This is a genomic window from Alteromonas sp. ABD4_190, assembly GCF_056160105.1.
Genome location: NZ_JBSWWN010000001.1, coordinates 1268775 through 1326445, shown reverse-complemented (window position 1 = coordinate 1326445; position 57671 = coordinate 1268775). Strand labels below are relative to the sequence as shown.

Genomic DNA, 57671 nt, shown 5'->3' with positions numbered 1-57671 from the left:
ATGAACTTCATACACACTCTTTTATTATTGGTTAATTGCAATTAAGCGCCGATAAGCGCTCAACTGCGGGTTAATTTAAACTATAAGGCTGACGATAGCCAAACATACCGTCTCGAAGCATGCTTCTTTGGGTTCCCGACGAACCAATGCCTTTGAAAATAAATTGAAGCGACACACCAGAGTCAAAATCGTCCGTTGTCTGGACGCCACTGTCGTTGTAGCGGTTGTTCAGACTGCGCTGGGCGACAAGTCTAACTGCCCAGCAGCAAGACTCATATTGAATACCTGCGTAGGTTTCCACACTTCGATGGCGCTCTAAATCACGGTAAGTACGGCCAACCCATTGCCAATTCTCAGAAATTGGCCAGCTTGCTGAAATACCAATTTGATTAATGGTTTCACCACTCAGATCGCGAACGTAGCGATGACTTAATTGAATAAAGCGCGCGTCATCTTTACGGTATTCAATGCCCACGCTGCTCAGGTCAACTTTGTCTGTGTCAGTGGTAACCTGCACATCAGAATGGAAAAACCAATTTTGGTTAAAGCGCCAATCTACCTCTGCGGCAAGGGCTGAACGATCTTGATTTTTAGTTGCCGCAACCACTTTGTTATCTTCAAGGTAGAATATCTGACCCACACTAAGAACGAATTGTTCCCGATTGTTTTTATCTAACATGCGAGTGGTAGCACCAAGTGTAATCTGGTTGTTGTCGCTAATTCTATCAAGACCTGTGAACTCTTGACCTCGGAACAAGCCTTCTACATCGGTTAACAGCGGTGTTGAGTCATAAAAGCCAATGGCAGTTTGATCTTCATAAGACGTGTAAAGATACTGAATTTTGGGTTCAAGAGTCATCGACATATCGTCACTAAACCAAGATGTATCCCTTTCAAAGTACAGCGCACCGTAAAGGCGAGCCTGACCAAGGGTACGCTCTACGTCTTCTTCTAAATCAGTCCCTTCCACATTGTCTTGCTGATATACGGTTTGAAAAACCGTGGTTTCAGCAACAACTTCACCCCACGCCGCGCGAAGCGGTACAGAAAGCGTTGGCGCAATGTGGAATCGCGTTGCGGTGGGGGCAGTATCTAACGTGTTGTCGAAGTGGGCAACCTCAGAGTCAAGGTTGAACTCGAAATATTCGCCAAACGCTTTGTTGTAGTTAACTTTAATCTCTGGAACCGCGCGATAACTGTCTGCCGTGTCACCTAGCACTTCAAAATCTTTTATTTGCATATTGACCGAGAGATTTGGTGAGTAATAGCTCAATCCAATGTTTCGATACAAATGTGTATCTGCACGGCTGTAGTAATCTGAGCCCAGATCTACCAAATAGTTGTCATCACTAAGGCCATTAAAATCGATATTAAGTAGCCAGTTATCAGCAATTAACCCTTGATGCTCAAGGCGATAAAAATATCGGTCTGGATTACCCGAAATATCCGAGTCGCTTGGCAAATACTCAACGTAAGCTTTTCCCTGACTACGCTCTGTTAGATAACGAAATTCTGTATTTAACTGAAGACCGCGCAGCGTCATCAAGCGTGGGGATATGGTCATGTCGTAGTTAGGTGCAATATTCCAGTAAAAAGGCTGAGTGTAGTCTACGCCAGTTCGACTAGAGCTTGTCAGCTCGGGAAATAATAAGCCGGTTTGTCTCTCATTACTTACTGGAAACGCAAAATAAGGCAGATAAAATACAGGAACATCGGCAATATAGAAGCGGGTGTGTTTTGCTTGCCCCCATACTGTTCCTTTTTCTAAGCTGATTTCGCTGGCGCGAATCATCCAGTCTTCATCACCTTCTGGGCAAGTTGTGAAACTGACGTCTTTGAGTACTATGCCGGTTTCGGTATCTAGCACGATGTCTTTAGCGGCACCTTGTCCAACAAAACCCGTTAGTTTGTAGTGGGTATTTTGCATCTCTAAACGTTCTTCTTCAGAACGTAGCGTTACTGCATCACTTTCCACTTTGAGTTGTGCGTCTTGGTAAGTCACGTCACCCTTGGCAATCAGGTCCCGTCCACTAGTTGTTTCATTGACTTGCGCTTGAGAGGCGCTAATTACCGCGGTATCTGACGTTATGTCTACATTGCCAGAAAACAGCGCCACGGCATCTTGAATAATTTCCGTTCGATTAGCTTCAACCTTCACATGGCCTTTAGGCATCAATGCTTGGCTGCTAAAAGTAACAGGTTCGACCGAGCAGAATGCAAGAGGAGTTGCATCTGAGACTGATTGAGAATTTGAAGCTGTCGTTTCCTGTGCAAACGCGACAGTAGGCAAAAGAGTCGCGGAAACAAGCATGGCGCAGGTGTTTTTCATGCGTAAATGGGTGGCCTGTTTTGTTGTATGTTGCTTTTAAACCCACGTAAGACGACTTGCGTCTCGGTTAGTTCGACATAGCGATTAAAAAAACCAGTGATCGCGCCCTTTATTTCTTTCACTGTAATAAAGCGTCGAGCTCACTTGCTATAACTATTTTATTCAAGCGCTCAATTCTAAGCGCTTCTGTCGCAATTACCAACCATTCAGATAAAAAAATGCACTTTTATATGGGCAACACATCAAAGACAGCGGCAGTAAGCTTGATTTCGTTTTGCTTAAGCCCTAGTTAATTAACTTATGTATTTGATATGATGATGTACTTAACGCGCAGTGCACGGCGTGAACTAACGACAGTAACATCAACTTTCTAAACAGTGCACCAACGGAGAATGACGCGATGTCAATTTGGGGAAAAATCCTCGGCGCCTTGTTCGGCTTTATGTTTTTAAAAATACCAGGAGCGATCCTAGGGCTGGTAGTCGGACACTTTTTTGATAAAGCCTATCGCCAGGACTTTAATCAACTAGGTGGCTTTGGGCGCTTTTTTACTGATCAGGACAATTTAAAGCAGCAAGCCATTTTCTTCCATAGCTTGTTTAGTGCATTAGGTCATCTTGCTAAATCTGACGGTAAAGTGACTGATAGAGAAATTCAAATTGCTACGGCGTTAATGGACGAAATGCGCCTGACAGGCGATGCCCGCCGCGAAGCGCAAGATGCATTCAGAGAGGGCAAAGCACGAGACTTCCCTTTAGTTGATACGTTAAAAGGCTTCTATGATGCCAGCCACGGTCGTCGGGATATTCTGCAAGTGTTCTTGGAAATTCTTATTCAAGCCGCGTTTGCCGACGGTCAGCTTTCTCAAGAAGAATACAATGTACTGGAAAAAGTGGCGAAACCATTGGGTTTCAGGCGTCGTGATTTAGATTATCTTATTTCAATGTATGAAGCTGAAATTCGATTCAGGCAACGGGCACACTCAGGTGCAGGGCAACGTGCTCACTCGGGGTCAGGACAGCGGCACCGTGGACAGCAATCGGCCTACTCAGAACAGCAAAGCTTAGATGATGCCTATCGCATTCTAGGCGTAGCTGCATCTGACGATGAGAAAGTAATAAAGCGTGCTTATAGAAAGCGCATGGCTGAACATCATCCAGACAAGCTTGTATCTAAAGGCTTGCCGGAACAGGCGATGGAGATTGCCAAAAAGAAGGCGCAAGATATTCAGTCAGCTTACGAGTTGATTAAGCAAAAGCGTGGCTTCTAAATGGCAAAAATTGAACGTGAGTTAACCTACGTGCCTGCGGCAAGTCAGGCACATATTGATGGTTTTATTGAAATGTTGTGGCTCGAAAAAGGGCTGTCAGAACATACTCAGCAAAGCTATCGCACCGACCTCACTAAGCTTGCCATTTACAGCAACAATCAAGGTGTTAAGGATATTGCTGTGCTGACTACTGAACAGCTCCAAGATTACCTCGCCTATCGCCATGATAAAGGCCTGTCTACTCGCAGTACGCAACGCGCGCTTAGCGCCATTCGCGCCTTTTTTGTGTTTCTTATAAGTAAACAAATTCGCGTAGATAGTCCTGTTTCTGCGTTGTCCAACCCCAAAACACCAAAGGCCTTACCTTCTTCTTTAAGCGAGCAGCAGGTTGAAGATTTACTTAATGCCCCTTTAACTGACGACCCAATTGAATGCCGAGACAAAAGTATGCTTGAAGTCCTCTATGCTACGGGCCTGCGTGTGAGTGAGTTAATAGGGTTAACGATGGACCAAGTTAGCCTTCAACAAGGTGTGGTAAGAGTGGTAGGTAAAGGAAACAAAGAGCGTTTAGTCCCTCTGGGGGAAGATGCAATTGAATGGTTATTAACCTATATAAAAACTGCGCGGCCTATTCTTGCCACAAAGACTTCTGACGTCGTTTTTCTAAGCAAGCGCGGACAAAAAATGACGCGCCAAACATTTTGGCATCGCATTAAATACTATGCAGTGAAAGCAGGTATTGAACAGCATCTATCCCCCCACACACTACGCCATGCATTTGCTACGCATCTGTTAAACCACGGAGCAGATTTACGTGTAGTGCAAATGTTGTTAGGTCATAGCGATTTATCGACAACCCAAATTTATACCCATGTAGCGACAGAGCGACTGCAGACGCTTATTCATAGTCATCACCCCCGAGGCTAAAGAGTCAAAAAACACATTGAGTGAGAATGCTACAAACTGAGCCTTGTGTACGACGAGCCTCTGCTTATACATATATCAAATGAAAAGGGGTGTGATAGGATATAGCCGAAGAATTACTTTAGATTAAGCGTAGTAGGCTAATACTGAGGTGTGTAGTTTATTAATCTCAAGGTTACCTCGATGGCATTCTGTTACAGCGTAAATGCACAGATAAACAAAAAATTAGCGTGAAAAGTGCAATTTTTTGTTAAGTTCATCGGTCTGAAAGTAATAAGTATGAAAATGTTTAGTGGTTGCCGAAAAATACATGTTTAGGCAGCTACAATCTAAGCCAAGTGAGTACAAACAAGCTCAAATGGCAGTATGGAGAGTATTTAGTGAAAGCAGTAAAGAAGATTTTGTTAGCCAGCGTTGTAGCGGCAGGTTCTCTATTAGGGTTAAGCGCGCAAGCTGCTGACGAAGCCGCTATCCGCGATAAATTAACGTCAATGCTTGGGCTAGATGTAGAAACCATTGCCGATTCTCCTGTATCTGGCTTAGTTCAAGTATCTACAAACCGCGGCTTGTTTTATATAAGTGAAAATGGACAATATTTGCTACAGGCTCGCGTTTTTAACATTGATGAAGAAATGCGCAACGAAACAGAGCTGGCCCTTTCAGGCCTGCGTAAAGAGGGCGTTGCATCAATGGAATCGTCGTCTATTACGTTCAAAGCGGAAAACGAAAAGCACGAAATAAGCGTGTTCACAGACATCACCTGCGGCTATTGCCGTAAATTTCATAACGAAATTGACGAACTTAACGATGCCGGTATTACGGTTCATTACCTAGCGTTTCCACGTTCAGGGCTAAATAGCCAGAACTATGAAGATATGGTGTCAGTATGGTGCGCTGAAAACCCGCAAAGCGCATTAACAAAAGCTAAAGCAGGCAACGATGTGGCAAGCGCTAGCTGCAAAAACAAAGTGGCAGAACAATATATGCTAGGCCAAAAACTAGGGGTGAACGGCACACCTAATATCGTGTTGCCTGATGGTTCATTGATTCCTGGTTACCAGCCAGCCGCATTGCTGGCAAAAGCGTTAGAAGGCGAAGAGTAGTCATTTAAACTTCCTAGTTTCTGACATGAAAAAACGCACGCACTGTGCGTTTTTTTGTTTTCTGCGGTATGATTCATCGCGTTATTTTCTTACGTTCTTTCGTATGGTTTCACTTTGCAGTTAGCGCAGAACTTCTATTTGAAAATTTTTATTCTTTAACGAATATGTTCAATTTGAATTTGCCTAAACTTGATTTGTATCAACTGTTTAAGACAACTGCAATCACAGTATTGGTTTAGTGGTATTTCATGATTTTGCCTATTGTTCGCCGTGAGGTCTCCGGCCCCTCGTTAAGTTCCGACTTACACCCTGTTATCGACAGAATTTATCGCGGTCGTAATATTGCGAATATGGATGACTTGGAGAATGGCCTTAAAGGGCTTACGCACTTCAACGTATTAAAAGGGATGCCTCAAGCCGCGCAAATCCTTGCCAATGCCGTTGTGCAAAATAAGCGCGTTATCATAGTGGGCGATTTTGATGCCGATGGCGCTACCAGTACATCGGTATGTATACTGGCGCTTCGAGCCATGGGCTATCACAACGTTGATTTCTTGGTACCTAACCGCTTTGATTTTGGCTATGGGCTTAGCGTGCCTATTGTCGATGAGGCAGCCAAACTAGGTGCCGAGGTTATTGTAACCGTGGATAACGGCATATCTTGTATTGACGGTGTAACCCACGCAAAATCCTTAGGTATGCAGGTTGTAGTGACCGACCACCACTTGCCAGGTGATACATTACCGCCAGCTGATGCGATAGTGAACCCTAACCAACCTGGCTGTGAATTTCCTTCTAAGAATTTGGCTGGGGTAGGTGTTGCCTTTTATATCATGCTTGCACTTAAAGCCGAGCTACAGCAGCAAGGGCATTTTGAGAAAGTAGGTATTGCACCACCTAACTTAGCGTCGCTACTTGATATTGTTGCGGTTGGCACCGTGGCCGACGTGGTGGTTTTAGATAAAAATAACCGAATTTTAGTTCATCAAGGCCTTCAGCGTATTCGAGCTGGTAAGTGTCGACCTGGCATCAAAGCATTGATCGAAGTAGCCAATCGCGAGTGCGCGCACCTAACCTCCACCGATTTGGGCTTTGTAGTAGGCCCACGACTTAATGCCGCCGGTCGTTTAGACGATATGTCGCAAGGCATTGCTTGCTTATTAGAAGATGAAACCATTCAAGCGCGTATGATAGCGGCAGAACTCGACGCCCTCAACAAGGAACGCCGTGAAATTGAAACCGGCATGAAAGCGCAAGCCGAGACTGTATTAGAGCAGATGGCGCTGGATGAAGGCGATATGCCGAGCGCACTGGTGGTTTATCGCGAAGACTTTCACCAAGGCGTGATCGGTATTGTGGCAGGGCGTTTAAAAGAGAAATATCTCAAACCTGTTATCGCTTTCGCTCATCAAGACGATATTGTGATTAAAGGCTCAGCGCGCTCAATTCCTGGCGTGCACATTCGCGATGTACTTGATGAAGTAAACACACGCTTCCCTGGCGTTATCGAGAAATTTGGTGGGCACGCCATGGCCGCAGGATTGAGCTTGCCTGTCTCAAAGCTTCCAGATTTTGAACGGGCTTTTGTTGATGTTGCTCGTACCCATATGGAAAAGCTTGATGGCAATCATGCATTGCTCTCTGATGGTGATTTATCTTCAGAAGAATTGTGTTTGCCTTTTGCGCATTTATTGCGCCAGGCAGGTCCGTTTGGGCAGGGCTTTGAATCACCGTTATTTGATGGAGAATTTACGCTTCTCGATCAGCGCCTAGTGGGACAAAAGCACCTTAAGATGGTGTTGAAAAGTGACGGCGCCAATGAAGTAGACGCTATTGCGTTTAACATTGATTTGAAAGCATGGCCCAATGCCATGGTAAAACGTGTACATATTGCTTACCGCCTGGATATCAATGTTTTCAGAGGGCAAGAAACTGTTCAGCTTATAATTGAGCAAATAGAAGCGGTTTAAGCGAAGTTGATTTAGGTACAACATTGAGTCTTAGAAAACCTAGCTAGTTAAAAAGCGATACATGCTAAAGAACTAAAAAATAAGAAAAAAGAGGCAAGGGTGAAAAGCGAACGACAGAAGCTGGTGGAAAAGCATAGTCAGCTTAATCAAACCGATAACGTTAAAGTAATTTCTCACGTTCAGCGTGAAGAAAAAGACAGCGATTGGATACGCCATACCATTATGCTTGAAGGCATTGATGTCCCTTTTATTTACCGGCGAAAGCAGCAATATCAAAGCTTAAAAGGGGCAAGAGTAAACGTAACCTATTATCGCCATGTAGAAGAGGTGGCCGGCATTGAATTTGAAACCATGAAAGTGGTAAGAATTAAACGCAGCTAAATTGTTAACTAGCCCTTGCCGCTAATATAAACCTTTTTTGACTTACACCTTTTAACTTGCACCTAAATAGCTACCGATTCGGTACTAAACCATAGTGAACAACAATGAATAATGAATGGTTAAATGCCTATGTACTGCATAGACGCCCTTACAGGGAGACCAGCTATATTGTTGACTTTTTCACCCTGGAAGAGGGGCGTGTTAGTGCGGTAGCTAAAGGCGTGAAAAACAGTAAGTCAGATAAAAAGAGCCTGCTTCAACCTTTCCAGCATCTTCGCCTACAGCTAAGTGGAAAGTCAGAGTTAAAAAACCTACGTCACGTTGAAAGCGTCGCCCCGTCCATCAATCTTGTAGGCACAGCGCTATTTTGCGCCATGTATGTAAACGAGCTAACAAACCGCGTTATGCCGACCGGCCTCGCCAGCGACGGCGTACACAACGCTTATGAAAATGCATTACTGTCCCTTCGTGATAATAGCGACATAGAAGTGACCTTGCGACAGTTCGAATTTGCACTACTTGATGAAATGGGGTTACTGCCCGACTTCACTACTGACGTAGAATACGAAATGCCAATAGAAGAAACAGGTAGCTATAACTTTCAAATAGATGCGGGCTTTGTGCCTATTCCCGAAGATATGGCTGGTGCAAGGGGCATGCGTGGCTTCCCCGGGCAAGCGTTGCTCAGTTTGTCTCAGGGGGAGTTTACCCCGCTAAGCAAAAAGGTCGCTAAAGTGCTTTGTCGCGACTTGCTTAAACCACTCATCGGCGATAAGCCACTTAAAAGCCGCGAATTATTTATGCCGAAACATCGCTAGTGCGTTGATGTGTTCAGCCACTAATGAGGTGCAGCGCCTTTTGTTATAGTGCTCATATTCACGCTTCTTGCTTTCGACAAGAGCTGCTATCAACGCTAATAGCTTTAGATTATTTTCTCTTAACTCAAATGGTTAAACAGCACCTTCTATAAAAAAGTTTGCTACAATCACCACTTTCTAAATAAGGGTGTTGGCGCCCTTTAAATAATGTATTAAACATTAAGAGCGGGCATCTTCTTTCGCTCTTACAGGTTAGGTGGTGAAATGAGCACGATTCTATTAGGCGTTAACATCGACCATATCGCAACGCTTCGCAATGCGCGCGGTACACATTACCCAGACCCAGTGCACGCTGCTGACATTGCTGAGCGTGCAGGTGCAGACGGCATTACCGTTCACTTACGTGAAGATCGCCGTCATATCAAAGACCGCGACGTACGTATTTTAGCGCAAACCATTAACACCAGACTTAATCTGGAAATGGCAGTAACCGATGAAATGCTGGCTATTGCAGAAGAAGTAAAACCTGTTTTTTGCTGCCTAGTACCAGAAAAACGTGAAGAGTTGACCACTGAAGGTGGCCTCGATGTAGCGGGAAATTTCGAGAATATTAAAGCAGCGTGCGAGCGACTTGCTAATGCCAATATCTTAGTGTCTTTATTTATCGACGCAGATAAAGCACAGATCGATGCAGCGGCAGCATGTAACGCGCCTTATATTGAAATTCACACGGGCCAATACGCAGAAGCTACCAGTGAAGATGAGCAGCACAAAGAGCTGACTCGCTTAGTTGAAGGCATTGAGTATGCTGACAGTTTAGGGCTTAAGGTGAATGCGGGACATGGTCTGCACTACCACAATGTTAAGCCAATTGCCGCTATTCCTCAGCTGATAGAACTTAACATTGGTCACGCCATCATTGCTCGCGCTGCGTTTGACGGGCTTCACACAGCAGTGGCTGATATGCGTAAGCTAATGCTTGAAGCTCGCGCCGGCATTTAATTTAGAAGGGCAAATACAGCGTGGCGATTGCAGGGCTAGGTACTGACATTGTAGAAATTGCTCGCCTTGGTAAAGGCGAGAGCGCTAACGAACGTTTGGCAAAGCGTGTACTTACGCCTACCGAGTGGCAGACGTTTAGCGAGCACGCTACGCCCGTACGCTTTTTAGCAAAACGTTTTGCCGCTAAAGAAGCCGCGGTGAAAGCCCTTGGGACCGGTATTGGAAATGGGATTAGTTGGCAACACATAGAAGTGCGTAACAACGACCTTGGGGCGCCAGAACTACATTTTTCTGGTGAATTTGCTGCTATGTGTGAGGCAAGGGGCATTACCCGAAGCGTGATCAGCATTTCAGACGAGCAGCATTATGCCGTCGCCACCGTTATACTAGAATCCTAGTCATTTACAAAAACACGGCTTACTAAACCGCAGACCGAATTAGCCTAGGTAGATTACACCTATCTGGCCTGCGTTTATAAAAAACGCTACAAATATCAAACCACGCAAAGCAAGTTACCGGAGTCACACTTGGCAAACCTTTTTAAACAATCACGCAGCAAACAAAAAGGCAAAACGTCTTCCCACCTAGGTGGTAGTGCAAAAAAAGATAATGCCAGTGCGAATGCGCAGGTCGCAGGACTTCGGTTTGGAAAAGCTAACAAAGCCTCACAAGCCAGTAAGAAGATAAATTCCAATACGGTTACAATCGAAGATATCGACTGGATGGGCCATGGGGTAGTGCGCGGCAACCCCATGATGTTTGTTGAAGGTGCCCTAGTTGGTGAAACCTGCGACATTGAGGTGCTAACGAGCAAAAAGAAAGTCATTAACGCTAAAGCGACAAATATTCATTCGCCAAGTGATGAAAGACAAGCGCCTTTCTGCCCTGTGTTTGATGCATGTGGCGGGTGTCAGCTACAGCATATAAAGCCCGATGCTGCCCTCAAGCAAAGAGATAACGCCCTTAAAGTGATGATGGAACGTCAATTGGCAATGAAAGCAGGCGTTTGGCAAGCGCCGTTAGTGGGGCCACGTCCTCAATATCGCAGAAAAGCAAGATTGGCTATCGATGCCCGCAACCCAAATCAAATTAAGTTAGGCTTTCGCGAAGCGAACAGCAACAAAGTAACCAATGTGGATACCTGCCCAATTTTGGTTGACCCTTTATCTAATATCATTGGCCCTTTGCGAGACGCGCTCACAGGGTTTGAGTCAGCTCGACATATTGGGCATATAAGCTTCATTGCAGGCGATAACACTTCGCACCTTGTTATTAAACATACTAAAGCCCTTGAAGCTGAGCTTATTGATACGGTGAATGCACTAATCAACGAGTACTCTCTTGCAAATGCCAATAAAATAGAGTTGAAGCTAGAAAACAAGCAAGGGCAAATTCGAAGTGTAGGGCATGGCACTGATTTGGCTATGACCACGTTAAATGACTGCTCTATTTCACCAAGTGCTAATGACTTTGTTCAAATAAACAAAGTGGTTAACGAAAAAATGATTTCCCAAGCAATGGACTGGCTAAACCCACTGCCCAACGAACGTATAGCCGATTGGTTTAGCGGGCTGGGCAATTTTACCTTACCTATTGCTAAGTCAGGTGCTAGGGTACAAGCGATAGAGGGTGTGGCAGAGATGGTGCGCCGCGCCAAAGACAATGCACGGCAACAGGGCATTGAAAATGTGGAGTGGCTGCATTTAGATTTGACTGATAAGACCAACGTCGAGGCTTCATTGCAGCTAGGCTTTGATAAGGTACTACTAGACCCTTCAAGAGAAGGGGCATTGACCGTTTGTCATGCGCTTGTAAAAGCACTACCAAAAACGATAGTGTATGTTTCTTGCAACCCTAGTACATTTTCTAGAGACGCAAAAGTGTTGATAGACGGAGGTTATGAAATGGAAAAAGCGGGCGTAGCAGAAATGTTCCCCTTCACCCATCATATGGAAATGATGGCCTTGTTTACGCGAAAGCAGCAGTAACGAGTAAAGGATATGGTATCAACAAGAAAGGTCCACGAAGCAGACCGGCCCCCCTTTGAAGCCTGGCTAGACAGCCTTGAATTGAGTGCAGAAACAAAAGATAAGCTCAGTGCAGTATCTTCCATTCCAGAGCGGCTATTGGTTGGTCAGGAAATGGTTGAGATTTTGTGTCAGCTCAATATGGATGACGCAACGCTTCAGGCTGCTTTGGTTTTCCCTTATTGCGAGCAGCACGCCTTAAGTGAAGATGATATTTATGAAGAGTTTGGCGGGGAAATACGCGACCTGATTGTTGGCGTGCGCCGAATGGATGCCATTAAATCGTTACATGCCCGTAAAGTGAACGGCGCTGGCTTTGCTGAAAGGTCAGACGAGCAGCATATAGACAGCATTCGTCGTATGCTCCTTGCGATGGTAGAAGACGTACGCGCCGTTGTTATTAAGATGGCTGAGCGTATTTGTGCACTGCAACAGGTTAAAAAAGCTGATGAAGAAACCCGCGTTATGGTGGCTCGCGAGTGCGCCAGTATCTATGCGCCATTGGCAAACCGCTTGGGCATTGGCCAATTAAAGTGGGAACTTGAAGATCTCGCGTTTCGTTACTTACACCCTGTTACTTACAAACAAATTGCCAAGCAGTTAGACGGTAAGCGTAGAGAGCGCGCTGAATACATAGAAACTATTGTAGGCGACTTGCAAGGCTTGCTTGATGGCGAAGAGATCCGCGCTGAAGTTTACGGCCGCCCCAAGCACATATTCAGCATTTGGAAAAAAATGCAGAAAAAGCGTCTGACGTTTGAGCAGCTTTTTGATATTCGGGCAGTGCGTATTATTGCTGAGCGACTACAGGATTGCTACGCAGCGCTAGGGACTGTTCACGCCAGCTATAAACATTTACCTAACGAGTTCGACGATTATATCGCAACGCCTAAACCTAACGGTTACCAGTCTATTCACACGGTTATCGTGGGGCCTGAAGGGAAGTCGGTAGAGATTCAAATTCGCACGCAGAAAATGCATCAGGATGCAGAGCTGGGTGTGGCTGCTCACTGGAAATATAAAGAGGGCAGTACGGGCAAGCAGTCAGGCTATGACGAGCGTATAAACTGGCTTCGCCGCATACTTGCATGGCAAGAGGAAGTGGCTGAGTCTGGCGATTTGGTTGAAGAACTTCGTAGCCAGGTGTTTGACGATAGAGTGTACGTGTTTACACCCAAAGGCGACGTTATTGACCTTCCTCAAGGCGCTACGCCTCTTGATTTTGCTTACTACATCCACAGCAATGTAGGCCACCGCTGTATTGGCGCAAAAGTGAATGGGCGAATAGTACCTTTCACTTACTTACTGCAAAGTGGCGACCAGATAGAAGTACTCACCGGAAAAGAGCCGAACCCAAGTCGCGACTGGATGCACCCCGGCCTTGGCTATGTGCATTCATCGCGAGCGCGAGCCACTATCCATTCCTTCTTTAAAAAGCAGGACAGAGATAAAAACCTTGCTGCTGGTAAAGAGCTGCTAGAGCGCGAACTTCAGCGTGCTCATTTGCCCGCCAAAGTACCTAACGAGGCGTTTGAGAAGTTTAACTTACAAACCCTTGATGACTTGTACACCGCGGTAGGTGCCGGTGATGTGCGCGTTATGCAGGTGATTAACTTTATTCATCACTTGCAAGATCCTCCAGCCCCTGAGCCTGAAATTAGCCCTAAGGTGAAAACACGCAAGACTGCGGCAGGCACGGGCAAAAAAGACGCCGTAGTCGTGCAGGGCGTGGGTCACTTAATGAGTCAGCTGGCTAACTGCTGTAAGCCAGTTCCGGGCGAAGCTATTTTAGGCTATATCACGCAAGGCCGCGGTGTAAGTGTTCACAAAGAAAGTTGCAGTCAGCTGCAGCACTTGTTGTCACAGCACCCTGAGCGTCAGATCGAAGTGAATTGGTCACATGAGCTTAAAGTGGGTTTTGAGACGGGCATTGATATATTTTGCCACGATAGAAATGGCCTGTTGCGCGACATTACTACTGTGTTGGCGAATGAAAACGTACCGCTTTTAGGCGTAAACAGCTTAAGTGATAAAAACAGGCAGACGGCACTAATTACCATATCTATCGAAGTTAATGACCTTGAAAGAGTGTCAAAAGTGTTAACCCAATTGCGACAACTTAAAGGCGTGACGGATGCAAAACGCAAGCAAAGCTAGCCTTGGCGAAATGCAGCGGCTGCTTGACATTATGACGCAGCTGCGCGACCCGCAATCTGGATGTCCGTGGGATGTGAAACAAACCATGGAAAGCCTAACTCGCTACACCATAGAAGAGGCCTACGAAGTGGCTGATGCTATTGCCGCTGGTGATATGCACGATATCAAAGATGAGCTCGGTGACTTGCTGTTTCAAGTAGTGTTTTACGCGCAAATCGCCAGTGAATCGAGTGCATTTTCTTTTGACGATGTGGCACAGAGTATTAGCGACAAGCTGGTGCGTCGTCACCCCCATGTTTTTGGTGATAGTGCCAATAGCAATAACGGTTTAAATGAGACCGCGCTGAACGAACAATGGGAATCAATCAAGGCTGAAGAAAGACGCGCTAAACAAGCTTGTAATCACAGTGTTTTAGATAGTGTTCCGTCAGGAATGCCAGCACTGATGTACGCACAAAAGTTGCAAAAAGCCTGTGCAAAGGTAGGGTTTGATTGGCCTGATGCCGCACCTGTTATAGATAAGGTGCGTGAGGAAGTGGAAGAGATTCAGCAAGAGCTGGATTTAAAACAGCGAACACAAGAGGCACTGGGTACTGGTGTTGCACCGTTAAACAGTGGCGTGCCCGATAACCAACAAGCTATTGAAGAAGAAATTGGTGATGCGCTTTTTGCCATGGTTAATCTGGCAAGGCATTGCAAGGTGGATGCTGATACCGCCCTTCGCAACGCCAGTAACAAGTTTGCTAACCGTTTTAAAGGCGTAGAGCGCTTAGCGGCAGAGCAGGGCGAAAAGCTCGACGCATTGACGCTTGATGAAATGGAAGCGCTGTGGCAGCAGGTCAAGCAGTCGTCTAACACTAAGTAATTGTACGTCGCAGCATACTAAAAGCGCTGCTTAGACTGATAACGTTAATGCCGCGCTGGTGCAGAGGTATGTGAGTCTTCAGTTAGAACGAATTACAAATACCGCTGCAGCCAAAAGACGAAATAGACTAGTGCCAGAAGTAAGATGGGCAGCGTTCGCTTTTGTGTTTTGGTTAGAGCTGATGATTTCGTACGCTTCCATGTCATCATCACCCCCGTTGCAGAAAGCGTTGTTAAACCGACACCAAATACAAACCAAATTAACTTAGTCAAAAGCCCACCGAAGTATCCAAAGTGCAGTGGGTCTGCGTATTCATTGAGGTAGTTAGTCCAGGCCATACTTTTGGGCTCTTGTACGCCAACAATACGCTGGTTGGTTATATCAATATCTACTTTATGCGCGCGCTCACGTAGTAAAGGGTTATTGCCTATACCTGTGAATCGCAGTGCTGCTGTGTCTGAGGTAGGAAATAGTACACCGGTGATCTGCCAGTCCTCAATGGCTTGCGATGCCTTCTGAAACGCACTGGAAAACTGCGTGGTTGATACAGGGTTAACTTGCTCATAATTTGAAATGACGGTGGCCTTTGGTGGGCGAGGTTCAAATCGATTGCCTGCAACTGCGGCACCGAATTCAAATAAATACCACCAACTGGTTATGACAATGACAACGAAAAACCAGAGGCTCCACAGCCCAAGTAGTTTATGAATGTCGCTCAGTAGTATTCTTGGGCCTTGGTTTAGGCGGAGACGAGTAATGGCGGTTTTCCAGTTTCGGGTTGTTTTTAGGCCCGTATACAGCGAGATAGCAAGAATGAATGCGAAAAAGGTAACCGTTGGTAAGCCAAGATAATTAGGCATAAACAGATAGCGGTGAAAGTCTCGGAAGAACCGCTGAATCGTTAGAATAGGAATATCGCCTGTCACTTCATAGGTGTACTGATCCACGTGGATAAAGCGGTCATGACCATCGGGGAATTCTGCTCTGACACGGTAAGTGAAATTTTCATGACCCATGGTCGAGATGGATTTTATCTTAGCTTGTTCTGCATAGTTAAGCGTAGCCTCATAGATACTGTTCCACTTAACAATTTCATCATCGGCGTTGTCTAAATCGCTAGGAGGCGTATTAAACGTGCGCATTTCCTCAAACACAAGCCAATCAATTTCATTGGATACCGTAGCAATAGTGCCCGTTGCAACAATAATAAAAAGCACAAGTGAGAGCTGAAAACCTACCCACGCGTGCAAGTTGTATAACTTCTTTAGGTACTTTCTTTGCGCGGTTTTATCGTTAGTCATGAAATACTTGTGTAAGGTAAAAACAAGCCCTGAATGGTGCAGGGAACATAGTAAAAAGCATGGCGTATAATTGAAAGAAAGAAGGGCTAAGCGCAAGAATTTAACTCAAAAGCGCTACTTATAAACAGAACTCTAAGCAGAATTTATCCGCATAGCCAATCCCGAATTTAAAAAACGCAGTGTTTACCACTTGTAGGTGAATTCTACAAAACCGTTTCTTGGGTTTCCGGGGAAGTGACCTGTACGCTCAATAAAGCCTGATTCGGCATACTCTTTATCAAATAGGTTATCTATTCTAAATAGTACGCTGTAGTTGTCTACTTCCCAAGTTATTGACGCATCGGCAATGAAATATGACTTCACATTCTGACCAGACAGGCTCAGTTGGTCGTCAACATAGTTTCCACCAAAGGCAAAGGCAAGCTCCCACTCAGGTATTTGGTAACGCGTCCAGAAACCAAATTGATTCTGAGGCGCATTAGCGAAGCGGTCGCCGACACTATTGCTAATACCGCCACCGCCATTATCTGCGGTGATTCTTGCGTCGTTGTAACCATATGCTAGGCTTAAAATCCAATTTGGTGTTAAGTCAGTGATAACCTCAACTTCAAATCCATCACTGGTGACTTCACCCACCGCCGCAACGTTGTCAATGCCGTCACCTTCAGGATCTTCCCCGGTAGATTGAAGGATATTTTCTCGGGTTATTTGATACACGGCTAATCGCAGCAACGTAGTTTCATCGAACAGTTCTGCATTTATACCACCTTCGATAATATCTCCGGTAGTTGGCTCAAATGGTCCTCCAGCCTCATTCTGCTGATTACTCACTGACTGAGGTTCATAAGAGTCTGCCCATTGTCCATAAAGCGAAATGTTAGAATTAATCTTGTAAATACCACCAATGCGAAAACTTACATTTGAATCGTCGAAAACAGCACTAGACGTTTCGTCTTCAAATTGGTCGTAGCGCAAACCAGCAACAAAGGTAAACTGTTCCCAAGCAAGTTCATTCAGTACATAGGCACCGTTACGTGTTTGCTCCGTTGTACTTAAAGGCCTGAATTGCACATTGTAGTTTTCAGGCTGCGTCATACCGTAGTTAGGGTTAGTAAGCGTTAGTGGAATGATATCTGAGTCAAGCGATGACCCGGTTAGATAACGAAGGACAAAATCTTGCTCTAAAGCAGTACCACCTAATAGCGCGTCCTCTTTTCCTTTATAAAGGTCAACGCCGAACGCTGTTCTATGGTCTGCACCCAACCATTCGCCAGAATACACAAAGTTAGCACCAAAGCTAATTTGTTCTTGTTCGCGTAATTGATCTCTGAACTCACGGCCAACAAGGTCTATGTTCCCATCTCCATCGCTATCAATAAGCGCACGTGGTTCGTGGTAGTTCTGCTCCTGTTCATTATCTATGTAGCGCAAACGTGTATCGTAGCGGATTGAATCACTCAGCTGTCCCTCTAGAGAAAGTTGAACAGAGTCAGAGCGCAAGTTTAAAAAATCACTGGCTTCGTTATGGTTCCAATCTATATCTGTGAGAAAGTTACCACTGTCGTCAACGGGTACGCCGCGCAGTCGGTTAGCGCCCAAATCTTGTGAGTAATGGGTGTATTGAAGCGTTAGTAGGTGGCCTTGAAGGTCGTATGTATAGCCAGAATCGAAGATAAATACTTCACTGTCGCTGTTGTCTCGATAAGTATCTTGCTGCTCATAAAAAACACCTGTACGGGCGCTTTGGTCGTCATTAATTGCCCCATTTATTTCTGCTGAGCCTCCAAAGCGAGCATGCGAACCAGCAATTATTCTAGCGTTGGCGTCGAATTCTGACGTAGGTTTTTTTGTGACGTAGTTGAACAAGCCACCTGGCGCTCCCGGCCCATAGAGCATTCCGGCAGGGCCCTTTAAAAAGTCTACGCGCTCGATATTAAATAATTGAGGTACGTTGAAGCCTACATAAGGGTCTCCGCGTAAGCCATCAAAAAAGATTTCCTCTTGTCTAAAACCCCTGGCGGTTACACCGGCATAGCTAAATTGGCTAACACCAGCAATGTTACGATAAATATCTTTTGCATTGCGCGCACCCTGATCGCGTATCAAGCTTTCGTTGATTGTAGTGATTTGTTGGGTCGAATTAAGTGGGTCAACACTTAACTTACCTGTAGATGAGTTACCATTGCGATATAGATTTATCGCTCTACTAGTCACTACCACACGCTCTACTTGGTCGGATTTCGCAGGTGATATTTCACGTGTATCCGAAGAGGTTTCAATGTCTTGTGATAAAGCAGGGGAGGTCAACGAAGCAGCTATTAACGCGGCTAAATATTTCATTGCAAAAAAATCCAAGTGTTGTGTGATAAAAGGAGCGTGAAGAAAAGTCAATACTTTAATATAAATGATAACAGTTTTTATTATCGTTTATCTATGATTGTATGCCATTTGTCGTGTTGTAATCGTTATCAGTAAGCGAGAGTTATGGTGTGCAGCAACGTAGATGGATAGGTGTCAATCCGCATCAAAGTAAATTAGACCAATGTAGATGGAAACTTCATTATTTTGGCGTATGGTTATAGAGTAGGTTTGATTTACGACAAAGCAATGTAGATCCACTTTATCTAATATCTGAGTATAAAATTGGCATATTGGAAGGGTGTGTCGCTGGTGTTAAGTCATGACACTTACCAAGGAGTTGGACTGAATTGGGCGTTAGTATTTCATGAAAAAAGTACTGTATTTATCACTCGGGTTGTTTTTTACCCTTCTAGGTATTATTGGCGCATTCTTGCCGGTAATGCCAACAACTGTTTTTTTGATAGGTGCGCTTTTTTGTTTTACTCAATCTTCACCGCGCCTTGAAAACTGGTTACTTCAACACCCTAAATATGGCCCTAGTCTGGTTGCGTGGCGCAAGCATGGTGCAATTTCGAAAAAAGTGAAATGCATGGCGTGCTGCAGTATGTTGGTGAGCTTTATTCTGGTTTGCCTGTTCGCATCAATGCCTATTCCAGCGTACATAGGCATAGGTCTATTTATGGGAATAGGCGCGTACTTTGTTGTTACGCGCCCCAATATTCCTGCTGTTTAGCATTTCTTGTCAGAACTCAAAAAGCCTTCTCTCAGGTTAGCTTGCACTTTTTTGGCAGTTGTCGTGCTGCGACTAGCCGAAGTGCTCTAACGGTTTCTACCTAGTCGCTCGTGACTGCTCACCCATTCATCCGCTACAACAGCAGAACCTAAAGACAGATCTCCACATAGCACGGTCGCTGCAACAATTTCCGCAAACTTGTTAACGCTACCTCTTTCTGTACAGCCAAGTACGCTTAAACATTCGTTTTGTGTAGCTAAACCAGTTCCACCACCGTACGTAGCAACAATTAACGACGGAATAGTAACTGAGAAGTAATAGTCGCCGTTTGGCGTAATTTCGGCATAAGTAAACCCCGCCGACGATTCAGCCACATTAGCGACATCTTGTCCGCAAGCAATGAACATAGCGGTAATGCCGTTGGCGAAGTGGGCACCGTTGTTAACACTACCCGCCATTAAAGCGCCCATATTTGAGTATTGGCGCTGTTTAAACAAAGCCTCTGGCGGGCAATGCATAATGTCTTTCATAAGTTGTTTAGGCAAGGTTATCTCTGCTACAACGCGCTTTCCGCGGGTATGCAGCGAGTTTAAGTGCGAGTGCTTTTTATCGGTATCAAGGTTTGCTGCCAGCACAAAGTGCTCAATATTGCCCGAATAGTTTGCCTGTATCCACTCGCAGCCTGCTTTGGTAGCTTTGCTTACCATGTTTTGCCCAGCAGCATCGCCACAGGTAAAGTTGAACCTAAGCCAGCGAAGCTTAGAGGCGGCATATTGCTCGATATCCCGAAGTTTACCTACGCTGGTGGTATTATCAGAAGCTTGTTTGATGGCTTCAAAGTTTTGCTCGACCCACTTGCCAAATTCGAGGGCTTCTCTTGCGTTAGAAAACGCAAACATAGGCGCTCGCTGCATGGCGTCGTCAATAACTGTGGTGGTTATGCCGCCTGCTTCTCTTGTTAAACGCATACCTCTGCTGTAGCTGGCTGTTAGCGTACCTTCTGTAGTGGCCATTGGAACGTAGAACTCGCCTTTGGCATGCTCTCCATTCACTAGCATCGGGCCTGCAAAGCCGATAGGCACCTGCGCAACACCAGCAAAATTTTCTATGTTTCCCGATAAGGTTTCGGGGGGGATTGAATAGTGTCCTAAGTGGTTTAGCTGGGTGCCGGTTTCGCGCGCAATAAACTCGCGGCGGGTCTGGCTCATGTCGTGGCTGTAGTCGTTGTCTGAGGAACGTGGGATTTTAGGCATCGGGCCACTCCTTTTTTCTTTCATAATAGGAGTACTGATATCGAATGAGAACTGTTTACAATTTATACATGAGGATAAGTGCCACCTATGTATGCGCTTTTAATGTAGAAAGACAGTAAATTCACATTTCTACATTAAAAGCAGGGGACATTACTTATTTCGAGCGCGATAGCGATGTGAGATTGCGCCGCATACAGCAGATGATGCTATGCTCTTTGAGCCAATTTTGCTTTAAGTGCAGCAATCTCTTCTCGGCGTTTTTTATCGGCTAGAGGGCGGTTGGCTTTTTCAGGCGCGTTTTGAGCGCGGATTAAAAACGCTTGGGCCTCTTCATATTCTCCATCGTCGAAAAGAAACTCAGCATAGAAGAAGTTTTGGTCCATACCTTCTGGGTTAATTTCCAATGCTCGCTTAAACAATTTTTTTGCCTTCTTATCGCTTCCAAAGCTAACTGGCCAGCCTGGAACTTTATGATAAAGTGCCGCTAATACAGTCAGTGCCGTCCCGTCTAATACCGCTTCCTCTTTTTTAATGGCACGTTCTAAGTTTTCCTTCGCACTTTCAGCAAAGTCTAGGGCACCCAAACCGCCTTTTGCACTGGCCATACTTGATTGAGAGATAGCTAGCCAGGTCAGCGCTTCAGCGCTATTTTCTGATTGCTCGACTAACACTTTCGCCTGCGCTATCAGTGCAGAAAATGCCTCTAATTGGGCTTCACCTTCAATCTCATAGTTCGTTTTTGCCCACGCGTGTTGCAACGGTAGCAAATCAAGAGTGTTTGCATGAACCGTAGATACCGACAGCATAGTAAGAAGGATGAATAGCAAAGGAGAGAAGAAATTCTTTTTCTGCATGAAAAGTCGCCTTTATAAGAAAGAGGTAGTTAGAAATAAACGAGATAATTCGACGAAATTATTAGTAATTTCATGAATTATCGTTGAATCGGCGGCCAATCTAACGATATTTGCTGTGAAAATCTATCAAAATAGCTACAGCTTCTGATTTTTCGAATAAAAGTTCGAAGACGACATGAGCCTTTTAAGTATTACTCAATAAGCTCTTTCGTTAGTGCATCAATTGCTAGCTGTGGGTGTTTGTCCCAGCGGGCGTAGTTAATTCGATAAGGAATGTTGGGATTATCAAGATAGTGAATTTTACGTGTGCCACTAGCGACTAGCTTTCCCGCTTTTTCGTGGTATTCAAAGTCATTAAAAATGTCATCAAGTTTTCCGTCTTTCAATATTCGAATTAGGCCGAGTTTTAATCTCTTAGCAAGCGTTTGATTATCAGGGCTTACAAAAAAATACTCGTAGTTTGGATAGTTCAGGATGTGGTTTTGCTCTAACGAAATGCGCTTGGCTGAATGGCGGGACAAATCACGATGTACTTCAATGATGTTTCTGGGAAAGGCGTCAACAAGATTTTTCTCCACGAGAGAATACATAGAATTAAACCACAAGCTCCAATCTTCACCTTCAACGTTGTAACCATTCGAACTCAGTACAGTTAAATCAGGCCAATCCGAACCCTGTACTAGTGTCCGAGTTTTCAATGTTGAACTATCAATGGAATAGTCAAAATCATCTTGTTTATCTGGATTTATGACGAACACACGTAAGCCTGCAAAACCCTTGAGTAATGGAAGTCTGATAGGGATAAGTTGTTTTTCTCTAACTTTACTGGTTGCGCTCCACATCACGTCAGCTTCGCCATTGATAAGTGACACCAGCTGACGGCTTTGACTCATGGGTTGTGGATGTGGAACTAAGTTTGTGGTCCCCAGCTCTGGGGTTGCATTAAGTGCGGCTTGCAAAACTGCGACGTGATAGTTGCCGTATTCGTTGTCTGCAAATGCGCGTGTGAAAATAATGCTCTTATTATTTTCCTCTTTGGCCGCTGCGTTGTAGCAAAGGAAAAATAATGCAAGTGCACTAAAACATACCACTGATGAGATTTTCATTTGCCTTCTGTTTGTGGTTAAAAATTCAACAGATAAAAAATATCGCATATCTGGCGCATTGTCATTTGTTTTATGGCTAAATATTATTCATTTATTTTGCATTAGGGGTTCGCATTTATGTCAATTCCTGTATAATTCGCGCCCTGCCCAGTTACGCCCACCTTTGGGAAGGTGGAAGAATCAGCCGGCTCGAAGGGGTCTTTGCGTTGATTTTAAGGTGATTTCTGGTGTTCAGAAATCAGTAACGACGATATTATTCGGGTGAATTTGAAAATGAAAACTTTTGTTGCTAAGCCAGAAACGGTACAACGTGACTGGTATGTGGTAGACGCCACAGACAAAACTCTAGGCCGTTTGGCTTCTGAAATCGCACTACGCCTTCGTGGTAAGCATAAGCCAGAGTACACACCTCACGTGGACACTGGTGATTACATCATCGTAATCAATGCTGAGAAAGTTGCGGTTACAGGCCGTAAAGCGCAAGACAAAATGTACTATGCGCACTCTGGTTACCCAGGTGGTCTTAAAGAGACAAACTTTGAAAAACTAATTGCTCACAAGCCAGAAATGGTTCTTGAAAAAGCAGTTAAAGGCATGTTGCCAAAAGGCCCTCTAGGCCGCGCAATGTTCCGTAAAATGAAAGTTTACGCTGGTGCAGAACACTCTCACGCAGCACAGCAACCACAAGTTTTGGACATTTAAGGAGCTATTAACATGGCAGATACTCAATACTACGGCACAGGCCGCCGCAAAAGTTCTACTGCTCGTGTGTTCCTACGTCCAGGCACAGGTAGCATTAAAGTAAACCAACGCGCTCTTGACGAGTACTTTGGTCGTGAAACAGAGTGCATGGTTGTTCGTCAGCCACTTGAACTTGTTGAAATGACTGAAAAGTTTGACGTATACATCACTGTTAAAGGTGGTGGTTCTAACGGTCAAGCTGGTGCAATCCGTCACGGTCTTACTCGTGCTCTTATGGAGTATGATGAAGCACTACGTCCAGCACTTCGTAAAGCTGGCTTCGTTACTCGTGATGCACGTCGCGTTGAACGTAAGAAAGTTGGTCTACACAAAGCGCGTAAGCGTCCACAATTCTCAAAGCGTTAATTTTTACGTTTTTTGTATCGCAAAAACCCGGCTTATGCCGGGTTTTTTATTGCTTAAAGTTCATTATAGAGCGTCAATTTCTAAAGTGGGCTGAGGTCTATCTTGCCGTTTATTTCATAACAAAGGTTTAATTTGTGCGTGCTATATCGCCAAATATTCTTCAAAACCTTGATTTTAGGCTTTTCTCTCACTAAACCTAAACACACTAATTGAATTAAATTATCGCTTAAATATCAGTAAAACCTTGTGTTTATAAGGGCTTTTCTTTTATCATTTGCGGTCGAAAATTTTGAAAACTTTCGTGACCTCGTAAACCAGTAAATTTTTGCTGTTACGTTGCTGTCATGACAAGCCATATGATGCATGACGCAAGCGTGATAAAACCAGTATAAGCTTGGGTTACACATCATAATTATCCAAACCTGGAGAAATGTGGATGAGCAATGTATCTGTAGATGCAACAGAGTCTGCACACAATGAAAACCAGCCAGAAAACAACACTCGTCGTCGGTTCTTGACCGTTGCCACGTCGGTAGTTGGTGGTGTAGGTGTCGTTGGTGCTGCTGTGCCTTTTATTGCGTCCTGGAATCCAAGCGCCAAAGCGAAAGCGGCCGGTGCTGACGTTGAAGTAGATATCAGCGGGATTGAGCCTGGACAATTAGTACGTGTAATGTGGCGAAGCAAGCCTGTATGGATTGTACGTCGTACGCCTGAGATTCTTGAAGAACTAGGCACACACGAAGATAAGCTGAAAGATCCTAACTCTGAAGCTGAGCAGCAACCTACTTTTGCTCAAAATCGTTTCCGTTCGATGAAAGAAGAATACCTGATTCTAGTGGGTATCTGTACGCACCTAGGTTGCTCTCCACAGCACCTTAAAGATGGCGCTTTCGAAGAAGTGGTTGAGGGTGTACCAGATGGTTTCTTCTGCCCGTGCCACGGTTCTAAGTTTGATATGGCAGGACGTGTGTTCCAAAACGTACCGGCACCATTAAACCTAGTTGTACCGCCATATCAATTCGTTGATGACAATAACATCATCATCGGTTCAGAAGCGGAGGCTTAATTATTATGAATGCTTTCCTAGGTTGGATTGAAGAACGCATCCCAATGATGCGCGTTGCGAATATGCACGCTCTTCAATACCCTGCTCCAAAGAACATGAACTTTTGGTATGTGTTCGGTTTTCTAGCTACTATTGTTTTGGTAAACCAAATTGTTACTGGTATTTGGTTGACCATGAACTTCGTTCCATCTTCAGAAGGTGCATTTGCTTCTGTTGAATACATCATGCGTGAGATCGACTACGGTTGGATAATTCGTTACATGCACAGTACTGGCGCATCGGCGTTCTTTATTGTGGTATATCTACACATGTTCCGCGGCATGATTTACGGCTCTTATCAGAAGCCTCGTGAGCTTTTATGGGTGTTTGGTATGTTTATCTACCTAGCGCTTATGGCTGAAGCATTCATGGGTTATGTACTGCCTTGGGGACAAATGTCTTACTGGGGTGCACAGGTAATCGTATCGCTATTTGGTGCTATTCCTGTTGTTGGTCCTGATTTGGTTATCTGGCTACAGGGTGACTACGTTATCTCTGGCGCAACACTAAACCGCTTCTTCGCATTGCACGTTATTGCGTTGCCTTTGGTTATCGTAATTCTTGTGTTCCTTCACATTATCGCGCTACACGAAGTGGGTTCTAACAACCCAGATGGTATTGCAATTAAGCACAAGAAAGGTTCACTGCCTGAGTCTGAAAAGACTAAATATGAAATTCATGAATACTACACAAGCAAGTACGACATTGCTGATGACGTATTGCCGTTCTTCCCACACATCGTGCTTAAAGACCTTGTGGCATTCTGTATTTTCTTAGCGCTATTTACTTATGTGTTGTTCTTTGCCCCTGAAATGGGCGGTAAATTCCTAGAGCACCCTAACTTTGAAATTGCTAACCCGTTGAAAACACCTGAGCACATCTTCCCTGTGTGGTACTTCACGCCGTTCTACGCAATTTTGAAAGCGGTACCTGATAAGTTGTTCGGTGTACTAGCTATGTTCGGTGCTATTGCTGCGCTATTCGCGCTGCCTTGGTTAGACCGTGGTCGCGTTAAGTCATGGCGCTATCGCTGTGGTCTACACAAAGTAAACCTTATTGTGTTTGCAATTGTGTTTATCTTCCTAGGTTACCTAGGTGGTACACCACAAGAAAACTGGAAAATCATTGCGTCACAAGTTGCTACAGTAATGTACTTCGGTTTCTTCATTGCATTGTTCTTGTACAGCAAAAACGAAAACACTAAACCTGTGCCAGAGAGGATTTCTAAATGAAAAAAATGATGTGCTTTTTAGCCTTCTTCCTACCTGGCGTAGCGCTTGCGGCAGGCGGGAACGTACACCTAGATAAAGCGCCTATCGATTTAACCGATAAGGCGTCTTTACAACGCGGTGCACAATTGTTCATGAACTACTGCTTAGGCTGTCACTCAATGAAGTACCAGCGCTATCAGCGTTCATTCCAAGACTTGGGCATTCCTGACGAACTAGGCCAAGAATACCTGCAGTTCACGGGTGAAAAAGTGTCTGACTATATAACTCGTGCAATGCCTGAAGAAGCTGCTGCAGGATGGTTCGGTGCTGCTCCACCAGATCTAACCCTAGTGGCGCGTGTTCGTGGTGAAGACTGGATCTACACTTACTTGCGTTCTTTCTATGTTGACGAAAGCCGCCCGTTTGGTGTGAACAACACAGTATTCCCAGAAGTAGGTATGCCACACGTACTTCAACCACTTCAAGGTACGCCAACGCGTACTTATGAAGAGCAAATGGTTGATGGAGAGATGGTTAAGCGTTATGTAGGCATTAAGTCAGATGGTACTGGCGCAATGTCTCCTGACGAGTACGACCAAGCTGTTGCCGATATCGTGAACTTCCTAGAGTACACGGGTGAGCCTTCAAAACTTGAATCTCACAAAATCGGTAAGTGGGTACTTATCTTTATCGCAGTATTGTTTGTATTTGTTTACTTACTGAAGAAAGAATACTGGCGAGAAGTGCACTAATCGCACAGATTTATGTATAATATGAAAAGGGGGCTTCTCGCCCCCTTTTTTGGTATTTACTCGTGCTACCTGAAAACCCTTTTGTATAGAGTGTTCAGGTAGCACGAGTTATCGTAATAAGCTTACCGTTTGTAAGCGTAAACTTGTTTCTCGACGGAGGAAATTGAATGGCCGTAGCCGCGAATAAACGTTCTATTATGACGTTGTTCTCTGACACAATTGATATTTATAGCCACCAGGTGCGCATTGTGTTGGCAGAAAAAGGTGTGGGTGTTGAAATCAGCTACACAGATCCTAGCAACCTGTCTGAAGATCTGTTGGAGCTTAACCCTTACGGTACTGTTCCAACTCTAGTTGATCGCGAGCTTGTACTTTACAAGTCGCATATCATTATGGAATACCTTGATGAGCGTTTCCCTCATCCACCACTAATGCCGGTTTACCCTGTATCACGTGGCCAAAGCCGTCTTATGATGCATCGCATCGAGCAAGATTGGTACTCGCTTGCTGCTCGTATCTTCCGTGGTGAAGGTGACGTAGAAGCAGCACGTAATGAGCTGCGTGAAGCCTTGCTTTCACTTGCACCTGTGTTTGGTGAGATGCCTTACTTCATGAGCGAAGAGTTCAGCTTAGTTGATTGTTACCTTGCTCCACTATTATGGCGTCTACCTGCACTAGGTATTGAGCTAAACGGTGCTGGCAGCAAAGAAATTAACGCTTACATGAACCGTATTTTCTCTCGTAGCTCATTTAAAGCGTCTTTGACTGACCAAGAGCGTGAGATCCACAACCCGCTATGACATCTATGACGTCTAACCAGCCCTATTTGCTTAGGGCTTTTTATGAGTGGATTGTTGATAACGATTTAACGCCGTATATTGTGGTTGATGCAACTAACGAATTAGTTGAAGTGCCGCAAGAATTTGTTAAAGACGGCCAAATTGTTTTAAACGTATCGCCAAGCGCATGTGTTAACTTCTCTCTCGATTTAGACGGCTTGTCCTTTCAAGCGCGTTTTTCTGGGCAGCCTAGAAGATTGAGCATGCCTTGTGAAGCTGTGATGGCTATATACGCAAGGGAAAACGGTGCAGGTACAGTATTTGCCACCGAAGAAGATATTGCCCGCGCGCAGCAAGAGCGCACTGAAGCACCTGAAGATGTGTCTCAACCTAGCGGTCCTACATCGTTAGAAGATGCTGACTCAAGCGACATTGAAGATGCGCCGGTTCCGCCTAAAAAAGGCAAGCCGAGCCTAAAGGTTATTAAATAGCTACTTAAGTAGCTAACTGGGCCATTTTCATGGCCGCTATTTAAAAACTTTCAGTGTATTGACGTAGTCTGGCTTTGCAAAGCTATTCGCTTAAGCAGAGCCAGCTATTATCTTCACACTCGCCTCACCTAATGCTTTACTCTCACTTTGAAGCTAGTATTTGTTACCTCGCAATTAAGTGCCTATTTACAAAAAGTACAAAAATCGTGCCTTACTAAAAAAGAAAAACCCCATTACTTATAGGTAATAGGGCGCTAAAGTGGCTGATTCGCTATAAATCTATTAACGAGTTCGCGTTATCACAACACGACTTGTCGGAAAATCAAAGCGATGGGCTTCGGTTAGTACGGACGTTGACAAACCTTCACGGCTTGGGTCATTTGCGTTTGCACTGGTTACCACACCTTGATGGAGCCTTACTGCATCGGCAAGGTCGTCCCTAACTACATCATAACCCGCTGCCTCTCCGCCACCACCTGCTGCTCCTGCGGCAGGGCCAGGCATAGTTGCTGCTGTTTCTGTATTGGCCTCTGTACCGGCGTCCCAAGTCACTGTCATGAATGTTTTCGCATCACCCACTGCCATGTTACTTACGTTAGCTGCATTTAAGCCAGTAAACGCATCGTTGGTATTAACCAACATGGTCGTTACTGTAAGGCGAAGGTCATCCGCATCTAACTCAGGTACGACTAAGGTTAATTCTGTGCTCATTGAACGAGGGCCCAATATGCCCCCAGAGTTTTGCGCATCTAAGAAGTCCGTGGAGTCCATGGCTTCAGTAATGACCATAGACGGGTCACCGCCCTCAGCCATAATTTCAATGCCCATGCTAGCTGGCTCGCTCTCACTAAATGAATGGAAGCCTGACTCATGCAAGATGACGGCGGCAGGAGCAAAGGGCTGAGAGTAAGTTAAGTTGGTAATTTGTACGGTATAAACCGCTGAATTACCATTGATACCATCTTGCCCGTTAGAACCGTCTTGCCCATCCGTACCATCCTGTCCGTCAGTACCTGCTTCCCCCTGTGGGCCAGCGGGTCCGTCAGTACCTGCTTCCCCCTGTGGGCCAGCGGGTCCTTGAGGGCCTGTATCACCATCGTCGCCGCAGGCAGCAAGAAGCGCTGAAAGCATCAATAACGTACTGAGTTTAATTATTGGATTATTCATTGTATTGGCTCCTTAAGATGCAGGAACAGTAATAACTACACGTGCTACTGGGTTCAACCAACGGTGTACGGTAGAGTCCAGATCACTGGCACCAGCGGCGCTATCAGTATCACCAAGCGCATTGCGGTGAATGTGTACCGGGCCATCTTCACCATCTTCTATTTCACCATTAACTACCTGTGCCCCCACACCAGTGCCACCTGTACCTAAATCAACGATACGAGTAGGTGCACCACCACCGGCAACACCAGGAACGCCATATCCACCAAGCGCATTTCCTGTCCCAGCTTCAACAACGTCAGTACGAGCACTATTTAGCTCATCGTTTAACTCAGTACCGGCATCGTACGCATTAAGGTAATAAGTGTAGGTACCGGGCTCGGTTGGAATTTCAATACTGTCCATACCAACAAAGGCATCGTTGGTAGGTATTAGCATTGAAAGTAGCGAAAGATAAGGCTTGTCCATAGTATCGAATTCGTAGCTTAACGTAGCTTTCGGGGCTAGAAGGCCGCCAAAACGATGCCATGTGTTTGAGCCATTGTCGGTATCGACAGGACCCAATAACGCCTCAAAGTTAGCGCCGCTTGAATCAGCGTTTTGCTCATCATCAATAACACCTGCTTCAGCAAGCCACGCTAATGCCGATGACGCTGGCTGTCCGACTTCAAAAGCGTCAACGGTGTCATCGTGAGCAATAACTAGGCGCGGCGTAAAGCTTTGCGCTTGGGTTAAGTTAGTAATTTCAACATTTAAGGTAACAGCTTGGCTTACTGAAATTGTTGCTAGCGACAGTAAGGTAGCGCTAGCAAGTTTAGTGAATTTCATTTTATTGTCCTTGTTTATGGCTTAATTCGCATAAAAATTTAGGGCAGTAAAATTTTTAATTCATCACAGAACTATCACAAAAAACGCACAGATTTGTATCGATGAATAACAATATTGTTAGAAATTTTTAGTGCTTATTTATCAATCAAAAAAATTGTTATTAATGTGAAATAAAAACACGGAGGGTCGGGTCTTGTTTTTTATCGGCGAATTAGGAGCGAGTTATGATCCTTATCATCTACAGCGGGAATAAGTTTCAACAAAACATATCGCAATGTTTGAGCAAGCATAGTTTTCTTTATGACGCAGTCTCTAATTTTCAATCAGCAGAATCCTTGCTAAAAGCACAACATTATTCACTTATAATCGTTGAATCGGTACGAAACGAGATTTGCCTACAGCGTATTAAAACTCTCGTAGACGCTAACTCCGAAAGCTGGGTAGTGGCTGTCGAAAGTGAGATGTCGACAACAAATACGGCCTGCTCGGAGGTAGATGAAGCAAATTATTATGAAGCAGGTGTAGATGACTACCTTACTGGTGCGTTTGACGAGCGTATGTTTTCAGCACGTATTCGCTCCCATATGCGAAGAAGTATGCCCAACCAAGAAACCTTGAGCACTAACGATGGTAGCGAAGAACGCATCGAAATTGGCCCGCTTAGGGTAGATCAGCGTTATCACAGCGTGACGATCAATGGTCAAATACTGGCATTAACGGCACGGGAATTCACTTTGTTGAATTATTTCTGTCGTCACCCCAATCAGGTGTTTTCCCGCAATCAGCTACTTAGCGAGGTTTGGGGATATAACCATGAAGGTTATGAGCATACGGTAAACACACATATTAATCGTCTTCGCTCTAAACTTGACAAGGTTAACAGTATTGAAAATGGTGGGCAGCTGGTACAAACCGTATGGGGTGTCGGATACAAACTGAATATTAATGGGTATACAGCCAAGGCGTTAAGCGCCTGAACGATATAGTTTAAAAAATTACTTGAGCCCTAGGAAAAGGCTAATCTTCAGCGACTTAAATTAAAAACAGCGTTGCCGTACCTAAAAAGGCAAAGATACCAACCACATCGGTTATCGTAGTTAGAATAACGCTTCCAGCGAGCGCAGGATCTATTTTAAGGCGCTTCATGATCATGGGTAAGGTTGCGCCGGCAAGCGCTGCCGCAATCATGTTTACCATCATCGCAAAGGCGATAATAACGCCCAGCATGTAATCTTGCTTCCAGAGTGCGATAACAGAGGCAATAAGCACTGCCCAAATTGCCCCATTTAAAAAGCCAATCGAGATTTCTTTACTGATAAGCCAACGAGAGTTACTGGCATTTACATGACCGAGCGCCATACCCCGAATAACAAGAGTTAGTGTCTGGTTACCAGCCACGCCGCCCATGCTCGGTACGATAGTATTTAATATAGCTAATACGGCAAGCTGGCTTAGCGTGGCTTCAAATAAGTCACTTACCATTGCAGCCATTAGCGCAGTCACTAAATTAACTGCCAGCCAAACGGAACGGCGTTTAGTACTTTGCATAACCGGCGCAAAGGTATCTTCATCATCATCAAGACCCGCCATACTCATCATTGAGTGTTCAGCGTCTTCACGAATGATATCAACTACGTCATCAATGGTAATTCGCCCCACTAAGCGATGATTTTCATCAACTACCGGCGCTGAAAGCCAGTTATAACGCTCAAACAGGCTTGCCACTTCATCGTCTGGCATGTTTACCGGAATGGCCTCTGACTCTTCGTCCATGACATCAGACACTTTGTCGTCGGTATCTGCTGTGAGTAGACGGGCAACTGGGATGATACCGACCAGATTATCGGTTCTATTGACCACATAGAAGGTGTCTGTATTTTCCGGTAACTCACCTTTTAAGCGAATGTAGCGAAGAACCACATCAATGGTTACATCTGGACGCAAGGTAATGGTATCGGTGTTCATGATGAAACCAGCGGTTTCTTCACCGTAAGATAGCGCTTGCTCTGCACGTAAGCGGTCTTGTGCATCCATTGAATCAAGAATGTCTGCCAACACAGGTTCAGGAAGGCTACTCAGCGTTTCTGCCAAGTCATCGGTATCCATTTCCTCAAGTGCATCAACCACATTGGCGGGGAGCATCTTTGTGATAATACCGTTTCGAACATCATCAGAGAGTTCTTCTAAAATATCACCGTGAAAGTCGCTATCGATTAGCTCCCACAACTCATCACGGGTCCTGCTAGGGCTAGACTCGAGAATATGCGCAACGTCTGAAGGGGGAAGTTCAAGCAGAAGCTTACGTACAGATACAAATTGACCGTTTATCAACGCTGCGTTAAGTGCGCGTAATTGGGTTTGTACGTATTTAGAAACAAGCGCTTCTGCCATAAGGCGTTATTCCTACTAAGTTGATATGGAAAATAAAGGCTGTGTAGCCTAAGTGTGTGTAGAATATCGCAATTATATTAAGTCTGTCATGATAATTGCGTGGCTTTTACGCAAGAATTTGGAATTACTAAGCTAGCTGTTGGTTAATTTATCAAAAGATATTCGGGTTGAGACTATTCGTCTTCGTTAAATCTGCCCTCAATCAGCTCTTCAATGGCAGCAAGTGCATCGACCGCGTCATCACCATCGACAATAACATCTACCTGTTCGCCTTGGTGACTTTCCAGCATCATCAAGCCTAAGACGCTGCTTGCATCGGCTTCTTTATCGCCTTTTTTTAAAATGATTTTGGCATCGAACTGATTAGCAAGCTGAACCAATTGCGTGGCTGCTCTCGCGTGTAAGCCGAGTTTATTGACGATGGTAAGCGTTTTTTGAATAGTCATTACTGGTTCAACTCTCTGTGACGAATTTGAACATCAGGATGTATTTCGCTGAAGGTTTTCGACAAGGTTTGGGCAATATAGACAGAGCGGTGTTGGCCGCCAGTGCAACCGATAGCCACAGTCACATAGCTTCTATTGTTGCGCTCTAAGTGAGGAAGCCATGTAGTCATTAAGTTTTGAATTTGCCAAATAAATTTGGTTACTACGGGTTGTGAGCCTAAAAATACTTCCACGGGGGCATCTAACCCAGTTAAGTGTTTAAGGTCTGGCTCCCAATGGGGGTTAGGTAAAAAACGCGCGTCAAAAACGTAGTCAGCATCTTTAGGTATACCGTGTTTAAAGCCAAACGACTCAAAGACAAGAACAAGGCGTGAACTTTTCTTACCCAAAATACGTTCACGGATCAGTTCGGCGAGTTGATGTATTGTTAGCTTGTCTGTATCTAGGTACAAATCAGCGCGTTCAGTAATTGGCGCAAGAAGCGCAGACTCCGCCCTAATAGCCTCCGATAGAGACTTATTTAGCTTAGCTAAAGGGTGAAGACGGCGAGTTTCGCTAAAACGCTTAACCAGAACGTCATCGCTTGCGTCAATGTACACTATAGTCATCGACCAAGAGGATGGCAGGTAGTCTAGAATCTCTACCAAGTCGTCAGGGTTTTTGGGTAGGTTCCTAACGTCGATACTTACCGCAACTTGATCGTATTCATCAACAACAGTATGGGTGAGGGTGGGAAGCAAATTTACTGGGATATTATCAACACAGTAGTAACCTAAGTCTTCCAATGCGCGAAGTGCGACAGACTTACCAGACCCCGAACGACCACTGATTATGATCAGCTTCACCTAAATTCTCCCTTATATTCTGGTTTCATCACATACGAGTTGTCGAATAAAGCGCCTACCTATGAGGTGTAGGCACTTATTGTTTAACTTAATGCAGAAATAATTTCGTCGCTGGTTGTTGCACGACGTATTGTTTTAATCGTTTCTTTGTCGCTTAGCTTACCGGCTACGGTAGCCAGTGTCTGAAGGTGTCCTTCGGTTTGCTCTTCGGGAACGAGAAGAGCAAAGAATATGTCTACGGGCTTTTCGTCTAGGGCATCAAAGTTGATAGCTGGTGTGCTGGTTACAACGATTGCTATTACCTTCTCAAGGCCGGCCAAGCGACCGTGAGGCAGTGCTATGCCGTTACCAATACCCGTGCTACCCATACGTTCTCGAGCCATCAAGCTATTTAGAACCGTTGCCTGGTCGATGTTATCGTTATGCTTGGCAGCGATATCAGCGATGATCTCAAGAATTCGCTTTTTACTATTACACTGAACCGCACACTCGGTGCGGTCCAGACTTACGATGGCTTGTATATCCATGCTCAATTAACTACTAATGTTTTTTCAGTTTTTCCTTATGCTTGATTACCTGCCGGTCGAGTTTATCAACCATGCTGTCAATCGCCGCATACATGTCGGTATTTTCTGAGGATGCGAATACTTCAGCGCCACTTAAATGAACAGTCGCTTCAGCTTTTTGATTTAATTTTTCAACGTTCAGGATGACATGCACATTAGAAATGTGATCAAAGTGACGTTCAAGTTTGCTGAACTTCGTATCGACATAATTACGCAAAGAGTCGGTGATTTCGACATGATGACCAGTAAGGTTGATTTGCATATTTCGTCTTCCTTATATTATTAAGCCCGTTTAGATAAGGCTTTTGCGTTGGTTCGACGGCGGGATCGATAACGATTCCCGGTATTTTGCTATTGTTCGCCGAGCGACTTTTATGCCTTGCTCGGCCAACAATGAAGCAATCTTGCTATCACTTAGCGGCTTGCTAGGATTTTCCGCAGCCACTAACTTCTTGATCAATGCACGAATCGCTGTAGATGAACACTCACCACCTGACTCGGTTGCTACGTGGCTTGAGAAGAAATACTTCAATTCAAAGATGCCACGGGGCGTATGCATATACTTCTGTGTTGTCACACGCGAAATAGTCGATTCGTGCATATCTACCATTTCTGCGACATCATTTAGCACCATTGGTTTCATCATTTCCGGGCCGTGCTCAAAAAAGCCCATTTGCTGCTGCACAATGCAATTTGCAACCTTCATCAAGGTATCGTTGCGAGATTCAAGGCTCTTTATGAACCACTTAGCCTCTTGCATGTGTGAGCGGATGAATTGTGAATCGCTACTATTCTTGGCACGGCGACTCATTGCTGCGTACGTTTGATTTACGCTTAATTTAGGCAGACTGTCGGGGTTCAGCTCAACCACCCAACGGCCATTTTTCTTGGTTACTGAGACATCAGGAATAACGTACTCAGGCTCTTTAGTAACTAAAGCACTACCTGGGCGAGGATTCAAGGTTTGGAGTAAACGCATTGCTTCGCGCAGCTGATCTTCTTTCAATCGGCTCTTACGCATTAGCGTGCGGTAGTCTTTACTGCTCAGTAAGTCTGAATATTCCTCAATAAGCTGCTTCGCTTCAGCAAGCCACGGTGTGTCTTCTGAAAACTGGCGCAATTGCACCATAAGACACTCTTGAGGTGTACGAGACCCTGAACCAATGGGGTCGAACATTTGAATGCGCTTAAGCACACATTCTATTTCGTCCATTTCGATAGGCTCTTCTAAGTCATCGTCATTAACAGCATCTAAGATATCGTCAAGGGTAACGGTTAAATAACCTGATTCGTCAATCGAATCGATGATGGCTGTAGCGATAGCGCGGTCAGTATCTGAAAAATGAGTGAGGCGCATTTGCCAAAGAAGATGTTCTTGGATGTCTTCAGTGGTTTCGCCTTGGAAGATTTGTTCATCATCGTTAGATGGGCCAGGTGCAGGCGCGGAAGAAGCCGAATAATACTCATCCCAGGTACTGTCGATAGGTAGCTCATCGGGAAGATCATTCTTCTCCAGTGCATCTCCCGCTTCTAGCGTATCGCTCGATGCAGAAGCTGTCGCTTCAGCAGCACTATCGTCACTATCGACATTGTTCTTTTCTACTTGTGGCTCGTCGTTACCTTCCTCCACTTCTAAAAGCGGGTTAGAGTCGAGCGCTTCTTGAATCTCTTGCTGAAGATCAAGCGTAGAAAGCTGCAGCAGCTTAATGGCCTGCTGTAGCTGAGGTGTCATGGTAAGTTGTTGGCTAAATTTTAGCTGTAAAGATGGTTTCATCTACGTCTTATTTAAATGCTCTAAATTAAATATACCAGAGCGAAACTGAAAAATGACAATTCGGTTACACTAACTATAGCCTGAATTGTTCGCCTAGGTATACGTCCCTTACTTTTTGATTACTTAAAACCTGTTCCGCAGTTCCTTGCGCAATAAGCTCGCCATGACTCACAATGTACGCTTTTTCGCAAACGTCCAATGTTTCGCGTACGTTATGGTCCGTGATAAGGATACCAATACCCCTATCTCGCAGATGCTGTATTATCTTCTTTATATCATTAACTGATATTGGATCAACACCGGCAAATGGTTCGTCTAACAAAATAAATTGTGGTTTTGCTGCCAGAGCTCGGGCAATCTCTACGCGACGCCGCTCTCCCCCGGACAAACTCATCCCCGTACTATTACGTATATGGTTGATATTAAATTCATCAAGTAGGGCGTCTGCTTCTTCTTCTTGCTGTTGTGAATTTAAATCTTTACGGGTTTGCAAAATGGCCATGATATTTTCATGTACCGTAAGCTTCCTAAATATTGATGCCTCTTGCGGGAGGTAGCCTATACCGCGGCGTGCGCGCTCATGCATTGGCTGGTGAGTAAGCTCATTATCATCAATTTCGATCTTGCCTTTGTCTAAGTTGACTAAGCCTACAATCATGTAAAAAGTGGTGGTCTTACCAGCGCCGTTAGGGCCGAGAAGACCAACAATTTGACCGGTAGACACTGAAAGGCTTACATCGCGAACAACCTGTCGCGATTTATACGATTTAGCAAGGTTTTTAGCGCTCAAAGTTGCCATTGCTATTCATTGTCCTCGTTGTCTTTCTTAGACGATGTTTTACGAATGGTGTCAGGAGTAAACACTGTGGTTACACGACCTTCACCATCTTCACCGGCACCACCCGTTGCAAGCAATTGTTCAGTAATCATATCGAACGTAATCTTATCACCTTGTACTTTACTGGTATCTTGCTGTAGCTCAGCATTACCCGCCAGAGAAATAGTGCGATTAATTACTTCATAGCGAATTTCATTGGCTTTCGCTGATACCGGTGTACCGTCTTCTAGTGATTGAGAATAGCTTGCAGGGTTGCCACGGGCGATAAATATTTCACGGCCGCTGCCATCTGTAGCTATTACTTCTACTTCATCAGCTTCGATTAGGAGTGAACCTTGGGTAATAAGTACATCTTCCTTGTACAGCGCGGTTTTGTTTTTACCATCAATAAACTGGGTGTTTGACCCTATCTTAATGGGTTGTGAAAAATCTTCTTCACTGGCTATTACCGCACCGCTAGCGATGGCAAGTAGAAGGCTAGTTGCTAGGGGAATAAGTCGTTTGTACATGATCTAAAAGCTCGTATTCTTGTGTGCGTAAATTCGCGTTAAACCCATTGCTTAAAATAAGATATTGCGTACCCAGTATCTCAACGGGTTGATCAGATGTCATTTGTTTCGTGTCTAAATTTATCTGGATGTATTCCGTGGATAAACTTTTGACAAAATCATCGCTGGTTTGATTTTCAATAACAACGCTATCTTCAAGCTGAATTAATTCATTGTTATATAGCGTTCCTTCCTGCGCCGTTACAACCCAAGGTGATGAAGCGCTTTCTGTATAAAGGGTATATTTAGGTTGCTGGAATAAAACAAAGCCTAATTGGTCGTAATGCTCCATCGACTCTGCAAAGACTTTGTGATTTAACTCACCGTCTTGATTGTACAAGGTTGTAGTTAAGTTTTTTGCCTTGTAGGCAGGCTTGAGCGCATCATTTTCGCTACTACCTTGAGTTTCAGGCTGCTCTTCCATCCACGTTGGGATGTACATCAGCATCGCTAAGATAAATAGTGCCGATATACTTAAACCTAAGCGATTGAAGCCAAACTGGCTCATACACTAGCTCCGAAAATGTCATTTGCAACGCCTTTAGCCTGCAAAATGGTATCCGATATTTCTCGAACTGCGCCAAATCCACCTGGAAGTGTGGTGATCCAGTTCGCTTGTTTTGCAACAAAAGGGTGAGCATCGGCAACCGCTATTTTTACCGCTACGTGCTGATACATACCTGTATCGGGCATATCGTCTCCTACGGCGGCAACTTCGCTTGAGTTCAACCCTAGGCTTTTCATTAATTCGCCGAGGGCGTCAGCTTTGTTTTCTTCACCCTGAATAATGTGTGCTACGTTTAGCGCCTTCATTCTGTTTTCTACAATTGCTGAACGTCGCCCTGTTATCACGGCGACGTTAACACCATTGCTTACCAAGGCTTTCACGCCATATCCGTCTCGGGTGTGAAAAGCTTTAAGTTCTTCACCGTCGTTGCCCAAGTAAATGCGGCCATCTGAAAATACGCCATCCACGTCACACACCAGTAGCTTAATATGCGCCAACTGCTCAAAAAGTGCCTGGTCTAAATCGGTGTATAGAGTCGTCGTCATTTAGAGTACTCCCGCTTTCAAAAGCATATGCATGTTGAAGGCTCCGACAGGGTTGCGCTTGTCATCGGTAACCATTAATGCGCTTATCTTATAGGTTTCCATTAAGTTAAGAGCTTCTACAGCAAGCTGTTCTGCTGTGGTTGTTTTGCCGCCTTTGGTCATTACATCTTCTACTGTCGCACTGTGTACATCTATACGGGCATCGAGTATCCGGCGTAAATCACCATCAGTGAACACACCTGTTAACGAACCATCGGGTGCGGTAACACCAGTCATGCCCAGGCCCTTTTTGGAAATTTCCAAAAGCGCGTCAGCAACAGACGCATTTAAATTCACTAGTGGGATATCCCTGCCGCTAAGCATAATATCACTCACTTTAAGCAGCAGTTTTCTGCCTAAACTTCCACCTGGATGTGACAGCGCAAAGTCGTCTGAGGTGAAGCCTTTTTGGTCAAGCAGCGCTACCGCAAGGGCATCGCCCATAACCAGTGTGGCCGTTGTGCTTGATGTGGGTGCCAGGCCCAATGAACACGCTTCTTTTTCTACACTGATATCCAGCACTACATCTGCGTGTTGGCCTAGCGAGCTATCAGCACTATTGGTCATCGCCACTACCTGAATACCTAAGCGCTTAACCACGGGCAGTAAGTTAACTAACTCATTGGTTTCACCAGAATTGGAAATGGCTAATAGCACATCTCCTTTGCTTAGCATGCCCAAATCGCCGTGGTTGGCCTCACCGGGATGCATGAAAAAGGCAGGTGTTCCAGTGCTCGCAAGGGTAGCGGCAATTTTATTGCCGATATGTCCAGATTTCCCCATACCGCTTACAACCACTTTGCCTTTGCATGAGAAAAGAATGTCGCATGCAGTGATAAAGTCGTTATTTAAGCGCTCTGCAAGGTTGGCGATAGCCTGCGTTTCAATGTCGATAACGCGCTTTGCCGATTCGATATAGTGCATCTGAGTTTGTGTATTCATGATTATCCGAACAGCCAATATTGGTAGCCGATAAAGCAAGCCAGAAGTATGAATCCATTGGTTCTTGATATTGTACGCTTTCCAATTAAATCAAAGCTGAACAAGAACAACAGCAAGGTTAAACCGAGCATAACGTACATGTCTCGATTATAAACGTCAGGGTCTAGCAGACCTGGGGCAATTAAACCTGGCATACCAAGTACGGCTAGCAAGTTGAAAATATTAGAGCCGATAATATTACCAAGTGCTAAATCATCTTCACCTTTTAGCACACCAGCAACACTTGCCGCTAATTCAGGAAGGCTTGTGCCAAACGCAATAATGGTTAATCCGATAACTAAATCAGAAATGCCCATGTATCTGGCAATTTCAACGGCTGAGTTTACAAGAAAGTGGGCACTTAAAGGTAATACGACAAGGCCAACACCAATCCAGATAAGTGCAGATGTATTAGAAACGCCCTTGGGAATTTCATCTGCGGTTTCTGCAACCAACGGGTCTTCTTTATCTACTTGTAGCGATAACCAAGCCATCATTGCCAAAACAAAAATGAAAAGGCCTAGTAAAATTATCCCTTCGTAAGACTTCAGCTCGCCATCAAACATAAAGCCGATAGCGATTAATGAGATGATGAGAAGGGCGGGAAGTTCACGTTTAAGCGTTGTAGACGAAACAAGCAGTGGTTTCACTAAGGCGGTTACACCCAACACCAGCGCGATATTAGTTATATTTGAACCAAGGGCATTACCCACGGCTGTGTTCATATTGCCATTGGCAGAGGCAATAGCGGAAACCACAATTTCAGGTGCCGAAGAGCCCATAGCGACAATCGTTAATCCGATCATCATAGGAGAGATGCCGATGTTCTTTGCTAGTGCGGAAGCACCGTACACAAAACGGTCTGCACTCCAACTTAAGACAATAAGCCCAACCAGAAAAATGACAATGTTTAAAAGCACAACAACCTGTAATAAAAAGTATTTTGCTAGATTGTCGCAAAAAGAGTGCCATTTGCCTATGCTCGCAACGCTTTATTTTCATCAAATAAGGTCAGTTACCCTATATTTTCGTTAATAGCTAACAGTCAACAAGAATATGTTTTGTTGCTGCTAGTGTTCAGTTTCAGTTAATAAACAACGAAATAGGATGGAGACTGGAACTACACGTGGGAATTAGCTAAGGCGCTGACATCACTTCAGCGCCTTCCCGAAGGGCGAGTTTAAAATGTCCGTACTCTTTGTTGTGTCACCTTGATGTAGAACCACTTTACCTACGGTAACACGCCGCGATTACGAACTTTTTAACTCTCGCTGAGTGGGTAATTATCTATGCGGTCTGGTATACAATTCGTCTTAATCGAACATAACTTGTAACTTTTTGACTTTGGCGAGGCTCTTGAAAAAGCGTACAATGGCTCCAAATTACACGGCCAAGTGGGCATGTCTACTAGATAAGCCAGGCTGTAAACATAAAAACTACACTGCAGAGTAAACTTTTTTGAATTTGTTGGCTCTTAAAAGTAAACTGTCCAGTAAACTTTATGAGTTATGTGTGCGAAGGCATAGAAATTGAATATGCACATCGCTCATATACTTTTAATATTTTCCAAATGGACTGATAGCGGCATTCAAACCCAACTCAATCCAGCGTCAGGGGTCGACATTTAAGTAACTATGGATCATTTAGTTGAAGTAGATAACCTAACCTTCAAACGCGCAGATCGCATCATTTATGATGGGATTTCATTGAAGGTACCTAAAGGCAAAATTACCGCGGTAATGGGGCCAAGTGGAATAGGTAAAACCACGCTGCTGCGCCTCATTGGCGGGCAGTTAACGCCAGATGAAGGCGACGTTAAATTCGACGGCGATTCAATTGTCTCTATGTCGAGAAAGTCTCTTTACGAAACCCGTCGTAGAATGAGCATGCTATTTCAAAGTGGTGCGCTATTCACTGACATGAGCGTGTTCGACAATGTGGCGTTTCCGCTTCGCGAGCATACTGAGCTATCTGAAGACTTGATAGCTACTATTGTCGCTTTAAAGCTACAGGCCGTAGGTCTGAGAGGCGCCGCGCAATTAATGCCGAGCGAACTTTCTGGTGGAATGGCGCGCAGGGCCGCGCTCGCTAGGGCGATAGCGCTAGACCCCGATTTAATTATGTACGATGAGCCTTTTGCGGGACAAGACCCTATATCCATGGGCGTGCTGGTAAAGCTTATTCGAGAGCTCAATGATGCACTCAGCTTAACTAGCATTGTCGTGACCCATGACGTAACGGAAGTGCTGACCATCGCTGATTATATTTACATTTTGGCGGATAAACGCGTCATTGGTGAAGGTACTGCGCAGCAAATTAAAGAAAGTGATTCCGAATTGGTTCAGCAATTCTTAAAAGGTAAAGCAGATGGCCCGGTTCCATTTCATTACCCAGCGCCAGACCTGAAAGCAAGCTTTCTGGGGGCCGATAAATGAAGTTCTTCCAATCATTAGGCGCTAAAACTATAGGGAAAGTTACTGCGATTGGTCGAGCAGCACTCATGCTGTTTGGCGCGCTCATCGCTGTTCCCCGAGTTAAAAATGTTCCGCTGGTTATCAAACAGCTTTATGTAGTGGGTGTTCAGTCGTTACTGATCATCATGGTTTCTGGCCTATTTATTGGCATGGTAATGGCGCTGCAAGGCTATACCATTTTAGTGGATTACGGTGCAGAGGGTAGCTTAGGCCCCATGGTTGCGCTTTCTCTTTTACGAGAACTTGGTCCGGTAGTCACCGCATTGCTTTTTGCTGGGCGTGCCGGGTCAGCGTTGACCGCTGAAATTGGCCTTATGAAAGCCACCGAGCAGTTAAGTAGTTTGGAAATGATGGCAGTAGACCCCCTAAGGCGCATAGTTGCTCCTCGTTTTTGGGCGGGAATGTTAGCTATGCCTATGCTAGCCATTATCTTTAGTGCCATTGGTATTTTAGGCGGTCATTTAGTCGGCGTAGACTGGTTAGGTGTTGATGCAGGCAGCTACTGGTCAATCATGCAGTCGACCGTTGATTGGAACCAAGATGTTATAAACGGCGTAATAAAAAGCCTCGTTTTTGCCTTGGTTGTGACATGGATTGCCATATTTAAAGGTTACGATTCTATTCCAACATCGGAAGGGATCAGCAAAGCGACTACCGAGACGGTGGTCTATTCATCATTAGCAGTATTGGGGCTGGACTTCGTGCTTACCGCCCTTATGTTTGGTATCGAGTAGGGGATTGGAATGAGTAAGTATAAAACGGAAGTCATGGTTGGTGTGTTTGTCATGCTTACGATAGGTGCTTTGTTATTGTTGGCACTTAAAGTTGCAAACCAAACGGTCGCAACAGAAGGCGATACCTATACGTTATACGCGAAGTTCGACAACATTGGCGGGTTAAAGCCTCGCTCTGCTGTGAAAGTCGGCGGTGTAACCGTTGGTCGAGTGTCATCTATTTCTCTAGATCAAGAAGATTTCACACCGGTAGTAGAGCTATCTATTTTAAATGAATACAACGGCTTCCCTGAAACAAGCTCGGTGTCTATTTTGACCTCGGGTTTATTAGGTGAGCAATACGTAGGTTTCCAGCCAGGGTTTTCTTTTGACGGTGTCGCCAATTTACAAGATGGCGATTACCTACAGGATACGAAGTCAGCGCTGGTACTTGAAGACCTTATCGGGCAGTTCTTATTTAACCGCGGTAGCGACGAAGACTAATCGCAACATAGCGACTGAGCGTATATAACGAAGTCGTCAATCAATTCCAGCGGCCTGATGAAACTAAATACCTCATTGTCAGGTCTGCTTAAAAGAGTTTGAAGTTAGGAGAGTTATTTTGAAAAAGTTTTTCGTAGCAATTGGCATTTTTATAATGTCTATAGCCGGTATGGCTAATGCGCAAGAAGTTAATGAACAAAACCCTTATGAGTTGGTTCAAGATGTAGCTAATCGAACGTTTGAGCGAATTAAAGCAAATCAGGAAGCGATTAAAAACGACCCTGAAATGCTGCGCACTATTATGCAGGAAGAGCTTGTTCCGCATATTGATTATAAATTTGCAGCTTTTATGGTACTAGGTAAGCACTTTAAATCTGTGCCTCAGGAAAAGATGGGTGAGTACATCAGTGTTTTCCGTCAATATCTAGTAACTACATACGCTGTAGCAATGGGCTATTACGATAATCAAGAAGTTATCTTTGAGCCTGAATCTTCTTTTGATGACAAAAAATCAGTAACCGTGCGCGCGGTCGTTCAAGACCCAAGCCGCCCTGAAATTAAAATTGCGTTTAAAGTTCGTAAAGATAGCAAAACAAACGAATGGAAAGCCTATGATATGGTTGCTGAAGGGATCAGCATGCTAAATAGCAAGCGCAGTGAGTTTGAATCAATACTTCGTCAAGACGGCATCGACGCAGTGATAGCGCTAATGCGCGATAAAATTGGCAAGCCAGTAGAGCTTAAGCAGGGCGAGCCAATTGAAATCGAAGGAGAGGCTGAGTGAGCCTTTTTGAGGTAAATGACAAAGGCAATATAGTGGTTCACGGTCATCTCGACCGTGAAACGCTGTCGAAAAATTTCTGGGAAAGTTTAAGCGGTAATCAACGTAGCATTTTGATTAACACCAAAAAGTGTCAACTAGATTTAAGCGATGTGGAGCGCGCAGACAGTGCAGGCTTAGCGTGGCTTATTAATGCCGTTAGGGATGCAAAGCAAAATGGTGTTAGCATGACCCTTTATAGGATGCCCGAGAAGCTACAAAAGCTTGCGAAAATTAGCGACGCAGATAGCTTTTTACCCGTAGAATAAACACCATTAAGCGAATAAAGAAGTAAGTTATGGAATTGTCTGAAATTGAAAAAATCTTGAAAGATGCGTTAGATCTTCACGAAGTCCACGTAAAAGGTGAAGGTTCACATTTTAATATCATTGCGGTAAGCGATGCATTTAACGAAATGAGTCGAGTGAAGCGCCAGCAAGCAGTGTACGCGCCTTTAGCTGATAAAATTGCAGACGGCAGCATGCATGCAATTACCATCAAGACGTTTTCAGTAAAAGACTGGGAGCGCGAGCGCCAGTTTAACATTCCTCAATAATAGGCATCGCTCGTGGATAAACTTGTAATAAAAAAGAGCCCTGCACTTAACGGTACAGTGCGTATCTCTGGTGCCAAGAACGCGGCATTGCCGCTGTTGATGACCAGCCTACTTACCGATTCCCCTTGTCGTTATACTAACGTCCCTCGTCTTAGAGACATTAATACCACCACGGCGCTTTTGCGTGAGCTTGGTGTAGAAGTAGCACTTCCCGCACCTAACGACATTGTTATCGATGCAAGTACACTTGAAAGTGTGACCGCGTCTTACGACTTAGTGCGTACCATGCGTGCTTCAATTTTGGTGTTAGGCCCGTTGTTAGCTAAGCAGGGTAAAGCGAATGTGTCTTTGCCCGGTGGTTGTGCCATAGGTGCACGCCCTGTAAACCTTCATCTAACTGGCCTTGAAAAAATGGGCGCAAAGATTGAAGTAGACGAAGGCTATATTCGTGCTGAAGTTGAAGGTCGTCTAAAAGGCGCTCGTATCTTTATGGATATGGTGAGTGTCGGCGCTACCGAAAACCTACTGATGGCAGCAGCATTGGCAGACGGTACGACTATTTTAGAAAACGCCGCGCGTGAACCTGAAATTGTTGATTTGGCGAACTGTCTTATTCAGATGGGCGCCAAAATCACAGGTGCAGGAAGCGATAAAATTACCATTGAAGGTGTAGAAACCTTAAACGGTTGTGATTATGCCGTACTGCCAGATCGCATTGAAACCGGTACTTTCTTGGTAGCGGCTGCCGTAACCGGTGGCAAAATTCGCTGTACTCATGCGGCACCAGATACGTTAGATGCTGTACTAGACAAACTAGAGCAAGCTGGTGCGAAGATCACCGTAGGCGAAGACTGGATTGAGCTAGATATGGAAGGGCGTAAGCCACAGGCTGTGCGCGTTAAAACCGCACCACACCCAGCATTTCCTACTGATATGCAGGCTCAGTTTGTTACCCTAAATTGCGTTGCCGAAGGTACAGGCGTAATTACCGAAACGATTTTTGAAAATCGCTTTATGCATGTGCCAGAGCTACAACGCATGGGCGCAGAAATCGCACTTGAAGCTAACTCAGCCGTGTCAAAGGGCAGTTCAAGCTTGAAAGGGGCGCCAGTAATGGCTACTGACCTTCGCGCCTCAGCAAGCTTAGTTATCGCCGGGCTGATCGCAGACGGTGAGACTCACGTAAATCGTATTTACCACTTAGATCGTGGTTATGAATCGATAGAAGAGAAATTGGGTGGCTTAGGAGCCATCATCGAGCGAGTTAAAGAGTAAATCTTATACCTTGCACAAGAAAAAGCGCCGTATTTTCCAATGCGGCGCTTTTTTATATATAAAAATTTACTACCTAATTTTTCCCAGATGCTTTCTACAAGCGTAATAGAAGTTTAAGCGTTAACTATTGGTAAGTGCTACTAAGGCTATTGCCCCGCTCGGAGTTCTCCGACAGTTGCAGTCAACGTGATTGATTGCCCATCGCGGCTAAGTTCAATCTCAAGCTCAGTGCCAGGCTCTGTTTCAGCAATCATATCCAGCGTTTTAGATGCGCTTTCTAAACGCACACCATCAATGGCTAATATGATGTCTCCAGGGCGAATACCAGCAATGTCGGCAGGGCTGCCTTTAGCTACCGCTTGTACATCAATGCCTGGTCGGTTGCGGTTCTCTCCGCCTACAAAGCCAAGCTGTCCGCGCACAACCCGCCCATTACTGATAATTTCATCCATAACGCGCTTAGCCAGTTCGTAAGGAACAGCAAAGTTAATTCCATCTACATTGCGTGCGCGATTGTTAGAATCTAGCACCTGGAAATTGGCGTTGGTGATACCCAGTAAAATACCATTACTATCTACCAAAGCACCACCCGAGTTTCCTTGGTTTAATACAGCATCGGTTTGAATGAAATCCACATAGTTCGACAGGCCATTGCGACCTGCTCTACTTACGATCCCTTGGGTTATGGTTTGCCCCAAGTCAAAAGGGTTACCAATTGCCATTACCACGTCGCCCACATGGGTGTCGGGTTCTGAAACCTGAGGGATAATATGCAGGTTGTCAGCCGTGACTTTCAATACGGCAAGGTCAGTGAGTGGGTCGGTACCTACAATTTGTGCTTCTAAAATACGACCGTCTTGCACTGCTACGTAAATACTGTCGGCATTGGCTACAACGTGGTGGCAGGTAAGCAGGTAGCCATTCTCTGTCATGATAACACCAGAGCCCAAATTGGTACGCCCACGAGATTGGTTTCGAAATAGACCTGAGCCGTTTTCGATACTAACACTATAAATGTTCACGACAGCTGGTGCGGATCGGCTCAACGCTGAAAAATAGCTTTCGCGACTGGCGCTAACAGAAGGCTCATTAAAAAAGCCTTGGGCGAGCCCCTTACCTTGCCTAAGTTCTGGCAAAAAAATCAACAGCAAAGCCGCAACGGCAACGCCTAGAATGATAGATTTTAGTAAGAAGTTAAATATTGAGCGGCCAGTCACAAGTCACACTTATTGTTGTCTGTCGCACTTACTCTATACGTACCGTTATTGAGGTACTACTTCACAAATTAAAAGCGCAACAATCTGAATTTATCGTTATTAATGTAAAGGATATCACTTTATTCACTAAACTACCGTAATGAAAAGCAAATTTTGTGTAACTCAATACATCACAATAGATGGTTAGAAAGTAAGCTAATGTGGATAGGGCAAAGGGGATAGTTTAGCTCAATAAAAACGGCGCTTTAAAAGCGCCGTTTAACATGTTTTCTTGCTTAGAAATTAGTATTTTGAGCGCCGAGCTCTACTGTCTAATAACCAAGTAAAGGGTAGAATTACCGCGTTTTACATTAAGTGCAATAACGCCTTTAGCTTCGTCTAGCGCGTTTCTGAACTCCGCAACCGTTGATGTGCGAACGCGGTTAACGCCAATGATCACATCTTCAGATTGAAGGCCAATACGGGCTGCAGGTGCACCACGCTCAATCTCAGATACGACTACACCAGCATTGCCAGCATCGTCTGTGCCATTAGACAATGTGGCGCCTTCTAGGGCCGGGTGAATTTGAGCTGCAGTTACCGTGGTATCAGTAGCATCATCTAATACAACGTCTACGTTCATTTTCTTACCTTTACGCATAACGGTTAGCTCAACTTCGGCGCCAGCCCCCATACTTGCAATTTTTGCACGCAGTTCTTGGAAGCTGTGAAGTTTGCGACCGTTAATCGCAGTAATAATATCGCCTGCTTGAAGACCGCCTTTTTCTGCAGCAGAATCAGGCTGTACTTCGCTAACGAATGCGCCAATATTAACCTCGGCATTCATCGCTTCGGCAAGACCCGCGTCAATATCGCTACCTAGAATACCCAGAAGACCACGGCGTACTTCACCAAACTCTGCAATTTGATCGACAAGGCTTTTCATCATATTGGCAGGGATAGCAAAACCAATACCCACGTTGCCGCCATTAGGGCCAAAAATAGCGGTATTGATACCAACCAACTCACCGTGAAGGTTAACTAATGCGCCACCTGAGTTACCCCGGTTAATTGCTGCGTCAGTTTGAATGAAGTCTTCGTAACCGCCTATGTTTAAGCCTGAACGGCCTAAAGCACTTACAATGCCTGAGGTTACGGTTTGAGAAAGACCGAAAGGATTACCAATGGCGACTACAAAGTCACCAACCCGTAGTACGTCAGAATCGGCAAGCGGCAACGCTTTTAAATCATCCGGCTCAATCTTAAGCAAAGCGATATCACTTTGCTCATCAGAGCCCAACTTTTTCGCTTTGAATTCGCGTCCATCTGTTAATTTAACGGTGATTTCGTCCGCGTTGTCTACAACGTGATTGTTGGTAACTACATAACCTTTGTCAGCATCAATAATGACACCAGAACCAAGACCTCGGAAAGGACGTTCTTGAACTTGCTCTTGCGGTGCACCAAAGAAGTAGCGAAACATTTCTGGTACGCGCTGTGTAGAAGTTTGCGTACCTTCCACTGCGATACTGACTACCGCAGGGGTCGCTTCTTCGAGCATAGGGGCTAAAGACGGCACTTCGTCTTTTGAATCAGAAAAGAACGGTAACGCCGCCTGCGTACTAGCAGTAAAGCCCAGTGAACTTACAACAACGGCAGACGCCAATAGACAATGGCGGAAAGACATTTTCATGTTCGCTTACACTCCTTCATGTTATATGCGACATAGCATGGTTTCACTAAAAGAGTCTGACGCTTGAATAAAGTTCCCGATGTTACTGTTTTTCTGCGTTATTCTGCTCAGAACCGCCGACGAACAACCCAGACCCTGTATTCGCAAAGTCTTTTGGTTGAGTATCAGAAACACGATTTCCTTTAGACTTGTCAGTCCCTTTCAAATTATTGCGTAAATAGGTTGTAGCTTGCTCCCCATAAAAAGGAACCTTGCTGTCTTCTTCATCGCTGCCTTGTTCAAGCAGCATTTCGTATTCTTCTATCTGTTGTTTTAGCGTTTCGCACTGACTCTCAATGCTTTCTAAGCTTTGACGAGTTTGATGTATATGATGCTGCGCCTGTTGTGCGAGGATCTCTTTAACTTGCTTCTCAGTTTGTGCAGCATTACCTGCGCCTTGCTTTTGTTGAAGAAAGCGACCAGCGAAAAAGCCAATAATTAAACCAACAACTAACAAAGCAAGAGATACTAACAATTCCATTATATTCTCCGAATAAATCTACATCGTGCAGCCGACCTTTCTTTCTACGATCTAAAAGCTGCTTTCGACCATATGCTGAATATAGCAAGGTCAAACCCGAAAAGCGCATACATAGTTTCATTTATTCAGTGTATGTCGAATTTCAATGTGAGATTCTACCGTGATTTCCATTAAAATTAAGGTCATAATTGAGAAATTCAAGCAGGTCGGTGCAGCAAGCGCCGCTATTGACTTTTGTACGGAGTGGTTTCGGCGATGACGCCATGGGAAAAATATCAGCTAGATCTTCAGTCGTCTGATTTTCATTATGACGCGGCACAAGAAAATGCAGTAAAAGAACTTCAGCGTTTGTACGATGAATTGACCGAGCCCAAAAAGAAAATGACTTGGCGGGTTAAGTTAAAAGCTGCGTTTGGGAAAGGACATGCCAAACCGGGTATTCAAGGCATTTACTTTTATGGCGGGGTAGGGCGAGGTAAAACCTACTTAGTAGATACCTTCTACGATTGCTTGCCTTTTGAAAAGAAAATGCGCGTGCATTTTCACCGCTTTATGTATCGCGTGCACGACGAACTTAAGCAGCTTAAAAGCGAACAAGATCCTTTGAAGTTGGTGGCGGCAAAGCTGGCAAAAGAAGCACGAGTTATCTGTTTTGACGAGTTTTTCGTATCCGATATTACTGATGCCATGATTTTAGGCACGTTAATGGAAGAGTTATTTGGTCACGGTATTGTGCTGGTGGCAACCTCTAACATAGTGCCAGACGATTTGTATAAGAACGGATTACAGCGTGCGCGATTCTTACCAGCCATCGACTTACTAAATCAGAATACCCGCGTGGTGAATGTTGATAGCGGTATCGATTATCGCTTGAGAACCTTAGAGCAAGCTGAAATTTATCACCATCCGCTTGATGATGCAGCCACCGAGAACTTGTATAGCTACTTTTCTCAGCTAGCACCAGAAGAAGGCTCTGAAGGAGAAGATATCGAAGTGAACAACCGTAAAATACCTACACTTCGAAACGCAGACGGTGTATTGATGATAGATTTTAAAGCTTTGTGTGGCGGGCCCCGTAGCCAGAGCGATTACATTGAGTTAAGCCGCTGTTATCACTCAGTGCTTTTAGCCAATGTTATGGAAATGGGTCAGCATAACGACGATGTGGCGCGCCGCTTTATTGCTATGGTAGACGAGTTCTATGAGCGTAACGTGAAACTCATCATTTCGGCAGAAGTTGCACTGGAATGCCTTTATACCGAAGGACTACTCAACTTCGAGTTCAGACGCTGCCTCAGTCGTTTAAAGGAAATGCAGTCACACGACTACCTAGCAACCGAACATCTACCGTAAGCATAAATATGGGGTCAGAGTACATTTTGACCTCATTGAAAATGTGAAAGCTACTAACCTACACCCTTTCTAGGGGCGTTCACATTGGTATTACACGAAAATTAAGGTAGAATTTCGCCCAAATTTTTTGTGTCGCTTAGCCTACCGTTATTTTGGGCAGTGTTTCGCTTGGCAATTTCTAGCACCGTCGCGTTCGACCATTTATTGAAATGTCGAGTTCGGCAATGCTACCAAGTAAGGCAGAGCGATGCGCCTGATGAACGGTCAGGCAACAGGTAGCCCGATAAAACCCAACGCAGCATTTCAAATTGCGAGAAAGAGAATTTTAAGATGGGAAGAGCATTCGAAGTTCGTAAAGCCGCCATGGCAAAAACTGCCGGCGCAAAAACAAAGGTTTATTCTAAGTACGGTAAAGAAATTTACGTGTGCGCAAAAAATGGTGGTGCCGACCCAGACACTAACCTTTCACTTCGTCGTTTAATGGAAAAGGCGAAGAAAGACCAAGTACCAAGCCACGTTATTGAAAAAGCTATTGATAAAGCCGCTGGTGGCGCAGGTGAAGATTTCCAGCCTATGCGTTACGAAGGCTTTGGCCCGGGTAACTGCATGGTTATTGTTGACTGCTTGTCTGATAATGCCAACCGCACTATTACTGAAGTTCGTAACTGCTTCACTAAAACCAATGCAAAGCTAGGTGCTCAGGGTGCGGTATCGCACATGTTCGATCACCAAGCGGTATTCCAGTTTGAAGGCGACGACGAAGACGCCATCTTAGAAGTGCTAATGGAAGCAGACGTAGACGTAACTGACGTTGAAGTTGAAGACGGTAAAGTGACGGTTTATGCGCCGCACACTGAATTCTATCAAGTAAAAACTGCGCTAACAGAAGCTTATCCAGATATTACGTTCATTGCTGATGAGATGAGCTGGATGCCTCAGACTGAAACTGAGATCAGCGAAGAAGATATGCCGATGTTTGAAAAATTCATGGACATGCTTAATGACTGTGACGACGTACAAGACGTTTATCACAACGCGATTACGCCGAGCTAAGTGTTCACAGTAATTAAGTTTTTTATCGGAATTAAGCTGTTCAGATAATTTTAAAGGCCCGCTTTTTGAAGTGGGCTTTTTGTTTTGAGTATTTCCCCTCTAATATCATCGAGCGGCGCTTAGGTTTTGCTGCTAACTAATTCCAATGTTTAGGTAGGCAGGAAAGCAGAATGAGGGATAAGACGCACGAGCACTTGATTGTATATTAGAGGCTGTCAGTGAATATAGAAATATCACTGATTAAGCAGTAAAGGATTATGAATTAATGAATAAGATTTTAATGACAGGCCACTTGGGATTGATTGGCCGTCATTTATCTCCCCAATTACGTCAACTAGGTTATGAAGTAGTTGGTTTTGATATTGCCGATGGAACAGGCGATATTTGTAATACATGGCAGTTAAGCCAAGCACTCAATGAATGCTGTGGCGTTATACATTTAGCGGCTGTTTCGCGCGTTGTGTGGGCGCAGAATGCCCCTGAAAAGTGCTGGCAAACTAATGCACTGGCCAGTGAACAACTTCTTAAATTGGTAACAGACAGTATACATAAACCTTGGGTACTGGTTGCCAGTAGCCGCGAGGTTTATGGCGAGCCAAAAACTTTACCCGTCACAGAAACCATGCCTTTAGCGCCCGTTAATATTTATGGTCGCTCTAAGCTTTACATGGAAGATGCCGCTTTAAGCGCACGAAATGCGGGTATTAACACCGCCATTATAAGGTTAGCTAACGTGTATGGCTGTACGCTTGATCATGAAGATAGAGTACTACCTGCGTTTAGTAAAAATGCCGCATTAGGCATTGATTTACGCGTTGATGGCTTTGAGCATTTATTTGATTTTACTCATGTAGATGACACCGTAGCAGGTTTAGTAAAAGCCATAACATTATTGATTGAAGGTGAACAACAATTGCCGCCCATTCATTTATTACCCGGGCATGGCACAACTTTAAAGCAAGCCGCACAAATGGCCATTAAAGCCGCAAATAGCTCTTCAACTATTGTTGAGGCGGCGTCTCGTGATTACGATGTGGCGCGGTTTATTGGCGACCCGTCTCGTGCTAAATCGCTACTAAGTTGGCAGGCGAGTGTTTTACCTGAACAAGGGATTGCAAGGTTAGTTGACGCATATAATAAAAAATTAAAATTAGGAGCGCATTCGTGAAAATATTAAAAGTAATACATGGCTACCCTATGTTGTATAACGCGGGTTCGGAAGTTTATTCTCAAACTATTTGTCATGGATTAGTTAAAAAAGGCCATGAGGTTCGTGTGTTTACACGTGAAGAAGATGCATTTAGACCTGACGGCGACATAAGAATTAGCCACGATGCTGACATGCCTGAAATTGCATTACACCTTGTTAATAACCCACGCCACAGAGATAGATATCGCTTAGCAATTATTGACCAAAAATTTGCCGAGTTATTAGATGAGTATTGCCCTGATATTGTACATATTGGTCATTTAAATCATTTATCGACCTCTTTGGTGTTTGAAGCCAAAAAACGCAATATTCCTGTTGTTTATACGTTGCACGATTATTGGTTGATGTGTCCACGTGGGCAATTTATGCAAATGCACTCTGCTGACGATAATCTGTGGGCTGCATGTGATGGACAAGAAAATAAAAAGTGTGCCACCCAATGTTACGCCCGTTACTTTTCAGGTGATAAAGAAGAGCTAGACCAAGACATTGCTTATTGGGAAAACTGGGTTGAACGCAGGATGCGCCACGTAAAAGAGGTTGTTGAGCAAGTTGATCTATTTATATCTCCTGCCAAATATTTAAAAAATCGTTACGAAAAAGATTTTGGCTTACCAAAAGATAAAAGCATTTACTTAGACTACGGTTTTGATCGTTCTCGTATGTTAGGCCGTGTTCGTAATGAAGCTGAACCTTTTACCTTTGGGTACATTGGTACGCATATTCCGGCTAAGGGTATTCACCAGTTAATTGAGGCATTTGGCAAAATAAAAGGCGATGCTATTTTACGTATTTGGGGCCGCGATAGAGGGCAAGACTCTCGCGCATTGCGTGCCATTGCTGCCACGTTACCACTTGCAAAACAAAAAAGTATTCAATGGATGCCTGAATATAAAAACCAGCACATAGCTGTTGATGTATTTAGCAAAACCGATGCAATTGTAACGCCTTCGGTTTGGGTTGAGAATTCTCCGCTTGTGATACATGAAGCGCAACAGTCTAGAGTACCTGTGATTACTGCTAACGATGGCGGTATGGGTGAATACGTTTTAAACGGCGTAAATGGCCTGACCTATGAACATAGAAATGTTGATGCACTGGCTGAAAAAATGCAGGTGTTTGTTGACGACCCACAATGTGCGAGACAACTTGGAGAAAAGGGCTATGCATATAGCGAAGATGGCGAAATTCCATGTATTGATCAGCATATTATTGATTTAGAAGCGCGCTACAAGGAGTTGATGCAGTGAGGGAAACCGATTTTTGGCGCATTACCTTGGACACCAACCCAGATACCTGTAATTTAAACTGTGTAATGTGTGAGGATCATTCGCCTTATTCTGACAGCCCTAAATTGCGTAAACAGCAAGGGCGATTGCGCCCTAATATGGATAGAGTGATGCTTGAGCAGGTGATCCGCGATGCGGCTGCAATGGGCATTAAAGAAGTGATCCCCTCAACAATGGGAGAACCATTACTTTATCCGCATTTTGATGTGTTTTTAGATTTATGCCATGAGTTGGGGTTATCGTTAAATTTAACCACTAATGGCACTTTTCCAAGCCCCGATAAACACCACAATGTTGAATACTGGGCTAATCGTATTGTACCTATTGGTAGTGATGTAAAAATTTCGTGGAATGGGGCAACTGCCACCACTCACAGTAACATAATGCTTGGTGCTCAATTAAGCGAACATATTGAAAATGCGAAACGCTTTATTGCTGTTAGAGACAGCTGGGCCGAGCGTCATTATTGTTCAATAACAATGCAGCTAACCTTCTTACGCAGCAACCTAGAAGAAATTCCTCAAATGGTTGACCTTGCTATTGCTCTGGGATTTGACCGTATAAAGGGTCACCAGTTATGGTCGCACTTTGATGAAATTGCAACTGAAAACTTACGTAACGATATTGTGTTTGCAGAGCGTTGGAATCAAATAGTTAAGTACTGCCATGAGCGCGTTGAATCACACAATAAAACCGCAATCAGACCTTTTAAGCTAGATAATTTTTCTGAGCTACACCTAGATAATTTAGACGATATAGCACCGAATGGTCACTGCCCCTTTTTAGGTAAAGAGATTTGGATTGATCCATCGGGTCGTTTTAATGTGTGTTGTGCTCCGGATCAAGAGCGTAAATCATTAGGGGAATTTGGCTCGGTTGCCGAGTCATCACTATCAGAATTAGCACAGAGTGAGCAGTATGTTGAGTTGATGAATACATATCAAAATCACCCTTTGTGTAAGCAGTGCACTATGAGGCGCCCGTAATGAGCATATTAGCTAAACTCTCTGTTTCGGGCGATGGTAAATACCACACTTTTGCTGATGGCACCCCAGCTTACTCTGCACGTTTTGATGAAGTCTTATCTTTTCATGATATAGACAACGTCTACCAAGTTGCGCCTGTTTGCTTAAATGGCCAAGCGTGGCACATAGACGAAACAGGCGAAGCAATTTACCCGCACAAATTTAATCGTACTTTTGGTTTTTACTGTGGCGTAGCCGCTGTAGTAGAAAACGATGACTGGTTTCATATCTTGCCAAGTGGCTTTGCAGCTTATGCGCAGCGCTATGCCTTTGTAGGTAATTATCAACAAAACATTGCTGTTGTATGTAATAAGGACGGCTTTTACTTTCATATTGATAAATTAGGCCAGCCTCTTTATGAAAAGAAGTGGATTTACTGTGGCGATTTTAGAGAAGGTATTGCCGTTGCTCAGACTGAAAACGGCCTGAGTACGCACATTGATAAGCAAGGTCGATTTATTCATTCAAACTGGTTTTTAGACTTGGATGTTTTTCATAAGGGATTTGCAAGAGCCAAGAGCGATGATGGTTGGCATCACATTGATAAAAGTGGCAATCCTATTTATGCAAATCGCTACGCAAGTGTTGAACCGTTTTATAATGGATTTTCGCGCGTTGAAACGCACACCGGTGCACTGCAAATTATTAATGAGCAAGGCAATCTAATTAGAGAGCTTAGAGCTGCAAAGAATGATGACTTTGGAGCTTTATCTGCTGATATGGTTGGCTACTGGCGAACCTTTACTATTGCAGCTGCCGTCGATTTAAAAGTGTTTGACTACTTACCTAACGGCACAGCCCAGTTAGCCATTCACACAAACACATTGGAAAAACGCTTAACGCGCCTGCTTAATGCCTTAGCAGAGTTAGGGTTGGTAACATGCGAACAACACATTTGGCATGTGTTACCCAAAGGGGCTTTTTTAAATACAAACCATCCTATGTCGCTTGCGAGTGCTGCGATAGAGTATCGTGGTGAGTTAATGCAAAGGTGGCATAGCCTCACACAATTAATGCAAGAAGACATTAAAGCTAATGATATTTTTAAACAAGTAAGTTTGTCCAAGAAGCATACCCAAAGGCATCACAATATGCTGCGCAGCTACGCTTTAAAAGATTATCAAGAGCTTGTTTGCTATTTAGATATTGAAAAAGGCGATGTTGTTTTTGATGCTGCGGGTGGCAATGGTTTATTAGCACAGCTTATTCTTAATCAGTTCCCATCTTCAAATGTGATTTTGGGTGACCTTGCAGGTGTTATTGATTCTAGTGAATTCAATAATAAGAGAGCCTTTGACCTTTTTGAAACATGGCCTGTTAAGGCAAATAAAATAATGCTTTCGCGTGTGCTTCATGACTGGAACGATACCAATGCTTTGCAAATTCTTTTAAATGCAGCAACCTCGTTACAACATAATGGGGCGATTTATGTGTTTGAAATGTTACTTGATGAGTACAGTTTTGGTGGCTCCCTCTGCGATTTACATTTACTCACAGTGACAGGTGGACAAGAAAGGACGCAAAGCCAATTTGAAGCGCTTTTTAAAAAAGCAGGACTTTGCATTGATTCAGTTATTAAAAAAGATGGCTTAGTAACTGTAATGAAGTTAATACGGACATAAACACATGAAAAGAGTGCTCATTGTAAGACATGCTGCTCGGCCCGATATTTCACCGAACACTGTGGGTAATGATGTAATGCTGACTGATGAAGGTATTGAGCAGAGTAAATTATTTGCTTCGCTAATAAGCGGTCAAGTATTGAGTATTAGAACCAGCCCTATTGGTCGATGTGTGCAAACAGCCGAACTAATAGCTCAGGCGACTCACTTTAAACCTAATGATATACAGCAGTGCCGCCTATTAGGCGATCCTGGTTTTATTATTAAAGATGGTGACTTAGCTTGGCAACATTGGCTGAAAAAAGGTCATAAAGCAGTAAATTTACATTTGCTTTCAGGTACTGAGTCATGGGATGGTTTTTATGATTTAAACAATTCGGCTGCACGTATTTTTAGTGATATTAAAGCACTGTTGAATAACTCGGCTGATGGAGTACATATATGGGTTACTCACGACACCATATTAGCCACCTTAGCGGCTCGTATTGGAGACAAACGATTAACGCTTCAAGATTGGCCTAACTTTCTGGGTTACTTGGAAATAAAGTTAAGTGATGAGCAAATATATGTAAGTTATTCGCAAAAACCTAACTTAGTAGGCGATGTAATTTAAGGTTTATAATGCGAAGTGACGAACTTACTATTTTCTTCAAACTACTTTCTGCTATACATCTTATGTCAAAAAGAACTGCTACCGTCAGCAAAATTTATGTGGCATTTGGAATAATTTTTTCTACTAAGAACACAAGTAAATAAAAAGTTCTGTATGTTATGCGTGAAAAACTCGCCAATCTGAGGTTTTCCATTTGCTCAAACGTTTAACGGCGTTTAAAGATAAACCGTTTCGTACTTTATTGGTGCTAGCAGTTTAAGAATACGATTTTCCTGTTGATAGGTAAGGCCTACATCGCGCATAGCGCCTTGAACATACTCAACCAAAATATAGAATTCACGCTCTTTGATGTTAAGACCTTTGTGAGACTCTAACATTGA

At 44.4% G+C, this 57671-nt stretch carries 59 protein-coding genes (2 of these 59 cut by a window edge); 34 read left to right on the top strand and 25 right to left on the bottom strand.

Translation table 11 applies throughout. From position 1 onward, the window contains the following. Both surA and ACXAFM_RS05840 read right to left on the bottom strand, forming a co-directional pair. Positions 1-11 carry the 5' end (the start) of a peptidylprolyl isomerase SurA gene (gene surA, locus ACXAFM_RS05845; protein ID WP_474827740.1) on the bottom strand. 1273 nt of this gene lie to the left of the window's left edge, so 11 of the gene's 1284 nt are visible here — the first part of the coding sequence; its start codon is at positions 9-11; its stop codon lies beyond the left edge, outside the window. A gap of 59 nt (positions 12-70) precedes the next feature. After that, positions 71-2329 (bottom strand): LPS-assembly protein LptD, encoded by a 2259-nt coding sequence (locus ACXAFM_RS05840; RefSeq protein WP_474827738.1) that lies wholly within the window; start codon positions 2327-2329, stop codon positions 71-73. A gap of 400 nt (positions 2330-2729) precedes the next feature. Here ACXAFM_RS05840 and djlA point away from each other — a divergent pair, with 400 nt between their 5' ends. The 11 genes from djlA to mazG all read left to right on the top strand — a co-directional run bounded on the left by djlA (position 2730) and on the right by mazG (position 14846). Further along, positions 2730-3599, top strand: coding sequence for a co-chaperone DjlA (djlA, locus tag ACXAFM_RS05835; RefSeq protein WP_474827736.1), 870 nt, complete (start codon positions 2730-2732; stop codon positions 3597-3599). After that, positions 3600-4526 (top strand): site-specific tyrosine recombinase XerD, encoded by a 927-nt coding sequence (gene xerD, locus ACXAFM_RS05830; RefSeq protein ID WP_179982414.1) that lies wholly within the window; start codon positions 3600-3602, stop codon positions 4524-4526. It abuts the gene before it with no gap. Positions 4527-4903: 377 nt separating this feature from the next. After that, the gene (gene dsbC / locus ACXAFM_RS05825; protein ID WP_474827734.1) at positions 4904-5626 is read left to right on the top strand and encodes a bifunctional protein-disulfide isomerase/oxidoreductase DsbC; all 723 of its coding nucleotides are present in this window, start codon (positions 4904-4906) and stop codon (positions 5624-5626) included. A gap of 248 nt (positions 5627-5874) precedes the next feature. Then, complete coding sequence (gene recJ / locus ACXAFM_RS05820) at positions 5875-7596, top strand: single-stranded-DNA-specific exonuclease RecJ (protein ID WP_474827732.1); 1722 nt, start codon at positions 5875-5877, stop codon at positions 7594-7596. A gap of 99 nt (positions 7597-7695) precedes the next feature. Beyond that, complete coding sequence (locus ACXAFM_RS05815; protein WP_474808637.1) at positions 7696-7977, top strand: hypothetical protein; 282 nt, start codon at positions 7696-7698, stop codon at positions 7975-7977. Between the two features lie 104 nt (positions 7978-8081). Continuing rightward, on the top strand, positions 8082-8795 hold the full coding sequence (recO, locus tag ACXAFM_RS05810) for a DNA repair protein RecO (protein ID WP_474827730.1): 714 nt from the start codon (positions 8082-8084) through the stop codon (positions 8793-8795). A 264-nt stretch (positions 8796-9059) separates the two neighbouring features. Next, positions 9060-9797 (top strand): pyridoxine 5'-phosphate synthase, encoded by a 738-nt coding sequence (pdxJ, locus tag ACXAFM_RS05805; RefSeq protein ID WP_474827728.1) that lies wholly within the window; start codon positions 9060-9062, stop codon positions 9795-9797. 20 nt (positions 9798-9817) lie between these two features. Continuing rightward, the gene (acpS, locus tag ACXAFM_RS05800) at positions 9818-10195 is read left to right on the top strand and encodes a holo-ACP synthase (protein ID WP_474827726.1); all 378 of its coding nucleotides are present in this window, start codon (positions 9818-9820) and stop codon (positions 10193-10195) included. Positions 10196-10324: 129 nt separating this feature from the next. Next, entirely contained in the window at positions 10325-11785 is a 1461-nt protein-coding gene (gene rlmD, locus ACXAFM_RS05795; RefSeq protein ID WP_474827724.1) for a 23S rRNA (uracil(1939)-C(5))-methyltransferase RlmD, read from the top strand. 12 nt (positions 11786-11797) lie between these two features. After that, complete coding sequence (gene relA, locus ACXAFM_RS05790; RefSeq protein WP_474827722.1) at positions 11798-13981, top strand: GTP diphosphokinase; 2184 nt, start codon at positions 11798-11800, stop codon at positions 13979-13981. Then, complete coding sequence (gene mazG, locus ACXAFM_RS05785; protein WP_474827720.1) at positions 13959-14846, top strand: nucleoside triphosphate pyrophosphohydrolase; 888 nt, start codon at positions 13959-13961, stop codon at positions 14844-14846. Before relA ends, mazG begins: the two co-directional genes overlap by 23 nt. Before the next feature lie 92 nt (positions 14847-14938). Here the strand turns inward: mazG and ACXAFM_RS05780 are convergent, their stop codons facing one another. Both ACXAFM_RS05780 and ACXAFM_RS05775 read right to left on the bottom strand, forming a co-directional pair. Next, positions 14939-16147: a PepSY-associated TM helix domain-containing protein gene (locus tag ACXAFM_RS05780; RefSeq protein WP_474827718.1), complete on the bottom strand. Its 1209-nt coding sequence runs from the start codon at positions 16145-16147 to the stop codon at positions 14939-14941. Between the two features lie 183 nt (positions 16148-16330). Further along, positions 16331-18487: a TonB-dependent siderophore receptor gene (locus ACXAFM_RS05775; RefSeq protein ID WP_474827716.1), complete on the bottom strand. Its 2157-nt coding sequence runs from the start codon at positions 18485-18487 to the stop codon at positions 16331-16333. Between the two features lie 385 nt (positions 18488-18872). Between ACXAFM_RS05775 and ACXAFM_RS05770 the strand changes: the two genes are divergently transcribed. Further along, a complete protein-coding gene (locus ACXAFM_RS05770; RefSeq protein ID WP_474827714.1) occupies positions 18873-19241 on the top strand; it encodes a YbaN family protein in 369 nt (122 codons plus the stop codon). A gap of 86 nt (positions 19242-19327) precedes the next feature. Here ACXAFM_RS05770 and ACXAFM_RS05765 read toward each other — a convergent pair whose 3' ends face one another. The 3 genes from ACXAFM_RS05765 to ACXAFM_RS05755 all read right to left on the bottom strand — a co-directional run bounded on the left by ACXAFM_RS05765 (position 19328) and on the right by ACXAFM_RS05755 (position 22454). Continuing rightward, on the bottom strand, positions 19328-20494 hold the full coding sequence (locus ACXAFM_RS05765) for a hydroxymethylglutaryl-CoA reductase (RefSeq protein ID WP_474827712.1): 1167 nt from the start codon (positions 20492-20494) through the stop codon (positions 19328-19330). A 206-nt stretch (positions 20495-20700) separates the two neighbouring features. Continuing rightward, positions 20701-21348, bottom strand: a complete 648-nt coding sequence (locus ACXAFM_RS05760) for a tetratricopeptide repeat protein (protein WP_474833833.1) — start codon at positions 21346-21348, stop codon at positions 20701-20703. Positions 21349-21539: 191 nt separating this feature from the next. Further along, on the bottom strand, positions 21540-22454 hold the full coding sequence (locus tag ACXAFM_RS05755) for a hypothetical protein (protein WP_474827708.1): 915 nt from the start codon (positions 22452-22454) through the stop codon (positions 21540-21542). 273 nt (positions 22455-22727) lie between these two features. Here ACXAFM_RS05755 and rplM point away from each other — a divergent pair, with 273 nt between their 5' ends. From rplM to ACXAFM_RS05720, 7 genes are all read left to right on the top strand, one after another. Further along, positions 22728-23156 carry a 50S ribosomal protein L13 gene (gene rplM / locus ACXAFM_RS05750; protein WP_012517329.1) on the top strand — a complete coding sequence of 143 codons (429 nt, stop codon included), beginning with the start codon at positions 22728-22730 and terminating at the stop codon, positions 23154-23156. Between the two features lie 12 nt (positions 23157-23168). After that, entirely contained in the window at positions 23169-23561 is a 393-nt protein-coding gene (gene rpsI / locus ACXAFM_RS05745) for a 30S ribosomal protein S9 (protein ID WP_014948330.1), read from the top strand. A 436-nt stretch (positions 23562-23997) separates the two neighbouring features. After that, on the top strand, positions 23998-24627 hold the full coding sequence (gene petA, locus ACXAFM_RS05740; RefSeq protein WP_118490220.1) for a ubiquinol-cytochrome c reductase iron-sulfur subunit: 630 nt from the start codon (positions 23998-24000) through the stop codon (positions 24625-24627). A gap of 5 nt (positions 24628-24632) precedes the next feature. Further along, positions 24633-25898, top strand: a complete 1266-nt coding sequence (locus ACXAFM_RS05735) for a cytochrome b (protein ID WP_110288466.1) — start codon at positions 24633-24635, stop codon at positions 25896-25898. Beyond that, positions 25895-26629 carry a cytochrome c1 gene (locus ACXAFM_RS05730; protein ID WP_014948333.1) on the top strand — a complete coding sequence of 245 codons (735 nt, stop codon included), beginning with the start codon at positions 25895-25897 and terminating at the stop codon, positions 26627-26629. Before ACXAFM_RS05735 ends, ACXAFM_RS05730 begins: the two co-directional genes overlap by 4 nt. 167 nt (positions 26630-26796) lie before the next feature. After that, the gene (gene sspA, locus ACXAFM_RS05725) at positions 26797-27429 is read left to right on the top strand and encodes a stringent starvation protein SspA (protein WP_012517332.1); all 633 of its coding nucleotides are present in this window, start codon (positions 26797-26799) and stop codon (positions 27427-27429) included. Beyond that, on the top strand, positions 27426-27899 hold the full coding sequence (locus ACXAFM_RS05720; protein WP_474833831.1) for a ClpXP protease specificity-enhancing factor: 474 nt from the start codon (positions 27426-27428) through the stop codon (positions 27897-27899). The genes sspA and ACXAFM_RS05720 overlap by 4 nt, the downstream gene beginning before the upstream one ends. Positions 27900-28181: 282 nt before the next feature. Here the strand turns inward: ACXAFM_RS05720 and ACXAFM_RS05715 are convergent, their stop codons facing one another. Together ACXAFM_RS05715 and ACXAFM_RS05710 are read right to left on the bottom strand one after the other, a co-directional pair. Then, positions 28182-29066: a spondin domain-containing protein gene (locus ACXAFM_RS05715; RefSeq protein ID WP_474833829.1), complete on the bottom strand. Its 885-nt coding sequence runs from the start codon at positions 29064-29066 to the stop codon at positions 28182-28184. A gap of 12 nt (positions 29067-29078) precedes the next feature. Then, positions 29079-29894: a spondin domain-containing protein gene (locus ACXAFM_RS05710; protein ID WP_474833827.1), complete on the bottom strand. Its 816-nt coding sequence runs from the start codon at positions 29892-29894 to the stop codon at positions 29079-29081. 224 nt (positions 29895-30118) lie between these two features. Here ACXAFM_RS05710 and ACXAFM_RS05705 point away from each other — a divergent pair, with 224 nt between their 5' ends. Beyond that, positions 30119-30871 carry a response regulator transcription factor gene (locus ACXAFM_RS05705; protein WP_474833825.1) on the top strand — a complete coding sequence of 251 codons (753 nt, stop codon included), beginning with the start codon at positions 30119-30121 and terminating at the stop codon, positions 30869-30871. Between the two features lie 55 nt (positions 30872-30926). On the opposite strand, the gene mgtE is transcribed toward ACXAFM_RS05705, so the two are convergent. From mgtE to ACXAFM_RS05645, 12 genes are all read right to left on the bottom strand, one after another. Beyond that, on the bottom strand, positions 30927-32285 hold the full coding sequence (gene mgtE / locus ACXAFM_RS05700) for a magnesium transporter (protein WP_474833823.1): 1359 nt from the start codon (positions 32283-32285) through the stop codon (positions 30927-30929). A gap of 173 nt (positions 32286-32458) precedes the next feature. Further along, positions 32459-32731, bottom strand: a complete 273-nt coding sequence (locus ACXAFM_RS05695; protein WP_474827697.1) for an HPr family phosphocarrier protein — start codon at positions 32729-32731, stop codon at positions 32459-32461. Further along, the gene (gene rapZ, locus ACXAFM_RS05690) at positions 32731-33576 is read right to left on the bottom strand and encodes an RNase adapter RapZ (protein WP_474808598.1); all 846 of its coding nucleotides are present in this window, start codon (positions 33574-33576) and stop codon (positions 32731-32733) included. The genes ACXAFM_RS05695 and rapZ overlap by 1 nt, the downstream gene beginning before the upstream one ends. A gap of 83 nt (positions 33577-33659) precedes the next feature. After that, positions 33660-34103, bottom strand: a complete 444-nt coding sequence (ptsN, locus tag ACXAFM_RS05685; protein WP_474808596.1) for a PTS IIA-like nitrogen regulatory protein PtsN — start codon at positions 34101-34103, stop codon at positions 33660-33662. A gap of 13 nt (positions 34104-34116) precedes the next feature. Then, positions 34117-34404, bottom strand: coding sequence for a ribosome hibernation promoting factor (hpf, locus tag ACXAFM_RS05680; protein WP_012517338.1), 288 nt, complete (start codon positions 34402-34404; stop codon positions 34117-34119). Between the two features lie 30 nt (positions 34405-34434). After that, the gene (locus ACXAFM_RS05675) at positions 34435-35916 is read right to left on the bottom strand and encodes an RNA polymerase factor sigma-54 (protein ID WP_474827695.1); all 1482 of its coding nucleotides are present in this window, start codon (positions 35914-35916) and stop codon (positions 34435-34437) included. A 73-nt stretch (positions 35917-35989) separates the two neighbouring features. Continuing rightward, positions 35990-36715 (bottom strand): LPS export ABC transporter ATP-binding protein, encoded by a 726-nt coding sequence (gene lptB, locus ACXAFM_RS05670; protein WP_118490207.1) that lies wholly within the window; start codon positions 36713-36715, stop codon positions 35990-35992. Positions 36716-36717: 2 nt separating this feature from the next. After that, complete coding sequence (gene lptA / locus ACXAFM_RS05665) at positions 36718-37263, bottom strand: lipopolysaccharide transport periplasmic protein LptA (RefSeq protein ID WP_474808590.1); 546 nt, start codon at positions 37261-37263, stop codon at positions 36718-36720. Further along, a complete protein-coding gene (gene lptC / locus ACXAFM_RS05660; protein ID WP_474827690.1) occupies positions 37232-37810 on the bottom strand; it encodes an LPS export ABC transporter periplasmic protein LptC in 579 nt (192 codons plus the stop codon). The genes lptA and lptC overlap by 32 nt, the downstream gene beginning before the upstream one ends. Beyond that, on the bottom strand, positions 37807-38355 hold the full coding sequence (gene kdsC / locus ACXAFM_RS05655; protein ID WP_474833821.1) for a 3-deoxy-manno-octulosonate-8-phosphatase KdsC: 549 nt from the start codon (positions 38353-38355) through the stop codon (positions 37807-37809). The genes lptC and kdsC overlap by 4 nt, the downstream gene beginning before the upstream one ends. Next, a complete protein-coding gene (locus ACXAFM_RS05650) occupies positions 38356-39336 on the bottom strand; it encodes a KpsF/GutQ family sugar-phosphate isomerase (protein WP_474833819.1) in 981 nt (326 codons plus the stop codon). Positions 39337-39338: 2 nt separating this feature from the next. Continuing rightward, positions 39339-40295 carry a calcium/sodium antiporter gene (locus tag ACXAFM_RS05645; protein WP_118490202.1) on the bottom strand — a complete coding sequence of 319 codons (957 nt, stop codon included), beginning with the start codon at positions 40293-40295 and terminating at the stop codon, positions 39339-39341. Between the two features lie 714 nt (positions 40296-41009). On the opposite strand from ACXAFM_RS05645, the gene mlaF reads away from it, so the two are divergent. The 7 genes from mlaF to murA all read left to right on the top strand — a co-directional run bounded on the left by mlaF (position 41010) and on the right by murA (position 45717). Then, on the top strand, positions 41010-41810 hold the full coding sequence (gene mlaF / locus ACXAFM_RS05640; protein ID WP_462574418.1) for a phospholipid ABC transporter ATP-binding protein MlaF: 801 nt from the start codon (positions 41010-41012) through the stop codon (positions 41808-41810). After that, positions 41807-42583: a lipid asymmetry maintenance ABC transporter permease subunit MlaE gene (mlaE, locus tag ACXAFM_RS05635; RefSeq protein WP_179982447.1), complete on the top strand. Its 777-nt coding sequence runs from the start codon at positions 41807-41809 to the stop codon at positions 42581-42583. Before mlaF ends, mlaE begins: the two co-directional genes overlap by 4 nt. A gap of 9 nt (positions 42584-42592) precedes the next feature. Then, the gene (gene mlaD / locus ACXAFM_RS05630; RefSeq protein WP_012517348.1) at positions 42593-43066 is read left to right on the top strand and encodes an outer membrane lipid asymmetry maintenance protein MlaD; all 474 of its coding nucleotides are present in this window, start codon (positions 42593-42595) and stop codon (positions 43064-43066) included. Between the two features lie 118 nt (positions 43067-43184). Beyond that, positions 43185-43850: an MlaC/ttg2D family ABC transporter substrate-binding protein gene (locus ACXAFM_RS05625; RefSeq protein ID WP_474833816.1), complete on the top strand. Its 666-nt coding sequence runs from the start codon at positions 43185-43187 to the stop codon at positions 43848-43850. Beyond that, complete coding sequence (locus ACXAFM_RS05620; protein WP_474833814.1) at positions 43847-44155, top strand: STAS domain-containing protein; 309 nt, start codon at positions 43847-43849, stop codon at positions 44153-44155. The genes ACXAFM_RS05625 and ACXAFM_RS05620 overlap by 4 nt, the downstream gene beginning before the upstream one ends. A 29-nt stretch (positions 44156-44184) precedes the next feature. Continuing rightward, positions 44185-44442 (top strand): BolA family protein, encoded by a 258-nt coding sequence (locus ACXAFM_RS05615; protein ID WP_012517351.1) that lies wholly within the window; start codon positions 44185-44187, stop codon positions 44440-44442. A 12-nt stretch (positions 44443-44454) separates the two neighbouring features. Next, positions 44455-45717 carry a UDP-N-acetylglucosamine 1-carboxyvinyltransferase gene (murA, locus tag ACXAFM_RS05610; RefSeq protein ID WP_474827674.1) on the top strand — a complete coding sequence of 421 codons (1263 nt, stop codon included), beginning with the start codon at positions 44455-44457 and terminating at the stop codon, positions 45715-45717. Positions 45718-45863: 146 nt separating this feature from the next. Here murA and ACXAFM_RS05605 read toward each other — a convergent pair whose 3' ends face one another. The 3 genes from ACXAFM_RS05605 to ACXAFM_RS05595 all read right to left on the bottom strand — a co-directional run bounded on the left by ACXAFM_RS05605 (position 45864) and on the right by ACXAFM_RS05595 (position 49126). Next, positions 45864-46934, bottom strand: a complete 1071-nt coding sequence (locus ACXAFM_RS05605; RefSeq protein WP_474833812.1) for a trypsin-like peptidase domain-containing protein — start codon at positions 46932-46934, stop codon at positions 45864-45866. Between the two features lie 304 nt (positions 46935-47238). Further along, on the bottom strand, positions 47239-48600 hold the full coding sequence (locus ACXAFM_RS05600) for a DegQ family serine endoprotease (protein ID WP_474835549.1): 1362 nt from the start codon (positions 48598-48600) through the stop codon (positions 47239-47241). 88 nt (positions 48601-48688) lie between these two features. Next, on the bottom strand, positions 48689-49126 hold the full coding sequence (locus ACXAFM_RS05595) for a ZapG family protein (protein ID WP_474833810.1): 438 nt from the start codon (positions 49124-49126) through the stop codon (positions 48689-48691). A gap of 255 nt (positions 49127-49381) precedes the next feature. On the opposite strand from ACXAFM_RS05595, the gene zapE reads away from it, so the two are divergent. The 7 genes from zapE to ACXAFM_RS05560 all read left to right on the top strand — a co-directional run bounded on the left by zapE (position 49382) and on the right by ACXAFM_RS05560 (position 57291). After that, positions 49382-50479 carry a cell division protein ZapE gene (gene zapE / locus ACXAFM_RS05590; protein WP_474833808.1) on the top strand — a complete coding sequence of 366 codons (1098 nt, stop codon included), beginning with the start codon at positions 49382-49384 and terminating at the stop codon, positions 50477-50479. A 330-nt stretch (positions 50480-50809) separates the two neighbouring features. Next, on the top strand, positions 50810-51532 hold the full coding sequence (locus ACXAFM_RS05585) for a YebC/PmpR family DNA-binding transcriptional regulator (protein ID WP_474833806.1): 723 nt from the start codon (positions 50810-50812) through the stop codon (positions 51530-51532). Between the two features lie 265 nt (positions 51533-51797). Next, complete coding sequence (locus ACXAFM_RS05580) at positions 51798-52700, top strand: NAD-dependent epimerase/dehydratase family protein (RefSeq protein WP_474833804.1); 903 nt, start codon at positions 51798-51800, stop codon at positions 52698-52700. Next, entirely contained in the window at positions 52697-53992 is a 1296-nt protein-coding gene (locus tag ACXAFM_RS05575) for a glycosyltransferase (RefSeq protein ID WP_474833802.1), read from the top strand. The genes ACXAFM_RS05580 and ACXAFM_RS05575 overlap by 4 nt, the downstream gene beginning before the upstream one ends. Further along, complete coding sequence (locus ACXAFM_RS05570) at positions 53989-55017, top strand: radical SAM protein (RefSeq protein ID WP_474833800.1); 1029 nt, start codon at positions 53989-53991, stop codon at positions 55015-55017. The genes ACXAFM_RS05575 and ACXAFM_RS05570 overlap by 4 nt, the downstream gene beginning before the upstream one ends. After that, complete coding sequence (locus ACXAFM_RS05565) at positions 55017-56678, top strand: methyltransferase (protein WP_474833798.1); 1662 nt, start codon at positions 55017-55019, stop codon at positions 56676-56678. Before ACXAFM_RS05570 ends, ACXAFM_RS05565 begins: the two co-directional genes overlap by 1 nt. A 4-nt stretch (positions 56679-56682) precedes the next feature. Then, a complete protein-coding gene (locus ACXAFM_RS05560) occupies positions 56683-57291 on the top strand; it encodes a histidine phosphatase family protein (protein ID WP_474833796.1) in 609 nt (202 codons plus the stop codon). Positions 57292-57506: 215 nt separating this feature from the next. Here the strand turns inward: ACXAFM_RS05560 and ACXAFM_RS05555 are convergent, their stop codons facing one another. After that, positions 57507-57671: the final stretch of a group I truncated hemoglobin gene (locus tag ACXAFM_RS05555; RefSeq protein ID WP_474833794.1), read on the bottom strand. The gene runs 270 nt beyond the window's last position; the window shows 165 of its 435 coding nt (coding positions 271-435); its start codon lies beyond the right edge, outside the window — the gene reads right to left on this strand; its stop codon occupies positions 57507-57509.

Bases quoted from the DNA above. Each gene is read 5' to 3' on its own strand.
- ACXAFM_RS05840 (WP_474827738.1), bottom strand. From the start codon at position 2,329: ATGAAAAACACCTGCGCCATGCTTGTTTCCGCGACTCTTTTGCCTACT.
- djlA (WP_474827736.1), top strand. From the start codon at position 2,730: ATGTCAATTTGGGGAAAAATCCTCGGCGCCTTGTTCGGCTTTATGTTT.
- xerD (WP_179982414.1), top strand. From the start codon at position 3,600: ATGGCAAAAATTGAACGTGAGTTAACCTACGTGCCTGCGGCAAGTCAG.
- recJ (WP_474827732.1), top strand. From the start codon at position 5,875: ATGATTTTGCCTATTGTTCGCCGTGAGGTCTCCGGCCCCTCGTTAAGT.
- recO (WP_474827730.1), top strand. From the start codon at position 8,082: ATGAATAATGAATGGTTAAATGCCTATGTACTGCATAGACGCCCTTAC.
- pdxJ (WP_474827728.1), top strand. From the start codon at position 9,060: ATGAGCACGATTCTATTAGGCGTTAACATCGACCATATCGCAACGCTT.
- relA (WP_474827722.1), top strand. From the start codon at position 11,798: ATGGTATCAACAAGAAAGGTCCACGAAGCAGACCGGCCCCCCTTTGAA.
- mazG (WP_474827720.1), top strand. From the start codon at position 13,959: ATGCAAAACGCAAGCAAAGCTAGCCTTGGCGAAATGCAGCGGCTGCTT.
- ACXAFM_RS05780 (WP_474827718.1), bottom strand. From the start codon at position 16,147: ATGACTAACGATAAAACCGCGCAAAGAAAGTACCTAAAGAAGTTATAC.
- ACXAFM_RS05775 (WP_474827716.1), bottom strand. From the start codon at position 18,487: ATGAAATATTTAGCCGCGTTAATAGCTGCTTCGTTGACCTCCCCTGCT.
- ACXAFM_RS05770 (WP_474827714.1), top strand. From the start codon at position 18,873: ATGAAAAAAGTACTGTATTTATCACTCGGGTTGTTTTTTACCCTTCTA.
- ACXAFM_RS05765 (WP_474827712.1), bottom strand. From the start codon at position 20,494: ATGCCTAAAATCCCACGTTCCTCAGACAACGACTACAGCCACGACATG.
- ACXAFM_RS05760 (WP_474833833.1), bottom strand. From the start codon at position 21,348: ATGCAGAAAAAGAATTTCTTCTCTCCTTTGCTATTCATCCTTCTTACT.
- ACXAFM_RS05755 (WP_474827708.1), bottom strand. From the start codon at position 22,454: ATGAAAATCTCATCAGTGGTATGTTTTAGTGCACTTGCATTATTTTTC.
- rplM (WP_012517329.1), top strand. From the start codon at position 22,728: ATGAAAACTTTTGTTGCTAAGCCAGAAACGGTACAACGTGACTGGTAT.
- rpsI (WP_014948330.1), top strand. From the start codon at position 23,169: ATGGCAGATACTCAATACTACGGCACAGGCCGCCGCAAAAGTTCTACT.
- petA (WP_118490220.1), top strand. From the start codon at position 23,998: ATGAGCAATGTATCTGTAGATGCAACAGAGTCTGCACACAATGAAAAC.
- ACXAFM_RS05735 (WP_110288466.1), top strand. From the start codon at position 24,633: ATGAATGCTTTCCTAGGTTGGATTGAAGAACGCATCCCAATGATGCGC.
- ACXAFM_RS05730 (WP_014948333.1), top strand. From the start codon at position 25,895: ATGAAAAAAATGATGTGCTTTTTAGCCTTCTTCCTACCTGGCGTAGCG.
- sspA (WP_012517332.1), top strand. From the start codon at position 26,797: ATGGCCGTAGCCGCGAATAAACGTTCTATTATGACGTTGTTCTCTGAC.
- ACXAFM_RS05720 (WP_474833831.1), top strand. From the start codon at position 27,426: ATGACATCTATGACGTCTAACCAGCCCTATTTGCTTAGGGCTTTTTAT.
- ACXAFM_RS05715 (WP_474833829.1), bottom strand. From the start codon at position 29,066: ATGAATAATCCAATAATTAAACTCAGTACGTTATTGATGCTTTCAGCG.
- ACXAFM_RS05710 (WP_474833827.1), bottom strand. From the start codon at position 29,894: ATGAAATTCACTAAACTTGCTAGCGCTACCTTACTGTCGCTAGCAACA.
- ACXAFM_RS05705 (WP_474833825.1), top strand. From the start codon at position 30,119: ATGATCCTTATCATCTACAGCGGGAATAAGTTTCAACAAAACATATCG.
- mgtE (WP_474833823.1), bottom strand. From the start codon at position 32,285: ATGGCAGAAGCGCTTGTTTCTAAATACGTACAAACCCAATTACGCGCA.
- ACXAFM_RS05695 (WP_474827697.1), bottom strand. From the start codon at position 32,731: ATGACTATTCAAAAAACGCTTACCATCGTCAATAAACTCGGCTTACAC.
- ptsN (WP_474808596.1), bottom strand. From the start codon at position 34,103: ATGGATATACAAGCCATCGTAAGTCTGGACCGCACCGAGTGTGCGGTT.
- hpf (WP_012517338.1), bottom strand. From the start codon at position 34,404: ATGCAAATCAACCTTACTGGTCATCATGTCGAAATCACCGACTCTTTG.
- ACXAFM_RS05675 (WP_474827695.1), bottom strand. From the start codon at position 35,916: ATGAAACCATCTTTACAGCTAAAATTTAGCCAACAACTTACCATGACA.
- lptB (WP_118490207.1), bottom strand. From the start codon at position 36,715: ATGGCAACTTTGAGCGCTAAAAACCTTGCTAAATCGTATAAATCGCGA.
- lptA (WP_474808590.1), bottom strand. From the start codon at position 37,263: ATGTACAAACGACTTATTCCCCTAGCAACTAGCCTTCTACTTGCCATC.
- lptC (WP_474827690.1), bottom strand. From the start codon at position 37,810: ATGAGCCAGTTTGGCTTCAATCGCTTAGGTTTAAGTATATCGGCACTA.
- kdsC (WP_474833821.1), bottom strand. From the start codon at position 38,355: ATGACGACGACTCTATACACCGATTTAGACCAGGCACTTTTTGAGCAG.
- ACXAFM_RS05650 (WP_474833819.1), bottom strand. From the start codon at position 39,336: ATGAATACACAAACTCAGATGCACTATATCGAATCGGCAAAGCGCGTT.
- mlaF (WP_462574418.1), top strand. From the start codon at position 41,010: ATGGATCATTTAGTTGAAGTAGATAACCTAACCTTCAAACGCGCAGAT.
- mlaE (WP_179982447.1), top strand. From the start codon at position 41,807: ATGAAGTTCTTCCAATCATTAGGCGCTAAAACTATAGGGAAAGTTACT.
- mlaD (WP_012517348.1), top strand. From the start codon at position 42,593: ATGAGTAAGTATAAAACGGAAGTCATGGTTGGTGTGTTTGTCATGCTT.
- ACXAFM_RS05615 (WP_012517351.1), top strand. From the start codon at position 44,185: ATGGAATTGTCTGAAATTGAAAAAATCTTGAAAGATGCGTTAGATCTT.
- ACXAFM_RS05600 (WP_474835549.1), bottom strand. From the start codon at position 48,600: ATGTCTTTCCGCCATTGTCTATTGGCGTCTGCCGTTGTTGTAAGTTCA.
- ACXAFM_RS05595 (WP_474833810.1), bottom strand. From the start codon at position 49,126: ATGGAATTGTTAGTATCTCTTGCTTTGTTAGTTGTTGGTTTAATTATT.
- zapE (WP_474833808.1), top strand. From the start codon at position 49,382: ATGACGCCATGGGAAAAATATCAGCTAGATCTTCAGTCGTCTGATTTT.
- ACXAFM_RS05585 (WP_474833806.1), top strand. From the start codon at position 50,810: ATGGGAAGAGCATTCGAAGTTCGTAAAGCCGCCATGGCAAAAACTGCC.
- ACXAFM_RS05580 (WP_474833804.1), top strand. From the start codon at position 51,798: ATGAATAAGATTTTAATGACAGGCCACTTGGGATTGATTGGCCGTCAT.
- ACXAFM_RS05565 (WP_474833798.1), top strand. From the start codon at position 55,017: ATGAGCATATTAGCTAAACTCTCTGTTTCGGGCGATGGTAAATACCAC.
- ACXAFM_RS05560 (WP_474833796.1), top strand. From the start codon at position 56,683: ATGAAAAGAGTGCTCATTGTAAGACATGCTGCTCGGCCCGATATTTCA.